The sequence below is a fragment of the Phyllobacterium sp. SB3 genome (assembly GCF_040009165.1).
Classification (GTDB): domain Bacteria; phylum Pseudomonadota; class Alphaproteobacteria; order Rhizobiales; family Rhizobiaceae; genus Phyllobacterium.
Window position 1 is genome coordinate 1 of the sequence record NZ_JBDYKI010000008.1, and the last position, 57,473, is coordinate 57,473.

The 57,473-nt window shown below is 53.7% G+C and carries 53 protein-coding genes and 6 pseudogenes (1 of these 59 running past the window's edge); 37 read left to right on the forward strand and 22 right to left on the reverse strand.

Annotated features, from left to right (window positions below):
* The 6 genes and pseudogenes from ABKW30_RS23415 to ABKW30_RS23440 form a co-directional block, all read right to left on the reverse strand.
* Window positions 1-400, reverse strand: a 400-nt coding sequence (locus ABKW30_RS23415; RefSeq protein WP_348601355.1) for an ABC transporter permease subunit, incomplete at its 3' end; no start/stop codon positions are given.
* Window positions 397-1,353 carry a BadF/BadG/BcrA/BcrD ATPase family protein gene (locus tag ABKW30_RS23420; protein ID WP_348601356.1) on the reverse strand — a complete coding sequence of 319 codons (957 nt, stop codon included), beginning with the start codon at window positions 1,351-1,353 and terminating at the stop codon, window positions 397-399. The genes ABKW30_RS23415 and ABKW30_RS23420, both read right to left, overlap by 4 nt.
* 546 nt (window positions 1,354-1,899) lie before the next feature.
* Window positions 1,900-3,243, reverse strand: a pseudogene (locus ABKW30_RS23425) (ISL3 family transposase).
* A 301-nt stretch (window positions 3,244-3,544) separates the two neighbouring features.
* Window positions 3,545-4,273: an amino acid ABC transporter ATP-binding protein gene (locus ABKW30_RS23430; protein WP_348601358.1), complete on the reverse strand. Its 729-nt coding sequence runs from the start codon at window positions 4,271-4,273 to the stop codon at window positions 3,545-3,547.
* The gene (locus tag ABKW30_RS23435; RefSeq protein WP_348601549.1) at window positions 4,254-4,907 is read right to left on the reverse strand and encodes an amino acid ABC transporter permease; all 654 of its coding nucleotides are present in this window, start codon (window positions 4,905-4,907) and stop codon (window positions 4,254-4,256) included. The genes ABKW30_RS23430 and ABKW30_RS23435 overlap by 20 nt, the downstream gene beginning before the upstream one ends.
* Window positions 4,907-5,623, reverse strand: a complete 717-nt coding sequence (locus ABKW30_RS23440; protein WP_348601359.1) for an amino acid ABC transporter permease — start codon at window positions 5,621-5,623, stop codon at window positions 4,907-4,909. Before ABKW30_RS23440 ends, ABKW30_RS23435 begins: the two co-directional genes overlap by 1 nt.
* A gap of 183 nt (window positions 5,624-5,806) precedes the next feature.
* On the opposite strand from ABKW30_RS23440, the gene ABKW30_RS23445 reads away from it, so the two are divergent.
* From ABKW30_RS23445 to ABKW30_RS23490, 10 genes are all read left to right on the forward strand, one after another.
* Window positions 5,807-6,610 carry a transporter substrate-binding domain-containing protein gene (locus ABKW30_RS23445; RefSeq protein WP_348601360.1) on the forward strand — a complete coding sequence of 268 codons (804 nt, stop codon included), beginning with the start codon at window positions 5,807-5,809 and terminating at the stop codon, window positions 6,608-6,610.
* A 63-nt stretch (window positions 6,611-6,673) separates the two neighbouring features.
* Window positions 6,674-7,612, forward strand: a complete 939-nt coding sequence (locus ABKW30_RS23450; RefSeq protein WP_348601361.1) for an NAD(P)-dependent oxidoreductase — start codon at window positions 6,674-6,676, stop codon at window positions 7,610-7,612.
* Complete coding sequence (locus tag ABKW30_RS23455; protein ID WP_348601362.1) at window positions 7,609-8,280, forward strand: hypothetical protein; 672 nt, start codon at window positions 7,609-7,611, stop codon at window positions 8,278-8,280. The genes ABKW30_RS23450 and ABKW30_RS23455 overlap by 4 nt, the downstream gene beginning before the upstream one ends.
* A 51-nt stretch (window positions 8,281-8,331) precedes the next feature.
* Window positions 8,332-9,414, forward strand: a complete 1,083-nt coding sequence (locus ABKW30_RS23460) for a Gfo/Idh/MocA family oxidoreductase (RefSeq protein ID WP_348601363.1) — start codon at window positions 8,332-8,334, stop codon at window positions 9,412-9,414.
* The gene (locus ABKW30_RS23465; RefSeq protein ID WP_348601364.1) at window positions 9,405-10,292 is read left to right on the forward strand and encodes an NAD(P)-dependent oxidoreductase; all 888 of its coding nucleotides are present in this window, start codon (window positions 9,405-9,407) and stop codon (window positions 10,290-10,292) included. Before ABKW30_RS23460 ends, ABKW30_RS23465 begins: the two co-directional genes overlap by 10 nt.
* Window positions 10,293-10,296: 4 nt before the next feature.
* A complete protein-coding gene (locus tag ABKW30_RS23470) occupies window positions 10,297-11,139 on the forward strand; it encodes a sugar phosphate isomerase/epimerase family protein (RefSeq protein WP_348601365.1) in 843 nt (280 codons plus the stop codon).
* Between the two features lie 52 nt (window positions 11,140-11,191).
* The gene (locus ABKW30_RS23475) at window positions 11,192-12,997 is read left to right on the forward strand and encodes a thiamine pyrophosphate-binding protein (protein WP_348601366.1); all 1,806 of its coding nucleotides are present in this window, start codon (window positions 11,192-11,194) and stop codon (window positions 12,995-12,997) included.
* A 5-nt stretch (window positions 12,998-13,002) separates the two neighbouring features.
* Complete coding sequence (locus tag ABKW30_RS23480; protein ID WP_348601367.1) at window positions 13,003-14,433, forward strand: aldehyde dehydrogenase family protein; 1,431 nt, start codon at window positions 13,003-13,005, stop codon at window positions 14,431-14,433.
* Between the two features lie 26 nt (window positions 14,434-14,459).
* Window positions 14,460-14,828: a cupin domain-containing protein gene (locus tag ABKW30_RS23485; protein ID WP_348601368.1), complete on the forward strand. Its 369-nt coding sequence runs from the start codon at window positions 14,460-14,462 to the stop codon at window positions 14,826-14,828.
* A 73-nt stretch (window positions 14,829-14,901) separates the two neighbouring features.
* Window positions 14,902-15,717: an IclR family transcriptional regulator gene (locus ABKW30_RS23490; RefSeq protein WP_348601369.1), complete on the forward strand. Its 816-nt coding sequence runs from the start codon at window positions 14,902-14,904 to the stop codon at window positions 15,715-15,717.
* Window positions 15,718-16,041: 324 nt separating this feature from the next.
* Here the strand turns inward: ABKW30_RS23490 and ABKW30_RS23495 are convergent.
* Both ABKW30_RS23495 and ABKW30_RS23500 read right to left on the reverse strand, forming a co-directional pair.
* A pseudogene (locus tag ABKW30_RS23495) lies at window positions 16,042-17,078 on the reverse strand (IS110 family transposase).
* Between the two features lie 522 nt (window positions 17,079-17,600).
* Window positions 17,601-18,215, reverse strand: a pseudogene (locus tag ABKW30_RS23500) (IS110 family transposase); the annotation flags it as partial.
* 143 nt (window positions 18,216-18,358) lie between these two features.
* On the opposite strand from ABKW30_RS23500, the pseudogene ABKW30_RS23505 reads away from it, so the two are divergent.
* A pseudogene (locus tag ABKW30_RS23505) lies at window positions 18,359-18,742 on the forward strand (IS3 family transposase); the annotation flags it as partial.
* A 76-nt stretch (window positions 18,743-18,818) separates the two neighbouring features.
* Here the strand turns inward: ABKW30_RS23505 and ABKW30_RS23510 are convergent.
* Complete coding sequence (locus tag ABKW30_RS23510) at window positions 18,819-19,715, reverse strand: LysR family transcriptional regulator (protein ID WP_348601370.1); 897 nt, start codon at window positions 19,713-19,715, stop codon at window positions 18,819-18,821.
* Window positions 19,716-19,917: 202 nt separating this feature from the next.
* Between ABKW30_RS23510 and ABKW30_RS23515 the strand changes: the two genes are divergently transcribed.
* The 3 genes from ABKW30_RS23515 (at window position 19,918) to ABKW30_RS23525 (ending at window position 22,792) form a co-directional block, all read left to right on the forward strand.
* Entirely contained in the window at window positions 19,918-20,949 is a 1,032-nt protein-coding gene (locus ABKW30_RS23515) for an aldo/keto reductase (protein ID WP_348601371.1), read from the forward strand.
* A gap of 35 nt (window positions 20,950-20,984) precedes the next feature.
* Window positions 20,985-21,809 carry an aldo/keto reductase gene (locus ABKW30_RS23520; protein ID WP_348601372.1) on the forward strand — a complete coding sequence of 275 codons (825 nt, stop codon included), beginning with the start codon at window positions 20,985-20,987 and terminating at the stop codon, window positions 21,807-21,809.
* 80 nt (window positions 21,810-21,889) lie between these two features.
* The gene (locus ABKW30_RS23525) at window positions 21,890-22,792 is read left to right on the forward strand and encodes an NAD(P)-dependent oxidoreductase (RefSeq protein ID WP_348601373.1); all 903 of its coding nucleotides are present in this window, start codon (window positions 21,890-21,892) and stop codon (window positions 22,790-22,792) included.
* 189 nt (window positions 22,793-22,981) lie between these two features.
* Here ABKW30_RS23525 and ABKW30_RS23530 read toward each other — a convergent pair.
* From ABKW30_RS23530 to ABKW30_RS23540, 3 genes and pseudogenes are all read right to left on the reverse strand, one after another.
* A pseudogene (locus tag ABKW30_RS23530) lies at window positions 22,982-23,293 on the reverse strand (ISL3 family transposase); the annotation flags it as partial.
* Between the two features lie 305 nt (window positions 23,294-23,598).
* Window positions 23,599-23,832 (reverse strand): hypothetical protein, encoded by a 234-nt coding sequence (locus ABKW30_RS23535; RefSeq protein ID WP_348601374.1) that lies wholly within the window; start codon window positions 23,830-23,832, stop codon window positions 23,599-23,601.
* The gene (locus ABKW30_RS23540) at window positions 23,832-24,200 is read right to left on the reverse strand and encodes an IS30 family transposase (protein WP_348601375.1); all 369 of its coding nucleotides are present in this window, start codon (window positions 24,198-24,200) and stop codon (window positions 23,832-23,834) included. Before ABKW30_RS23540 ends, ABKW30_RS23535 begins: the two co-directional genes overlap by 1 nt.
* Window positions 24,201-24,494: 294 nt before the next feature.
* Between ABKW30_RS23540 and ABKW30_RS23545 the strand changes: the two genes are divergently transcribed.
* Window positions 24,495-25,352, forward strand: a complete 858-nt coding sequence (locus tag ABKW30_RS23545; RefSeq protein ID WP_348601376.1) for a TIM barrel protein — start codon at window positions 24,495-24,497, stop codon at window positions 25,350-25,352.
* 143 nt (window positions 25,353-25,495) lie between these two features.
* On the opposite strand, the gene ABKW30_RS23550 is transcribed toward ABKW30_RS23545, so the two are convergent.
* On the reverse strand, window positions 25,496-26,434 hold the full coding sequence (locus ABKW30_RS23550) for a GntR family transcriptional regulator (protein ID WP_348601377.1): 939 nt from the start codon (window positions 26,432-26,434) through the stop codon (window positions 25,496-25,498).
* A 351-nt stretch (window positions 26,435-26,785) separates the two neighbouring features.
* Window positions 26,786-27,856 (reverse strand): Ldh family oxidoreductase, encoded by a 1,071-nt coding sequence (locus ABKW30_RS23555; RefSeq protein ID WP_348601378.1) that lies wholly within the window; start codon window positions 27,854-27,856, stop codon window positions 26,786-26,788.
* Window positions 27,857-28,064: 208 nt separating this feature from the next.
* Between ABKW30_RS23555 and ABKW30_RS23560 the strand changes: the two genes are divergently transcribed.
* The 7 genes from ABKW30_RS23560 to otnC all read left to right on the forward strand — a co-directional run bounded on the left by ABKW30_RS23560 (window position 28,065) and on the right by otnC (window position 35,552).
* On the forward strand, window positions 28,065-29,144 hold the full coding sequence (locus tag ABKW30_RS23560) for an ABC transporter substrate-binding protein (protein ID WP_348601379.1): 1,080 nt from the start codon (window positions 28,065-28,067) through the stop codon (window positions 29,142-29,144).
* A gap of 53 nt (window positions 29,145-29,197) precedes the next feature.
* Complete coding sequence (locus ABKW30_RS23565; RefSeq protein ID WP_348601380.1) at window positions 29,198-30,856, forward strand: iron ABC transporter permease; 1,659 nt, start codon at window positions 29,198-29,200, stop codon at window positions 30,854-30,856.
* A complete protein-coding gene (locus tag ABKW30_RS23570; RefSeq protein WP_348601381.1) occupies window positions 30,849-31,916 on the forward strand; it encodes an ABC transporter ATP-binding protein in 1,068 nt (355 codons plus the stop codon). The genes ABKW30_RS23565 and ABKW30_RS23570 overlap by 8 nt, the downstream gene beginning before the upstream one ends.
* Window positions 31,917-31,996: 80 nt before the next feature.
* The gene (locus tag ABKW30_RS23575) at window positions 31,997-32,896 is read left to right on the forward strand and encodes an alpha/beta hydrolase (RefSeq protein WP_348601382.1); all 900 of its coding nucleotides are present in this window, start codon (window positions 31,997-31,999) and stop codon (window positions 32,894-32,896) included.
* Between the two features lie 71 nt (window positions 32,897-32,967).
* Entirely contained in the window at window positions 32,968-33,636 is a 669-nt protein-coding gene (locus ABKW30_RS23580) for an aspartate/glutamate racemase family protein (protein WP_348601383.1), read from the forward strand.
* Between the two features lie 3 nt (window positions 33,637-33,639).
* On the forward strand, window positions 33,640-34,917 hold the full coding sequence (gene otnK / locus ABKW30_RS23585; RefSeq protein ID WP_348601384.1) for a 3-oxo-tetronate kinase: 1,278 nt from the start codon (window positions 33,640-33,642) through the stop codon (window positions 34,915-34,917).
* Window positions 34,914-35,552, forward strand: a complete 639-nt coding sequence (gene otnC / locus ABKW30_RS23590) for a 3-oxo-tetronate 4-phosphate decarboxylase (protein ID WP_348601385.1) — start codon at window positions 34,914-34,916, stop codon at window positions 35,550-35,552. Before otnK ends, otnC begins: the two co-directional genes overlap by 4 nt.
* Before the next feature lie 585 nt (window positions 35,553-36,137).
* Here otnC and ABKW30_RS23595 read toward each other — a convergent pair.
* Window positions 36,138-36,557 carry a hypothetical protein gene (locus ABKW30_RS23595; protein WP_348601387.1) on the reverse strand — a complete coding sequence of 140 codons (420 nt, stop codon included), beginning with the start codon at window positions 36,555-36,557 and terminating at the stop codon, window positions 36,138-36,140.
* A 449-nt stretch (window positions 36,558-37,006) separates the two neighbouring features.
* Between ABKW30_RS23595 and ABKW30_RS23600 the strand changes: the two genes are divergently transcribed.
* Both ABKW30_RS23600 and ABKW30_RS23605 read left to right on the forward strand, forming a co-directional pair.
* Complete coding sequence (locus ABKW30_RS23600) at window positions 37,007-37,198, forward strand: hypothetical protein (RefSeq protein WP_348601388.1); 192 nt, start codon at window positions 37,007-37,009, stop codon at window positions 37,196-37,198.
* 24 nt (window positions 37,199-37,222) lie between these two features.
* Window positions 37,223-37,348: a hypothetical protein gene (locus ABKW30_RS23605; protein ID WP_348601553.1), complete on the forward strand. Its 126-nt coding sequence runs from the start codon at window positions 37,223-37,225 to the stop codon at window positions 37,346-37,348.
* A gap of 74 nt (window positions 37,349-37,422) precedes the next feature.
* Here ABKW30_RS23605 and ABKW30_RS23610 read toward each other — a convergent pair whose 3' ends face one another.
* Both ABKW30_RS23610 and ABKW30_RS23615 read right to left on the reverse strand, forming a co-directional pair.
* A complete protein-coding gene (locus ABKW30_RS23610) occupies window positions 37,423-37,677 on the reverse strand; it encodes a hypothetical protein (protein WP_348601389.1) in 255 nt (84 codons plus the stop codon).
* On the reverse strand, window positions 37,641-38,768 hold the full coding sequence (locus tag ABKW30_RS23615; RefSeq protein WP_348601391.1) for a hypothetical protein: 1,128 nt from the start codon (window positions 38,766-38,768) through the stop codon (window positions 37,641-37,643). Before ABKW30_RS23615 ends, ABKW30_RS23610 begins: the two co-directional genes overlap by 37 nt.
* Before the next feature lie 151 nt (window positions 38,769-38,919).
* Here ABKW30_RS23615 and ABKW30_RS23620 point away from each other — a divergent pair, with 151 nt between their 5' ends.
* Complete coding sequence (locus ABKW30_RS23620) at window positions 38,920-39,150, forward strand: helix-turn-helix transcriptional regulator (RefSeq protein ID WP_307278599.1); 231 nt, start codon at window positions 38,920-38,922, stop codon at window positions 39,148-39,150.
* A 377-nt stretch (window positions 39,151-39,527) separates the two neighbouring features.
* Window positions 39,528-39,710: pseudogene (locus ABKW30_RS23625) on the forward strand (mercury(II) reductase); the annotation flags it as partial.
* Between the two features lie 558 nt (window positions 39,711-40,268).
* Here the strand turns inward: ABKW30_RS23625 and ABKW30_RS23630 are convergent.
* Window positions 40,269-40,979, reverse strand: a complete 711-nt coding sequence (locus ABKW30_RS23630) for a GntR family transcriptional regulator (protein ID WP_348601392.1) — start codon at window positions 40,977-40,979, stop codon at window positions 40,269-40,271.
* A gap of 263 nt (window positions 40,980-41,242) precedes the next feature.
* On the opposite strand from ABKW30_RS23630, the gene ABKW30_RS23635 reads away from it, so the two are divergent.
* From ABKW30_RS23635 to ABKW30_RS23655, 5 genes are all read left to right on the forward strand, one after another.
* Window positions 41,243-42,328, forward strand: a complete 1,086-nt coding sequence (locus ABKW30_RS23635; protein ID WP_348601393.1) for an ABC transporter ATP-binding protein — start codon at window positions 41,243-41,245, stop codon at window positions 42,326-42,328.
* A gap of 29 nt (window positions 42,329-42,357) precedes the next feature.
* Window positions 42,358-43,647, forward strand: coding sequence for a PotD/PotF family extracellular solute-binding protein (locus tag ABKW30_RS23640; RefSeq protein WP_348601394.1), 1,290 nt, complete (start codon window positions 42,358-42,360; stop codon window positions 43,645-43,647).
* 76 nt (window positions 43,648-43,723) lie between these two features.
* Window positions 43,724-44,635 (forward strand): ABC transporter permease, encoded by a 912-nt coding sequence (locus ABKW30_RS23645; RefSeq protein WP_348601395.1) that lies wholly within the window; start codon window positions 43,724-43,726, stop codon window positions 44,633-44,635.
* A 3-nt stretch (window positions 44,636-44,638) separates the two neighbouring features.
* Window positions 44,639-45,457: an ABC transporter permease gene (locus ABKW30_RS23650; RefSeq protein WP_348601396.1), complete on the forward strand. Its 819-nt coding sequence runs from the start codon at window positions 44,639-44,641 to the stop codon at window positions 45,455-45,457.
* A 12-nt stretch (window positions 45,458-45,469) separates the two neighbouring features.
* Window positions 45,470-46,216 (forward strand): aspartate/glutamate racemase family protein, encoded by a 747-nt coding sequence (locus ABKW30_RS23655; RefSeq protein WP_348601397.1) that lies wholly within the window; start codon window positions 45,470-45,472, stop codon window positions 46,214-46,216.
* 107 nt (window positions 46,217-46,323) lie between these two features.
* Here ABKW30_RS23655 and ABKW30_RS23660 read toward each other — a convergent pair whose 3' ends face one another.
* The 4 genes from ABKW30_RS23660 to ABKW30_RS23675 form a co-directional block, all read right to left on the reverse strand.
* The gene (locus ABKW30_RS23660) at window positions 46,324-46,875 is read right to left on the reverse strand and encodes a hypothetical protein (RefSeq protein ID WP_348601398.1); all 552 of its coding nucleotides are present in this window, start codon (window positions 46,873-46,875) and stop codon (window positions 46,324-46,326) included.
* Between the two features lie 433 nt (window positions 46,876-47,308).
* Entirely contained in the window at window positions 47,309-47,881 is a 573-nt protein-coding gene (locus ABKW30_RS23665) for a hypothetical protein (RefSeq protein WP_348601399.1), read from the reverse strand.
* A gap of 32 nt (window positions 47,882-47,913) precedes the next feature.
* Window positions 47,914-50,334, reverse strand: a complete 2,421-nt coding sequence (locus tag ABKW30_RS23670; protein WP_348601400.1) for an FAD-dependent oxidoreductase — start codon at window positions 50,332-50,334, stop codon at window positions 47,914-47,916.
* Between the two features lie 275 nt (window positions 50,335-50,609).
* Entirely contained in the window at window positions 50,610-51,497 is an 888-nt protein-coding gene (locus ABKW30_RS23675; protein WP_348601401.1) for a LysR substrate-binding domain-containing protein, read from the reverse strand.
* Between the two features lie 295 nt (window positions 51,498-51,792).
* Here ABKW30_RS23675 and ABKW30_RS23680 point away from each other — a divergent pair, with 295 nt between their 5' ends.
* The 6 genes from ABKW30_RS23680 to ABKW30_RS23705 form a co-directional block, all read left to right on the forward strand.
* The gene (locus ABKW30_RS23680) at window positions 51,793-53,331 is read left to right on the forward strand and encodes a trimethylamine methyltransferase family protein (RefSeq protein WP_348601403.1); all 1,539 of its coding nucleotides are present in this window, start codon (window positions 51,793-51,795) and stop codon (window positions 53,329-53,331) included.
* A 15-nt stretch (window positions 53,332-53,346) separates the two neighbouring features.
* On the forward strand, window positions 53,347-54,342 hold the full coding sequence (locus tag ABKW30_RS23685; RefSeq protein WP_348601404.1) for a GlxA family transcriptional regulator: 996 nt from the start codon (window positions 53,347-53,349) through the stop codon (window positions 54,340-54,342).
* A gap of 91 nt (window positions 54,343-54,433) precedes the next feature.
* Window positions 54,434-55,738, forward strand: coding sequence for a Xaa-Pro peptidase family protein (locus ABKW30_RS23690; protein WP_348601405.1), 1,305 nt, complete (start codon window positions 54,434-54,436; stop codon window positions 55,736-55,738).
* Window positions 55,738-56,418 carry an isochorismatase family protein gene (locus ABKW30_RS23695; protein WP_348601406.1) on the forward strand — a complete coding sequence of 227 codons (681 nt, stop codon included), beginning with the start codon at window positions 55,738-55,740 and terminating at the stop codon, window positions 56,416-56,418. Before ABKW30_RS23690 ends, ABKW30_RS23695 begins: the two co-directional genes overlap by 1 nt.
* A 29-nt stretch (window positions 56,419-56,447) precedes the next feature.
* A complete protein-coding gene (locus tag ABKW30_RS23700) occupies window positions 56,448-57,110 on the forward strand; it encodes an ABC transporter permease (RefSeq protein WP_348601407.1) in 663 nt (220 codons plus the stop codon).
* Window positions 57,107-57,473, forward strand: the 5' end (the start) of a protein-coding gene (locus ABKW30_RS23705; RefSeq protein WP_348601408.1) for an ABC transporter ATP-binding protein. It continues 737 nt past the right edge of the window; only the first 367 of its 1,104 coding nucleotides appear in the window; its start codon is at window positions 57,107-57,109; its stop codon lies beyond the right edge, outside the window. The genes ABKW30_RS23700 and ABKW30_RS23705 overlap by 4 nt, the downstream gene beginning before the upstream one ends.

A 57,473-nucleotide genomic window follows, 5' to 3' on the forward strand; every position in this document is an offset into this window, starting at 1 on the left:
TGATCGAGTTCGTGTCGAAATGGATCGAGCCGATATCGATACTGGGGATGAAGAGCTGAATATTAAACCAGAAGATGATCTGAACGAGCAGCGGCGTACCGCGGAAGAACCAGATGTAGAGGCTGGCGAAGCCGCTGACGATCAGATTCGGAGAGAGACGCATCATCGCCAGCATCGCCCCGGCAATGATGCTGATCAGCATGGAAAGCACTGTGAAAAGGATGGTGAGCTTGATCCCTTCGAGGATGGTCTCGTCGAAGAGATAGTGCGGGATTGCCGACCATGTGATGTGGCGGCTCATGATGACCATGGCCAGTAGAAAACCAACAATCACGATCAGGACAACGGCGATCACCCATTGGCCCCAGTTGCGCGCGGGAACGATGCTTTGTTCACTCATGCTGCCCTCCAGTCGCCTTCGTTCGAGATATTGCCGGCAATATGGGGAAGTGGCAGGTGTGCCGGGCGCTCTCCTGCCTGCAACTGCCGCGCGAGCGCCAAAGCGCCGATCACTGGCGGTTCGCGGAGAAGCGTCAAGGTCCAATCTGGCGCAACAGTTGCGAGTGCCGACTGGAACGCTTCGAAAAGACGGGGCTGGCGCGTTATGACGCCGCCACCTGTGACGATGTCCTTTCCAGGCGCGCCGCGATTGATCAGGCGCGAAACCAATGCCACGAGTGCGTTGCCGCCCTGCGCTATGACATCGAGGGCGAGTGGTGACCCGGCATCGGCGGCCTGAAAGACCAGGGGCACGAAACTGCCGATCTTGGCGGCACTTCCCTGATCGCCCAGCGCGCGTCCGAGTTCAACCGGATCGTCGATGCCAAGTGCCTGAAGCAGGCTGCGGCCAAGCTGCTCCATAGGTTTGCCTGCATCGAGCGACCTGCGCACCGCACGGGCGGCCTCTCGTACCAGACCGGCTGCGCTGCCTTCGTCGCCGAGATACCATCCCCAACCACCGGCAGCGATCATCCGCCTGTCATGGCTCCGTGCAACGGCGATAGAGCCTGTCCCGCAGATCACCGAGATGCCGACATCCTTGCCAGCTGCGGGCAGTAGCAGTTCCGAATCGTTGAGGACCAATATGACGGTTGCCGGCAAAAGCTGCGCAAGCCGCTGCTGGAAAGCCCCGCATTCCTCGTCGGTATCGCAGCCATGCGAACCCACAACCAGAACTTCGGGTGGTTTGCCCGCTGTCATTTTCATCAATACTGTAACGAGCGTGGCGGCCCCAGCTTTGACGTTCTGCCGCCCTCGCCATTCGGACGTCGGCATCGATATATCGGAGACAGCCAGAGTATTGGCTGTCATCAATTGCGTCTTCGTTCCTCCGATATCGATTCCCACCAGCATGAATGCGCATTCCCTTAATTTCTATTATTAGGAAACTTACCTAATTAATAGAAATTGGCAATGGACAAAATGTGATTCTCCCAGAAACAGGTCGCAAAATCCGATTTCCGACGCTTTTGGCCACGCCCGATGTCACTTACGAGGAACGGCGGCATGTCCACTGCCGCTTCATCCATGCGCCGGCGCTGAGGGAGGCCTGCGCACGGGTCGTGGGAGCGCAAAGCATCTCTCTATCATCAGGTGCCATTTACGAGTTCCGGCGACTTGATGATAAATAACCTGAACTTATTAGAGTCTTTCGCGGCTGAGATAAAGGCCGCTCGCGCAGCCTCGGCCGTCTCCTATTGCGACGGGTCTACATCTGGGCCGTTACAGCCGATACTCATAAATGGGATTTCGTGCCCTTCGCGTACCGCGCGGCTTCGTGAGCAGGCCCTGAAGCCAAAGGCGAATCGGCAATCGTGGCGCGCGGCGGACGTTCGCGGCCTGGTGTAGGCAGCTGCTTTCCATTTTTATTGGATCTTCCTCACTTTGTGTGGTTCATCCTCAATTTCTGTGATTCAGGGGCAGCATTCTTGCCCTCATCAGTTCTGGGCCAGCGCGACCGTACATTGCTCGCTTCAGCATCTTGAGGCGGTTGATCTGCCCTTCGGCTTGACCGTTGCTCCAAGGGAGTTCGATTGCATTTTTGACGGCATCAGTATCCCGGCGCAACACGCTGGCGAAACGCATGATCGCCGTGAGTTCGGTGTCAATGGCATCGTCGATCCATTTATCCAGTGCCTCCGAATTCCTGCTGCGCAAGATGCCGTTGAAGCGCATGGCCAAGGCACGCATTTATGGCGAACACTGTCGAGCCCTGCTTCAAAGCATTGACCTTTTTGGTCTAAAGATCTGTCAGCAGGCCCCAGTTTTATGCACAAAGCAGCGGCTACCACAGATGAGATCACATGGCCGGTATCAGGATCGCGGACGGGTTTTGAAACATGCTCATCTGGAGGCGGGTCGTCGGGTTGGATGTTTTCGACTTCACACCACACCTTCAACAGGCGCTCCAGATTGGAATGACTGCCCGTGTAGCCGCGGTTCCTGATATCGTGAAACAGATGGCGCCCAATAAGGTTTCCATTCTTCCGGCATTCAGCCAGAAAAGCTTCAAAATACAACGGCGATGTCGGATTCAATGCTGCCCGGTTTCTGTCTCGAGGTGCGGTAGAGGTGAGCCAATTCGCGATGCTGCGGCGCTCGTATCCGGTCCGCCTTGTAATCTCGCTGTAGGGGAGGCCCTGCTGGCGCAAAGCTTGAAGCGTGGCAAATATTTCCTGACGGGCCTGCGGTGCGCCCTCCCGGGCTGGCTGGGCGTACAGTCCACAACGATCTCGGCTGACAACTTCGATCGTCGGACGTTCTTGCAACCATGCTTTTGCACTCTCAACGCTGCGGTCGTCCAGAACATTGACGACCGATTGACGCTCAAGATCGACCATGATCGTGGCGTACGGCGAGGAATGCCGCCAGCTCCAATCATCAATGCCCACAACCCGAATATTGTCTTTTTGTATGAACGCCGGATTATTGCGCTTCAATTGCCGCAAAATCGTGTCGTCACTGACCGGCATGCCGAGCCGATGCATCAAGTATTCACCCGGGCGACCGCCCATCTTGTGGCCAATCAGGCGTACAATCTCGGCCATCCGTTCGTCGCATATAGGGTGAAGCAATCTCGGGCAACCTGTCGGTGAAGGTTCGTCGCCCGCATTTCCGGTGCCTGCACTGCCACCGGTTCAGTGCGAGTTTGATTTCCACAACCTGACCCTGAACAGGCAAGCCTTGGAAACGCCGATAATCAGTTGATCCGGAGATAATGACACGCCGGACCCATTCCAGAATCTCTTCGCGTTTGCAATGTAGCAGGCTGTTGAAGTTATCCGGAAAATGCCAAGCTACCTCCCACTGCTATACCGCGCACGGCTGGTCGCGAAGCGCGGCGTTGGTCGGTGTTGCTCTATTTGGATTGGCCCGGCGGATGGTGTACTGGATGCCCGTGCCCGCGCGCCGGGCAGAAAGCTCGGGTGTTTGGCCATGTCGGGCGCGCTCCGTTACTTACCGGTCTTGTCCTGCGTCTTCGTCTCAAAGTCGGAGGCGTCGTGGCGCTTATGCGGTTGCTCGGACGGATCTCTTGAGCTCAATGTTAGCGCGAGGCGGCCACAAACAATTTCAATTCGTCGGTTTTCGGATTTTCGAACAATTCTTTTGAAGGACCAAACTCCCAAATTCGTCCATTGTGCATGAAAACCGTAATATCTGCGACTTCGCGTGCAAAGGCCATCTCATGGGTGACGAGGATCATTGTCATGCCATCCTCGGCAAGTTGCTTCATCACCGTCAAGACTTCGCCGGTTAATTCCGGATCAAGTGCAGACGTTACTTCATCGAACAGCATTACTTTGGGCTGCATAGCCAGTGATCGAGCAATTGCGACACGCTGCTGTTGGCCGCCAGACAGCTGGTGAGCATACTTATGCAATTTATCTATGAGGCCCACTTGTCGCAATACGCTTTCAGCTATCTGCTCTGCCTCCTTCTTTGGGATACTCTTCACAATGATTGGCGCCAAGGTAATGTTTTCCTGAACCGTGAGGTGAGGGAAGAGGTTATAGCTTTGAAAGACGATTCCGACCTCCATGCGGAGCTCACGGAGGTCTTTTTTCCCCGGCAGTAGTTTGTGCGTTGCGACTTCAATGCTTCCTGCCTGAATCGGTTCAAGCCCATTGATGCAGCGTAGCATCGTACTTTTTCCCGATCCGCTACGCCCGATGACGGCTACAACCTGTCGCGACTCAACCGAGAGTGAAATACCATCGAGAACTTTGAGTGTACCATACGACTTCTCGATATTATTAAGCTGAACGACTGGCATTGAGTTTCTCCTCTAGGCGTTGACTGTATGCAGAAAGCGGATAGCAGATGACGAAATAGATCACAGCCACGAGGCTGAAGATCAAAAAGGGTTGGAACGTCATATTGTTGAGGATCTGGCCCGCTCGGGTAATTTCGACAAAACCGATCAGCGCAGCAATCGATGTGTTCTTGATCAGTTGAGCGAGGAACCCGATCGTCGGTGCCAGCGCGATCCGGATCGCTTGCGGGAAGATTATGTAACGACACTGCTGAAACCGTGTCATGGCAAGAGCTTCCGAGGCCTCCCATTGGGATTTTTCGATTGCTTCTATTGATCCTCGCCAGATCTCTCCGAGAAAAGCTCCGGCAAACAACGATAGGGCGGCACCGGCTGCGATGAATGGCGGAAGACGAAATCCGAGATAATTCAATCCGTAAAAAGAGAGAAAAAGCAACATTAGTACGGGGGTAGATTGAAGAAGTTCGACAAACGCGGTGGCAATCAAACGGGGTATTTTCCCGCCGAACAGTTTTGCAAGCGCTATTGCCAACCCGAGGATGCCACCAAAGCAGAAACTTACCAGTGTAATAATGACTGTCCATCCTGCGGCATAAAGCAGAAAATATAGATCAGTAATCATGAAGGTTCGCATCATGGAGCCACCTCCGTCGCGACCGGCGTCAGTCGGCGTGATATTCGATAGTCGCGCACGCTGCCAAAGAGCACCTGAGCGAGCAGCCAGCAAAGAAACCTGAACAGCAAGGTCATCACGACATAGATGATGGTAACGATTATGTAGGTCTCGAGGCTGCGAAAAGTCTGCGATTCGATTGTGTTTGCAACGCTTGTCAATTCAGCTGCAGAGATTGCCGAAACAATGCTTGTAGAGAGGAAGGTCAGCGTCACCTGTCCCACCAAGGCGGGATAAACGATCTTCAGCGCTGGAAAGAAAATGACATGACGAAAAATCTGCCACGGTGACATAGCTAGTGCAATTCCCGCCTGAATTTGAGCCGGTACTATTGCCTGAAATCCCGACCGGAATATTTCCGTGGAATAGGCGCCGAGGTTGACAACCAGGCCAACCAGCGCTGCGGTATTTGCTGAAACGCGAAAGCCAAGAAGAGGCAATCCAAAGAATACAAGGAATAACTGGACCAGAAGCGGCGTGTTTCGAATGACCTCGACGTAGCCGCCGATACAACGGTCCAGCCATCGTGGACCGTAGCTCCGCCCGGCAGCGCCTACAACTCCAACTGTCAACCCTAGCGCGATTGCAGTTGACCCTAGCTGAATAGTCAGAATCACGCCATCCATCAGTTCTGGCATGCGCTGGAGCACAGACCGAAATTGCATTTGATATGCCACTGATATCCTCCCGTTCTATCCGTGCGATTGAGCGGACGTAAAAACGCCGTGCAGTTCGCATTTGCCTTCCTCTTGTGGCAACTGTATCGTTTGTTAATGCCCAATGCAATTTCATATTATCGGTTGACAACTTTTAATTGCTGTTATTTCATTCGGCGGCCATACCGGCCTTGGGAGGAAAAAATGAATAGGTTAATGAGTTGGGTGAAACGTTCGTTGTTAGCGAGCATGGGTATTGGCTTGCTCTTGACGAGCTCTGTTGCCCATGCGCAGACGGTTGATGATCTGGTCCAAAAAGGACGCGTATCCATCGGAGTGTTAACAGGTGTTCCACCGTACACAGGCGTTGACAGCAACGGCAAGGACGACGGCTTTCACGTGGATGTTGCCAAACTTATTGCAAAGTATCTAGGCGTTGAGGTGGACATCGTACCAGTAACGAACGCCTCACGTATCGCTGCGTTGCAATCGGGTAACGTGGATATCCTTGTGGCACATATGGGGCCGACGCCAGAACGAGCAAAATCCGTTATGTTTACAATGCCATACGCGGGATACAACATGTCGATTATCGGAAAAAAAGACGTCGATATGAAGGATACCGCCGCTCTGGCGCACAAGCGGATTGCCGTTCCCCGCGGCGGTGTCCAGGACGTCGCTCTAACCGCTCTCAAGCTCGACGGACTTGAGATTGTCCGCTTCGATGATGATGCAACGGCCATTCAAGCAGCCTTGTCTGGTCAAGTCGATGGCGTGTCGATCGGTGATACAGTTGCTAATATGATCATTAAACAGAATCCAGGAGCAAATCTGGAAGTCAAGTTCCCCTTGTTCTGGCAAGGATTTTCCATTGGTGTGCGCAAGGACGCATTTGATCTGCGTCAATGGCTGAATAACTTCGTCTATTACACCAAGCTCAGCGGTGAACTCGATGCTTCTCACCAGAAGTGGATCGGCGTTCCCTTGGGGGATCTCCCGTCATTTTAATTGCTGGGTAACGGAATGGCGACCCATTATTTTGAAGTGGGTCGCTTATTCGGGAGGAATGTCATGAAGAAAAAAAATGTCTTGATAACGGGGGGATGTGGACTTCTAGGCTCCTATGTTGCGGCGGAATTGCAAACACATTGCGGTGTTACGCGGTTCGATATTGCGGGACCTGAAACAGTAGACTTTGTGCGAGGCGATGTGCGCCAGCTAACCGATATCCGAGCGGCCGTGCGCAATCATGAAATGGTTATTCATATTGCCGCGCTTGCAAACATATGGGCGGGTACTCCCGAAGAAATAATGGATGTCAACGTGACCGGTGTCTGGAATGTCCTTCGTGCGGCGGAAATGGAAGGTGTCAGGCGTGTTGTGCTCTGTTCGAGCGACAGCGTCATCGGGTTTACGGTGAATAATGAGCATCTGCAAACTCCCAGCTACGTGCCGGTAGATGAACGGCATAATCTAAATGCCACGGATCCTTATGGGCTAAGCAAAATAATTGGGGAAAATATCGGGCGAAGTTTTGCGCTTCGCGGCACGATTGAGGTGGTAGTCCTGCGTCCGGTTTTCATCCTCTATCCCGATATGATGGCAGAGATCCGGGCACGCTCAATCGATCCAGAGAATTATAAGGGGCCTGCTGCTGGCGGCCAGACGCCTGCGGGCGGAGGTAGACTATGGCACTATGTCGATCCACGGGACGTAGCACGTGCGTTTCGCCTGGCGATTGAAATAAAGGATGTTCGGTTCGAATCTTTTTTTATCAGCGGTCCAAGCCATTTGCACCCGCAGCCAACACTGGAGCGCCTGAAAAGCATTTGCCCTGTCTTGCCCATTGTAAATGACCAGAAGCTTTATGAGGAACAACCATTTGCCCCGATTTATGATTTGGAGCATGCACGTAACCGGCTGGGGTATTCACCGCAACATGATCTGCGCGCATTGGTTTATCCTCAAGGCACACCCAACAACCAGGCCGCCCTGGGCGCCAGATCATGAGCACTGGAGCATTGGCAATCTGGCATGACATTGTGCCGGGAAAAGAGGAAGCTGTTCTCGATTGGTATAACCGCGAGCACCACCCCGAGCGTGTGGGCATTGCAGGATTCACCCGAGCTACGAGATACCGCGCTGACAATGGAATGCCGTCCGTTTTTATCAATTACGAGGTCAGTTCACCAGATGTCCTCAAATCCGAGGCTTATCTTGAGCGGGTAAACAACCCCACAGAATGGACGCGGCGGTGCATGCCGTTTTTTCGCAACAATTCACGCACCGTCTGCAGAGTGGAGTTCGACAGCAGCAAAGCCATTGGTGGCTACGCGGCAACGTTACGATTCTCGGCTAAAAAGGCGCACGAAAACAGCCTTAGAGCCGCGCTGTGCAACTCGATTCTCCCATCTACCGCACGCCGATCATTGATCGTTCGCGTTCAATTATGGGAAGCGCTGTTAGATATCACTGCCATCCCAACTACGGAACGTGAATTGCGAGCAGGTCAAGATACCACGACGCCTTCGTGCATTGTCGTTTACGCGTCCTCTCAGGACGCGTTGGTGCCTGTTATAGGCAGTGTTTCAACCGCGTCGCATTTTGCCAGCGGGGCCACAGATCTAAACGTTGATACGTTTACTCTCGATTATTCTCTCACATATCCGGTAATGTGAATTGACATTTTACAATAACAAACTAGGTTTGCAGAAGCACAGGGAAACGTTATGTCCACCATCAAACTCGCAATCATAGGAACCGGTTTTTTTAGTCAGTATCATTATGAGGCATGGACCCGCATTCCGGAGGTTCACCCGGCAGCTTTGGTGTATTCAACCAATGCGAAACGTGCCGCTGAGTTCGCTAAAAAATACGGTATTTCGAAGATATTTGACGACGTGGAAAGCATGATCCAGATCGTTCAGCCGGATTTGATCGACATTGTGTCTCCGCCGGAAACTCATCTTCCGATCGTGGAGATGGCCGCACGTTATAAAATACCGGTCATCACCCAGAAGCCGTTGTCGGAAAACTTTCACACGGCCAGGCAACTGGTGGATGTGGTTAGGAAAAACAATACTTTTGCGGTGACGCATGAGAACTGGCGATTCAAGCCGTGGTTTCGTGAAGCTGCCAAGTTGATCGAACAGGGCGCCGTCGGCGATTTATACAGTGTCAATTTTCGCATGCGTCCCGGTGACGGTCAGGGACCGAACGCCTATCTCGACAGGCAACCCTATTTTCAAAAGATGCCGCGTTTTCTTATCCACGAAACCGCCATTCACATGGTGGATGTCTTTCGCTTTCTTTTCGGGGAAGTGGCCGCGGTCACCGCTCGATTGCGGCGCCTTAACCCGGTAATCGCCGGAGAAGATGCCGGGATCGTGGTGTTCGATTTTACGAGCGGAGCCGCAGGGATTTATGACGGCAATCGTCTCTCTGACGTGGATGCTGAAAACCCGCGCCTGACTATGGGAGAGATGTTGATTGAAGGCTCGAGCGGACAAATCAAGTTGGACGGCTACGGGCAGTTATATGTGCGCAATATGGGAAGACCCTTCCGGTTGCATCAATATACCTGGGAGAACCGGGGTTATAGCGGCGACTGTGTTTACGCACTTCAGCGCCATGTCATCGACCACTTGATGACGGGCTCTCCGGTTGAAAATCGCGTGGCGGATTATTTCAATAACCTGATTGTCGAACAGGCAATCTATCAATCGGATGCCGAAGGAAGACGAATTCTCATCGATGGTGGCGCACATGTGCCTTCGATCAAAATGCTGGAGGAGCAAAGAGCATGCATTTAGGTAAAGTAGCGATTACAGGCGGGAGCGGTCGTCTGGGACAGTTTGTTGTTGATCGCTTGAAAAAGGTTTCCGAGGTTACTGTTATCGACCTGCGTGCGCCGCAGGACCCCGATGTGGAGTTTATCGAATCAAGTATTTTGGACTTTGCCGGACTGGAGCGGGCATTCGTCGGTCAGGACTATGTGATCCATTTGGCAGCTGTTCCCAATCCTCGATCTGCACCGGCCGACATAACTTTCAACACGAATGTACAGGGGACATGGAACGTTCTGCAGGCTGCGGAGAATGCGGGCGTCAAGCGGGTCGCCGTCGCGTCCAGTGATGCTGCGACGGGTCTTCACTACAATCCGGAAAATTGGGGCATCCAATATTTGCCAGTCGACGAAAGCCATCCGCTCAAGCCGGGTGACTTTTACGGATTGAGTAAGGAAATCACGGAAATGATCTGCTTGCGCTATGCGCAGCGTGGCAAAGTACAAGTGGGAGTGATCCGCCCCACGCATATTGTTTTCGAATCTGAGTATCCTGAACTTGAGGCGAGGGGTGCAGATGTAAACAACTACCACATCTGGACCTATGTCGACCCTAAAGATGTGGCCCAGGCATTTGAGCTCGTTCTCGCAAAGCGCGATCTAGTCCACGACATCTTTTTCATCTCTGCTGCCGATACACTGTCAAACCGTCCTACTCTCGAGATGATCAAGGATCGGATGGGGACGGTACCTGAAGTCCGAAATCCGGGAGTTTATGAAGCAAATCCTTTCGCCTCCGTTCTCGATATTACCCACGCCCGTAACGAACTTGGCTACGAACCAGAAAGTAACTGGCGCGAAATGTTTGCCAAGGCAAATGCGGTATCCCCGCGGAAAGTCGGCTGAAACTATGAACACACCGCCTAAGCTCAATTTTGTCGCCAACACCTATTCCTACACTGTCAACTATAGTGCATTGGAAGCCATCGATCGCCTTCTCAGAATCGGTTTTTCCGCATTTGAATTGATGATGTATCCAGGTCATTTGTGGCCAAATGATCTGGACGGTGGAGCGCGCCGTCGTCTCAAGCAGGAAATTAAGAATCGCGGGGTTGCGATCCGATCGTTCAATCAGCCGAATATCGATATCAACCTTGCCGGTGCGTCGCCGGAAATGCGGAAGTATTCGACAGATATTATTCGTTCAATTCTGGAATTGGCCGGTGATCTAGAAGTTCCGGGTGTTGTAATCGGCCCCGGCAAGATCAATTCTTTGATGCCTATCCCGCGGGAACGAGTCATCGGTTACTTTAATCAGGCTCTAGAGACGCTCGTTCCCTTGGCTGAATCGGTCGGAACGCGTGTACTTGTAGAGAACATGCCTTTCTCTTTTGCCCCCGACATTGATAGTCTGATGACGATGGTAGACGACTTCGGCGACGATCGGGTAGGCGTCGTCTACGATCTTGCCAATGGCTACTTTATGAAAGAGCGCCCGCGCGACGCAATCATCCGTGCCGGAAAGCGCCTGGACATCGTTCACGTCTCGGACACCGGGCTGAACGTGTGTATGCATGATCCGATAGGACATGGGACGATGGATTACGTTGCCATCAAGGCCGACCTAGAGGAGGTCGAATGGACAGATCCAATCGTCATGGAAATCATTGCCGTTTCCGACAATCCTGATCTGGAGCTCCAGGACAGTATCGCGCGACTGGGTGAGTTCGGGTGGGAAACCGTTCGAGGCTGAACGGATCGATCCGCAACTATTACCAGCAAACAACCTATAGAAGGAAACGGGTATGCCCAAAGTCAAAGGCGCAGACGTCATTGCCGATGTCCTGATCCAGGAGAAAGTCCCTTATGTCTTCGGCATTTGCGGACACGGAAACGTGGGCATGTTGGATGCCCTCTATGAACGTAGTGACAAGATCAAGTTGATTTCACCGCGACACGAACAAACTGCGGGACACATGGCAGACGCATACTTTCGAGTCGCCCACCGGCCAGTAGCAACATTAACATCGTGCGGTCCCGGTTCGGCAAATCTTCCGATGGCACTTGCTTGCGCGCAGGCGGACTCATCAACCTTTCTTGCGATTACCGCGAATGTGCCAACCTCGCAATTCAACCGTGCGCCGTTTCAGGAATCCTATCACCACTTCCAGGCTGATTTCCCGTCCGTTGTTCGTCCCTTTGTAAAGCGCAGCTTTCAACCGAGCCGCGTGGACATGCTGCCTACCGCGTTGCGGCAAGCCATGCATTTAATGACGTCTGGCCGTCCGTCACCCGTTAATATCGATGTTCCGTACAATGTCTTCCAGGAAGAGGACGATGTGGAATTGCCCCAGCCAAGACTGGACAGTGCCGCTTCACGCTGGGCAGCGACGCCGGAGCAAGTTGAGGCTGCTGCCGATCTGATCCTGGGTGCTGTCAAGCCTTTGATTTTCATCGGGCACGGCGTAACCTTATCCGAGGCCAGTGCGGAGTTGACGTTGCTTGTGAACAAGCTCGGCATCCCTGTGGCTATGTCACCCAATGGCATGGGAACACTCGATATGAACCATGAGTTGTCGCTCGGTTTTATCGGGAGAAACGGGACCTATCATGCAAATCAGGCAGGCCGGCGTTGCGACTTTCTGCTGTCACTTGGTGCGCGATTTGATGACCGCTCATCCAGTTCTTGGATTCCGGGTTACTCTTGGAATATTCCGCCAACGCAAGTCGTCCAGGTTGATATCGATCCGGCGGAAATCGGTCGCAATTACGATCCCCGTCTTGGTATCGTGGCGGACATCCAATCCTTTCTTCGACAATTACTAATGGAGTTGGAAAAGCGAGGCGGCATAGCCGATACCCGCATGAGCACAAACGCATGGCGTGCGGAAATAGCTGGTTGGAAAAAGACGTGGGAAACGTTCATTGCACCGGACTTTAGCGCCGACACAAATCCGATGCGACCGGAACGGGTTGTCGCGGACGTGCAAAAACTCATGCCGGAAGATGGCATCCTTGTTTGTGACTCCGGCGCACATCACAATTGGTTTATGCAGTTTTGGAAGGCACGCCGTCCTCAACAGATGTTAAACACTTGGGGCTATTCCGCAATGGGATTCGGCGTAAGCGGTGTCTTGGGAGCAAAGCTTGCGGCACCTGAAAAAGCGTGCGTTGCTGTTGTCGGGGATGGGGGATTTACGATGACACCCCATGTTCTTTGTACCGCTGTCGAGTATGAAATTCCGGTCGTTTGGGTTATCTGGAACAATTACGGATGGGGTGCTATCCGAGATCTTCAGCGAGGTACGTTCGGACGCGAAATTGGCACCAGTTTTACCAATGGACCGAATGGTTCGCCGTACAATCCGGATTTTGGCGCCATGGCCCGTAGTTGTGGTGTTCATGGAGTCAAGGTCGGAAAATCGGATGATTTTTCCGACGCTCTGAAAGCGGCGATCGCATCTAATCGTCCCACTGTTATCGACGTTGAAGTCGATATGATGATCAAACCTCCCTCAGTCGGGACTTGGCAACTGCCACCGCTGGCTCATCCAGAACCGCTATTTGGTGAGTCGTGGACTCCAGCAATGACAGATGGAACGATGAGGTAACCGAGATGACCGATAAAGTTTATGTGGCACGCCATTTGGTGGCAGGCAAATGGATCGATAGCCCTGACCAAAACATGATCGTCAGCCCCTTTGACGGCAAAGCCGCCAGTTCTGTTGCAATGGGAAATGCCAAGATTACCGATGCCGCAATTGGGTCTGCCGTAGTGGCGGCGCCGTCGGTGGCGGCCATGCCAGGCTACAAGCGTGCGGCGATACTCAACCGCGTTGCTGTGCTTATTGAAGAACGGGCATCAGACGTCGGAAGGCTAATGGCACGTGAAACGGGGAAAGCGATCAAAGATGCGGTTGCTGAAGTTCGTCGATCACAGGATACGATAATACTTTCGGCCCAGGAGGCCATCCGGATCGAAGGCGAGCATGTCCCCTTGGACGGAAGCGAAATGGGGGCAGGGAAAATCGCGTTTATGTTGCGTCATCCCATTGGCGTCGTGGGAGCGATCACACCATTTAATGCGCCTTTTAATCTAAGTTGCCATAAGCTTGGTCCTGCTTTTGCTGCCGGGAATGCGGTGGTCCTCAAAGCGCCTCCGCAAGCCGCTGGTGTTGTCACTATGCTTGTTGAAATGTTTGTCGATGCGGGTATTCCTGCTGGCGCGATCAATCTCGTCCACGGTGGTAGCGAAATAGGACAGCAAATCGTGTCCGACCCCCGCGTGGACTTCATAACGTTTACCGGATCGAGTCGTGCAGGCGCTGAAATCAAGGCCAGAACCGGCCTAAGACGTGTGGCACTTGAGCTGGGAGGAAGCGGCCAGACAATTGTTCATGCAGACGCTGATGTCGGTTCTGCGGCGCGAATGTGCGCCCGCAATTCTATGCGGCTGGCAGGGCAAAGCTGCATTTCCGTCCAAAACGTATTTGTCCATCGTGATGTTTTGGATGATTTCACTCAAGAAGCCATCGCTGAAATACGCAAACTAAAAGTCGGCGATCCGCTAGAAAGCGAAACGGACGTTGGCACTGTTATCGATGTGCCAACGGCGATGCGGGTCGAAAGTTGGATTAACGAAGCCATTAAGGCAGGTGCAAGACTGCTGGTTGGTGGCAAACGGCATGGTGCGCAACTGGAGCCAACAGTTTTAACCGATGTTAAACCAGACATGAAAGTGGTCTGCGAGGAAGTATTTGGCCCAGTCATGAGTATCGTGCCTTACCATTCCTTCGACGACGCGGTTGCGATGGTCAATGCTGGTCGCTACGGACTCCAATGCGGAGTATTTACACGCTCGAACGTCTTGACCATGCAGGCCATTCGCACGATCCGCAGCGGTGGGGTCATCATCAACGGCACCTCAACCTGGCGCACCGATCAACTAGCATATGGTGGTGTTAAAGACAGTGGCATTGGTCGCGAAGGTCCCCACTATGCAATCCGTGACATGACGGAAGAGCGTCTTGTTGTTTTCAATATGTAGATCAATGTTTATCCGGAGTTTTGTCAATGTCTGTTGAAAGTCGAAAAGCCGCAATCGTCAAAGGAGCCGAAGTACTTTGGGAGGAACCTCCGGCCCACTTTAGCGCATTCTCAAAAATGCTGGTTACACCCGCCAACGCGGATACCAAACTTTTTGATTTTAGGATATCGAGCTATCAACCAAAAGGTTATGTCGCACCGCACAAACACAAGGTGCAGGAACAAGTCTATTATATTCTCGAAGGAGAGGGCCTCATCGAGCTCGACGGCGAGCGGACTGTAGTTTCACCTTGGACGGCAATTCACATTCCGCCAGGCGTTGTGCATGCAATCTATAACACGGGAATGAATGATTTGAAATTTGTGGTTGTCACAACGCCAACCCATGATGAGTGATGATCATGCCCGGTGGTGAAAGTAACAAACTTCAACTATATGATTGGACTTGTGAAAATAAGAAGGGATTGTCTTGCCGGTAGCAGAAGAGGTTACAACGAAGAACTCGGATGGTGGAGGAATCCAGTCTCTCCATAGAGCCATGAGCATTCTCCAGGTCGTCGCACACGCCCGCGAAGGTGTGGGTCTTGCCGACTTGTGCAAAGAAATTGGTCTGCACAGTAGTACGACGTTCCATTTGGCGAAAACGTTGGTTACACTCGGGCTGCTGAGACAAGATGCTCAAAGTAAACGCTATCGTGTAGGTTCGACCCTTTTCGGATTGGCCACCGGTGCCCTTGATGAAATCGAGATCCTAAATGTTGCTAGTCCGTTTTTGACCCAACTGGCGTTGGATACCGGCGAGAGTAGCCATATTGCGGTTCTCGCCGGGAAAGATGTTGTAATTATCGGCAAACAGGACGCTGCGGCCTCGATCCGCCTAGCCGAAAGGGTTGGCTCAGCTCGCCCTTCCTATGCAACGGCAATAGGAAAGGCAATGTTGTCAGGTTTCACGGCAATGATGTTGGACGAGTACTTCGAAAAGACCGACTTGGTTTCCATTACGCCCAAAACAGTGACCGACATAGACACCCTTAGGAAGGCTATCGAAGACGTCAGAGAAACTGGTATCGCGTTTGATGATGGAGAGTTCGACAGCGAAGTTCGGTGTCTTGCCTCTCCGGTATTTGATTTCCGCGGTCAAGTAATTGCAGCAATAGGGATTACCGCTCCGATGTTCCGGATGACGTTAGGGAAAATTTCGGAAGTTAGCGACCAAGTGAAGCGGGCCGCTCGTCAGTTAGGTGCCCAATTCGGGGCTGAGGGGCAGACTGTCCAGAACAATTGAATTTGGGTGTTTTGGTTTCTCATGTCTTATGCCGAACCTTTCCAGGTTCTTCTCTATTCGGCGTGTTGCGGTCAAGCGCTTTCGGGCTTTTCCATCCTGTCGGCATTTGATGCCTTTCGCGGGCCCTTGCTTCTCTTCGGGATCGGCTCTTTGGCCCTCCCATTATGGGATCAGTAGAATGAGGCGGTCCAATCTGTTGCACGTCCTGATCGCGATGGTGCGATCGATACAAGAACCCAAGCGAGCTCACCTCATCCATCGTCCCGCGAAGGACGCCTTTCCACCGACAGGCGGAACTTTATCATCTTCTTCCCATCAGTCTGTTCAGACAGCTGCGGGCGTGCTCTCCCTTGTCCAGCGGAATTCGGTACCATCGCTCCACATGCGATGCATGATCACCGCCAGCCGGCGTGCGAGTGCAACGATGGCCTTTTGCCGTCCGCGCCGCCTGGCGACGTTCATCGCCCAGGCTTTCAGCCAGGACCATTTCTTCACGCGGCTCAACATGACCTGGGCCGCTTCGTAAAGCAGGGCCCGCACCATGCCATCACCGCACAGCGAGACGCGGCCGACGCGATGGCTTTCGCCAGATTGGTTGAGCACCGGCGTCAATCCCAGCGCCGGCCCGACGGCGCGGGAGTTGCTAAAGCGCGCCGGGATATCAATGGTACTGATGAAAGCAAGCGAGGTAACAGGGCCGATACCAGGGATCGTCATCAGACGTCGGCAGGCCTTGTCGTCACGGACGATCGATAGCAGCTTGCGGTGAAGTTCCATGAAGGTCTCTCGCAGCTTTTGCCGTGCCGCCAGCAAAGGCTCCATGATCTCGCTGAGGTCGGGCAGATCGTCAACAAGCTCGTGGATGCGATCGTCGAACCCTGTCGTTCCAACGATGCGACCTTGAGCCCGAAGTTGCGCAACAGCCCGCGAATGTCGTTCTCGATGGCGATCGCCTTTTCCTGCAGCAGCTTGCGAGCGGTCAGCAGGACGCGACGACGCTGGCTCGCCAGCGTCTTGACATGCACCGGCCGGAACAGATTAACCCGCATCATCTGTGCGATGCCGCGCGCATAGTTGCGATCCGTCTTATTCACCTGCGCTTTCAGGATTGCCTTCGCATGCCGGGTTTCGATGCAGATCGCCGGAAACCCGGCTTCCACCATCCCGCTAAACAACCATTGCGATAACGGCCCGGCCTCGAGCCCGATGCGAACGAATTTCCACGCGGGATTCATCAAGGCTTGGACGAGGTTTTCCGGGTGGCTGGGGACTTTTATCTCGCGGCAGATCGTACCCGTTTCATCCAGGACGCATATCGAGGTCTCCTTTACCGAGACGTCCAATCCGGCATAATGTTTCATGCTGCGCTTCCTTTCCTGATGCTTGTGGCTGTTCCAACAGACCACGTTCTATCACCAGCTCGAAGCGCAGCACCTCACCACGGTTTCCAGGGATGGGCTCAAGCCGAATATCCCATCTGTTGCAAAAATTTCAGTAGCTTAAAGGCGATTTTATTCTTGGACACAATTCTGCTGCGAGCTCCGTAAAAACCTCGAAAGGCGAACGATTATCATTTGCGAATTGCTTCTTGCGGATGCGATGCTCGATAATGCTGCCTTGAAAGACCTGTTGGGAAAGAATGTATGGTCCGCCTCGTCCGTGCAAGGGTCGCGACATCGCAAATGACGATTCCAGCTGCATAAATGTATCCGGCCTCTCGCGAGTGGGCTGCGATTGCAGCCAGGCCATGATGAGATCCGCACATGCCGTTCGCAATAAATGACACGGGCAAAAATAGCCCATTTTTTTACCCAGGGTTTACGGCATGTTGATCCACTGTTTCGTCATCACTATTCCCGAGCCTTGCAATCGAGCCAGGTGCGTCAGGTGAATGTAGGATCCCTGCGTTCGTAGAGGGTTCCAGGCTTGGTCAGTGCGACCCAGACAATCCGGGCCATCTTGGCGGCAAGTGCTACGACGGCTTTATTGGGATGCATTCGGGCCTGAAGGCCATCGAGCCAGCTTCCCAGTCGGTCTCTCGTTCGATCGAGATGCCAAAAGCACGATCGAGCGCCGTGCACGAGCAATTTGCGAACATAGCGGTTTCCTCGCTTGCTGATGCCGAGAAGCTTCTGCTTTCCACCGGTCGAATATTCTCGCGGCACGAGGCCGAGCCACGCTGCCAGATCGCGGGCTTTTTGGAATTGCCGACCGTTGCCAATCGCTGCAAGGAGTGCAGTCGCCCCCAATGCTCCGATGCCGGGGATCGTCATGAGCCGTCGAGCCACATCCTCTCGACTGGCTATAGCTTCGATCTCGCGTGTGACGTCACCGATACGTTGCTCCAATTGGCGTAGATCGGCAAATAGATCTGCGAGCAGCTTGCGCATCGCCGACGAAAGGTCGTTTGATTGGTCCTCGAGAACCTGTGGCAGATCGAGCTTGAACAGACCTGCACCCTGGCGTAGCGCGATCCTGTATTCGAGGCAGAAGGCCCGTGCTCTGGGACCCAACCTTTGGACCGCCGGGAATTAGAGTTTTCCGGCTCTTATGCCAATGGCGGGCTGATGACGCCATCGGGATTATGCAAGGCAATCGGCACGTTATATCCGATTGCCGAGTTGGGACGATCCTCATTATAGTGTTGACGCCCGCAGCCAAGCGGAAAGCTGTCGTGCATCTGATGAACCAGCATGGGATGAGCGAACGGCGGGCGTGTAAAACCATGGGCTGCTGCCGCATGACGATCCGTTACGAAACCGCGCGCGGCGATGATCGCGACCTTCGCGAGCGAATGAAGGCGCTGGCGCATGAGCGCCGACGCTTCGGATATCGCCGCCTTCATGTGCTGCTCAGACGCGAGGGGCACGTTGTGAACCACAAGAAGCTCTTCCGGCTCTACCGGGAGGAGAAGCTGACCGTGCGCAAGCGCGGTGGGCGCAAGCGAGTGATCGGCACGCGGGCACCGATGTTGATCCCGATTGCTGCCAATGATCGTTGGTCGCTGGACTTCGTGTCGGATCAGTTCGTCGTTCGACGTGCACGTCCTGATGAGTGCGCCGTACTATCTCAACGATCGGAAGAAGCTGCACGAGATCCAGCTACCGTTCGTGGCTCGCCTGGCGTTTTGTTTCCAACAGGGTCAAGAACCGTGTCGGAGCCGCTTCCGGCAATTCACCGGGTAGCCTTGCGACAATGACCTCCCAACATATTTCGACCTGGCTTACGTTACGGATCGATATTGTCGGGCCATAGCTGTGCGCGACCGATTCCGGCACGAGAGCAATCCCGAGCCCTCTCGATACGAGGTCGAACAATGTGTTCAGGTCGCTGACTTCAAAAGCCGTTTTCCGCGTCAGACCGGCACTGTGAAACGCATCGTCAATGAGTTTTCGGGTGCCCCAATCGGGTTGGAAATCGACAAAAAGAAACTGGCTGATGGCTGGCAAGGTTATGTTGTTCAAGGCAGCGGCCGGGTGGTCAACGGCACAGATCAGAACCAGATCTTCGCAGGCGACCATGGTGGTGACGATTGAACTTGTTGGCTCTGTGACGGGAAGGAAAGCAAGATCGATAATGCCTTTCCGAAGCTTCTCAAGCAGGTGATCGGCGCCCCCCTGGATCAAACGAACTTCAACCCGCCCATAGAGATCGTGAAATTCAGCCAGAAGTGCTGGCAGGTCGAGGAAAGCCGGTAGGCCCTGCACGGTCCCTATACTGAGCTTGCCGCCATTGGAGTGCGTCACGTCGTGGACGGTCTGCCGCGCATCTTCGGCAGCATCGAGTACGACGACAGCTTTTTCCAGAAATGCTTTGCCCGCCAAGGTCAGGCGGACCTTGCGTGTCGATCGCACGAACAGCTGTGTTCGAAGTTCCTCCTCAAGGGACTTAATCGCACTCGACAATGCCGATTGTGCGACGTTCAGCTGGCGGGATGCTCGCGTAAAATGCTCAGCTTTTGCCGCGGCAACGAAATATTGCAATTGTCTTAGGTCCATGATGCCCTGATTATGCGCGTTTATAGATCAATGATATCTATATAATCTATTTGCCTGATGGAACCGGGTTCTTCATTATCGAAAGCAGTGGGCTTCGCAGCTGCGCCCCAGATGATTTCACGGTCTCTCGCAGGTAGCGCCGGGTATCCAAATTCTTGGACCGAGCTTTGCGACGAGCCTTCAGGCATAACGGAGTGTAACAATGGAATACCGGAAACTCGGTAACAGCGGCGCTGTCGTGTCCGCATATTGCCTCGGCACAATGACCTTCGGAGCCGAATCGGACGAGGCGACATCGTTTCGGCTTCTGGACGATTATGTTGCCGCGGGCGGCAATTTTATTGATACCGCGAACGTCTATAGCGCGGGCCTGTCGGAAGAGATCGTCGGGCGCTGGCTCAAAAGTAAGCCCGGTGTGTTGCGAGATCTGGTGATCACGACCAAGGGGCGCTTTCCGATGGGCGATGGGCCCAACCATCTTGGCCTCTCGCGCAAGAATTTACGCGAGGCGCTGGATGCCTCGCTCAGGCGGCTGGGTGTCGAGCACATCGATCTTTACCAGATGCACGCCTTCGACGCGTTGACGCCGTTGGAGGAAACTCTGCGCTTCCTCGACGATTCAATTCGTAACGGTAAGATTGCCTATTATGGATTCTCTAATTTTCTGGGCTGGCAACTGACCAAAGCCGTCTGGCTGGCCAAGGCCAATGGCTATCAGCCGCCGGTCACGCTGCAGCCGCAGTATAACCTGCTCGTACGCGACATCGAGCACGAGATCGTACCGGCTGCACTTGATGCCGGCATTGGGTTGTTGCCATGGTCACCCCTCGGCGGAGGCTGGCTCTCAGGCAAGTACAAGCGCGACCAGACGCCGACCGGCGCGACGCGGTTGGGCGAGAACCCAGCGCGCGGCATGGAGGCGTTTGACAAGCGCAATGCCAAGTCGGTGACCTGGGAGGTGATCGATGCCGTCGAGGATATCGCCAAGGTACATAATGCCAGCATGGCACAGGTGGCCCTGGCTTGGGTGGCGGCGCGGCCGGCGGTGACGTCAGTGATCCTGGGCGCGCGAACCACCGAGCAGCTCAAGGACAATCTCGGCGCAGCCAAACTTTTGCTGAGCGACCATGACATCGCGCTGCTTACCGCCGTGAGCAATCCAGAAATGTCGGAATATCCCTATGGCGCGGGCGGCATTGCCCAGCGCAACCGAAATATCGCCGGCGGCCGTTAATCCGGACGACCCGACGCAAGCACGAGGAGTAAAGCATGAGCACCGAACCTGTCGTCGCGGGTATTCCGCAAATGGGCTATGGCACCTGGAACCGCCCCGGTGATGAAGCGTCAAACGGGGTGCTCTGGGCACTGGAGGCGGGTTGCCGCCACATCGACACGGCGCAGGGCTATGACAACGAGCAGGACGTGGCACGTGGCATCAAGGCCAGCGGCGTGCCGCGTGGCGAGATTTTCATCACCACCAAGGTGAAGCCGGAAAATTACGGCCTTGGCGCGGTGCTGCCCTCGGTCCGCGAGAGCCTCGACAAGCTGCAAACCGATCAGGTCGATCTGCTCCTGTTGCACTGGCCCTCGCCGCATGATCGCTATCCGCTCGAAAGCTATGTGGGCCAGTTGGGCGAGGTGCTTCAGGCGGGCCTTGCCAAGCGCATTGGCGTTTCGAATTTCACCAGGGCATTGATTGACCGCTCGATTACGATTTTGGGCGAAGGCACCATCACCACCAATCAGGTCGAGTGCCACGTTTACATGCAGAACCGTCCGATCGTGAGCCATTGCGTCGGCCTCGGAATTCCGATCACTGCGTATTCGCCTCTTGCCCGAGGCGCGGTTGTCGGCGATGCCGTCCTCGAGTCGATTGGCAAGGCTCACGATGCGACCGGCGAGCAAATCGCCTTGGCTTTTTTGATGGCGAAGGGCCTGATCGTTATCCCGTCCTCAGGCAAGAAGGACCGGATCGTCTCGAATTTCGAAGCACGGCATGTCGTGCTGACCTCCGAGGAAATCGTGCAGATCGAGGCGCTCGACAAGGGTTTGCGGTTGGTCAATGGCGACTGGTGCCCGGTGTGGGACGTCTGAGCATAAGCTTGGCCGCTTGACAAGGACCCACAGGTTGGCCCGCTACGCCGCATCATTTCATAAGAATTTGGAGTTTCATCATGCTGACTTCAGGCAAACGCATTGTTTTTACCGGTGGCACCGGCAAGGCTGGCCGCCACGCCATTCCCTATTTGCTTGAGCAGGGTCATCAGGTCCTCAATCTCGATCTCGTGCCCTTCGCCCATCCCGGCGTACGCACGCTCATCACCGACCTGACCGATAGCGGTCAGACCTTCAACGCGTTCTCCATGCATTTCGACGGCAAGGGGCTCGAAGCAGGTGGCGGCCCGGCGCCCGTCGATGCCGTCGTGCATTTCGCTGCCATTCCCAGCCTGCTGTTACGACCCGACAATGTGACCTTCCAGACAAATGCGGTTTCGACTTACAATGTTATCGAAGCTGCGACCAGGCTCGGCATCCGCAAGATCATCATCGCCTCCAGTGAAACCACTTATGGCGTCTGCTTCGCCGAAGGTGACCAGGACTTCAAGTCATTCCCGTTGGAAGAAGATTATGATGTTGACCCGATGGATAGCTATGGTCTTTCCAAAGTGGTCAATGAAAAAACCGCACGTGCATTTGCCATGCGCAGTGGCGCGGACATTTACGTGCTGCGCATCGGCAACGTCATAGAGCCGAATGAGTATGATCGCTTCCCGGCGTTCCTGGCCGACCCCTTGTCCCGAAAACGAAATGCCTGGAGCTATATCGACGCGCGCGATCTGGGGCAGATCGTCGACCTTTGCATTCGCAAGGACGGGTTGGGTTTTCAGATATTCAATGCCATCAACGACCAGATCACGGCGCTCGAACCCACAGCCGATTTTCTGCGCCGGTGGGCACCGAACACCCCTTTCACCCGGCAACCAACCGAGTGGGAAGCGCCTATATCTAACCGCAAGATCAGGGAAGTGCTGGGCTTCAAGGAGCAGCATAACTGGCGACAGTATGTCGCCAGTTAAGGGTGCCGTCAGCGGGCTTTCTGTCGGGTCTCGCCGAGGTCCTGACGGAGCGCTCGCGCCCGATGAACGCGGGACCGTCTTGCTCCGCCCATCCGCGCTACTTCAAGCGCTGGATTGACACGTGGGTGCGCTGTTCCTCGCCCGCGAACTGGATGATGACGTCAATTTTGAGCGGATTGCGGATTGTTGTCGCAAGATGCCGTTGAAGCGCATGGCCAAGTCACGCATTGTGGCGAACGCTGTCGAGCCCTGCTTCAAAGCATTGACCTTTCCGGTCTGAATATCTGTCAGCAGGCCGCGCGGTTTTATGCACAAAGCTGCGGCCACCACAGACGAGATCACATGGCCGTTATCAGGATCGCGGACAGGTTTTGAAACATGCACATCTGGAGACGGGTCGTCGGGTTGGATGTTTTCGGCTTCACGCCACACCTTCAACAGGCGCTCCAGATTGGAACGACTGCCTATGTAGCCGCGGTTCCTGATATCGTGAAATAAATAAAACGGCTGATGTTAGTATCTCCTTCAACGATCGACTCATTGTGGGTTCTATTTCAAATGCAACGGCGGGATTAGGGCAGGTTATTCTGGCAACGCTACCCATTCAACCAGTTGCTCCCGGAAAACTTCGTCGGGGTCCTGTAGTTGAGACACTTTCGCGGAGTTGCGTTCAAGCGCTCGCAGATTGATCGCACTGATTGATGGGGAAGGGACAAGAGATCGGTGTCACGCGGCAGGTAGCGGCGCACCCTTTTATTCATATTCTCGACAGAGCCTTTCTGCCAGGGTGCTTGCGGATTGCAGAATCATGCCTTCGTCCCCATTCCCGCCTCCAGATCGCGCCAGGACACGAACTCAAAGCCGCGGTCGAAGGTGATGCTCTGTCTTGCCGAATGCGGCAGTGCTGACAGTTCATTGATCAGATGTCCCATGATGGGTTTCGATTGCCGGTCATTGTTGCGAAACAGGACGGTGTAGCGGCTCTTGCGTTCCAGCAGCGTGGCAATGTTCGCGTTGCCATACTCCTTGCGAAAGATCATCAAATCTCCTCCCGGTGGCCGAATTGCCTGCGATCATTGACTTGTTCCGGACGATGGCGAATGGCCATAAAGTCAGGAAAAACAAGACCTCTTGGCCTTCGTGCATAGCGTGGCTTGCGTCTGCGGCGGCGATCGGGCAGGTGGCGGGCAAGCTCCTCAGATTGACCATCTTCGGAATAGACATACCGGTAGATTGTCTCGTGGCAGAGCCGGTGTTGAGCATCGGGCTCTCTCTTCAGGCGGCCGGCAATCTGTTTCGGAGACCAGCCGGCCTGCAAACGATCAATGACGTCACGACGCAGCTGTGGGTGCCGATGCAGCTTGCGGTATGAGCGCCATCGTCGTTCGTAAAGACTTTGCGCGGTCACATGCCAATAGCCATCCGCCTGCGGGACATTCCATCCTCCTGAAAACAAAGAGGGGTTTGTACGTGTCGCATTTGAAAATAGAATGTGCCCCATAGATTAACTTAAATCACATAATGGTTTTTATATGCTAGAAATCCAAGTAAGGTATACGTACATTTGGCGTATTGCCTCAGTTTTGGATGCAACACCATTTTACTTGGAGACGTTGTCACAGGAATCATCAGTCCCAGCTTTTATTTTGTAACGAGCCACGTTGACCATTGCTAATTTAGTGGAGTAGAGGGGTATAAATACATGTATTCGTCCGTGTCACAGCCGGTAACGAGTATCCTTCGGACCAGGCACTTTAGCGCCCACCTTGGCTACTTGTTTGGCGAACTACCACTGTCCAATCGTGTTGCAGCTGCGGCAGAGGCCGGATTTGCCGCCGTTGAACATCCTCACCCCTACTCAATATCTGCTGATGAGATGGCGCGAGAACTATCCCATGCTGGTCTTTCCTTCACCCAGATCGCGCTGCCTGCTGGTGATACCCTAAAGGGAGAAAAAGGACTTGCAATCTTACCCAACAGGCTCGCTGAGTTTTCAGACAGCATCAATCGTGGCCTCGACTATGCTGAAGCAATCGGCTGTCGGATGGTACATGTTATGGCTGGACTCAAGCCCTCCGGAATTGCACCCAGAGTACTTTGGTCAACTTATATCAGCAACCTGCAGCTTGCTGCCGAGGCTGCTGCCCGGCGTGGAATTACCATCCTAATTGAGCCCATCGGGGCGGGTACACTCAGCGGCTATTATGTGGACCATCCTGCGATTGCTGCGCGCGCGATCACTGACGCCGGACTCAGTAATATACGCCTGCTGCTCGATATTTTTCACTGTGTCAATTCTGGCCTGGACCCGGTTGCCGCCATTCGTCATTACGGTGGGTTGCTCGCTCACGTGCATATCGCTGATCATCCAGGACGTCACGAACCTGGAACTGGCCATATAGAGTTTCCGAGTGTTTACCGTGCGCTTGACCAAGTGGGTTATGCCGGTGTTGTCGGCTGCGAGTACATCCCTATCACAGAGACACGCTCTGGGCTCGGTTGGATTGCCGCCACGCGGGAGGCTAATTCTTCTCTTTTTCCCAGTCCAGGAGACAAGTAATTCAAATTCCTCTGTTCGTCATGACTCTAAGAGCCCTTCCTCTATGGCACACGATTAACACAGTTCGCCTTGAGACGTACCTATCCAAGTTCCAGTAACATATTGACGTCGGGGTGGTATGTATAGAAATTTGGGGAAGCCCCTTACTCTTCGGCAGATGTTGCAGTCAGCGCTTTTTCTCCGGGCGCCGCACCCAACAACTGTTGATACACCGGTGATTTTTTGGCGAGCGCTCCGCTCAAGTGGCGCCGCATAAGGGACGCGGCTTCGATGTTCTCTCCTCGCTCAAGTAGGTCAAGAATCTGGAGGTGCTCTTGGCATTGTAGATACAGTCGACTGCGATCCAGCATAGAACGATACTCCAACAGGCGACGCATACGATTAGCGCGGACCAAAGCCTGGTGAAAAATAGCGTTTCCCGAGCACAATGCTAATGCTTCATGAAAATCCGTTCCAACCCGAAGAAGCCTTTCGGCCGGCCAGCGTTCTATATCACCGGCCAGCATGCTCTCCTGGACACGCTTTTGCGTTCTCATCAAGTCGGATTGCAGATAAAAGGTTGGCTCAAGAAAACCTGCTGGTTCTATTACAGAACGGAAACGATAAAGTTGTTCGAGGGCCTCCGGCGTCTTCACTACATAGAGAAATCGCCATCCATATCCCTGCTTGCGCTCAGCCCACCCTTCCTCGGTTGCCCGATTGAGAATGTCGTTAACCTGAACTTTGGTTAGCCCATAACGGTCACGTAACCATTGCTCTGTGACTTCTCCGGGAATTTCATCGCGAATCCAGCACTCGGCAAGCTGATAATATAGGCTAGATGCATCCGGTGGCTGGGGAACATCTAAGTGTTGCCGGCCAATTGTCGGAACTTCCCTTACGAAAAACCCTCTATTGGCGCGGCGTTCCAGGATTCCCCGCTTTTCCAATGTTTCGAGGGCTTCCCGAATCGGTGAACGGGAGACCTGAAAACGATCGGCCAGTTTCTGAGTGCTCAGATGAGAGTTCGCCGCAATTTCATCCGCTTGGATAAGCGCGGCGAGCTCATTGGCAATATGAAGAGTTAGTTGGCTTGCCGTCATGTTTGAATCGAGTTCGTACTATGTAGTTTGACATACCGCGTCGGAGAGCGGGCCATCAAAGGTTTAAAAATGCCGGTTGCGTATTAAGTGCAAAGGCAACTGTATGGCTAACTACCAATATTGACTTTATATGTCTATAAGGCCAATTAAATTTGGCACCCACGAAATCTATACGGCCCAGACACCAGGACTTTCCTGCCGCCAGCGTCCCGAGTGCCGCCAGGCAGCCTGACCATCCCGGGGAATCGACACTAATGACAATCCGCGGAAAGCAAACTGGCCCACTTGCAGCTTGAAGCAGTATTCCGTTTTTTCCCACACATCCCGCCACTTGCAATCGGACTTACTGAACTAGGTAAGACCGAGTGGCGAGTCTGACCCTTCCGGAAAGATGAGGCCCGCTGCGACCGCTTCATTCCTCAGGTCCGTGACAACATCATCTGTCATGGGCAGCCCGGTCCGACGCCGATCAGTTTCCGTTCTTTCCTCCGGTTCGCCAGGTATAAGGATTTCGTCGAAGCCCATAGCTTTGGGCAGCCCCTTGGCGCGCTCGATAAAGGTGTCCATGCGCTCACCAAATGCTTCAGGTGGCACGAACAGGTCCGGCTTGATGGCGATAAACAGGTGTCCAACATCCTGCGGTGCCGAATGATCGAAATAAAGGCTCTTTACCTCGCCTCCGTAGTTGGCTCCCGTCAGTACGCCCGCGAGGAGGTCCATCAGCATGGACAGGGCCGACCCCTTCACTCCGCCAAAGGGCAAGCACACACCTTCAAATGCTTTTTTTGCATCGGTTGTCGGGCGGCCTTCGGAATCGAGTGCTAACCCTTCTGGTATAGGATCGCCACGCTGAGCAGCAAGTCGAATCTTGCCGCGGGCAATTACTGTCATAGCCATATCGAGTACGTAGGGCGAATGATTTCCTCCTGGTACACCAGCGGCTAATGGTGCGGCACCCAAGAACGTTGTCCGGCTGCCCCAAGCCGGAATAGCGGGAGAAGAATTAGTTAGCGCAATTGCAATATAGCCTGCTTCAATTGCTTGGAGCACGTACTGTGCGGCCATTCCGTAATGTGTGCTGCGTCGTGCGCCAACCAGGCCGATACCAACGGTCTCTGCGAGTAAGCAAGCTTCATCAATCGCCTTGCGGCCGATCAAAAAACCCATGCCGTCATCCCCGTCGATAAGGGAAACGGCAGGCATGACCCTGGTAATCCGGATGTTAGGTCGTGGGTTTACCACACCTTTCTTCAATCGATTGAGATACATAGGCACGCGGGATAGGCCGTGAGAATCAATGCCTCGCAGATTGGCTTTGATCATGCCCTCCACGACAATGGCAGCATCAGCGCCAGAGAGCCCCTCTTTGCAGAACAATGCCTCGGCAAACGGTCGAAGTACCTCGGTGTCAAAATATTTCATTGTTGGTCTCCCTATTCAGTTGGCAAAAACACAATCTGTACTTTTACGCTCTGAAATACAATAGCCTTCAGTAGCTCAACGTGAGATACAAGAGAGCTAGTGCCGTCAACTCTATGTTTTAAAGCTTACTCTTCAGAAGTTGTATTTGACAAATAGGATTTATGCGTTTAAAAAAGCAAAATAAATATAAACAATGAGGGAGGAAACAATGCGCCTTGTATTTGCAGGAATATGTCTCGGAGCGTCGGTTGCTACGGCTTACGCCCAGATGCCATCCAATTATCCAATGGACTATAACGAGATCGTAAACGCTGCAAAAGATGAGGGAAAAGTTGTCATTTTCACCTCTGCCAACGGTCCAAACTCCAAGTTTATCGTTCAAGACTTCGAGGCACTTTATCCAGGCGTATCAATAGAGCTCAACAATCTCAGTGCCACGGAGGTCTACAGTCGTTTCTTGTCTCAAGAAGCCGCCTCCGCCCATGAGGTTGATATACTGTGGAGCAATGCCATGGACCTGCAGATGAAGTTGGTCAGCGATGGCTATGCAATGAGTTATACCTCGCCGGAAAATGCCGCCCTGCCAGATTGGGCGAAATACCAGAATCAAGCTTACGGTACGACGCTTGATCCAGCGGTTCTGGTTTATAACAAGCGTCTTATAGATACAGCGCTTCTCCCGAAGACCCACGATGATCTGGTCAGAACACTCGGAGACAATGCCAACAAGCTTACCGGGAAGTTGACCACATACGATCTGGAGGCGTCGGGTGCAGGATATAATCTGGCCTATTTTGAATCAAAAAAATGGCCCGGCTACTGGGATCTGATCTCGGCTCAGGCAACTGCCAAATCACAGTATTATCAGGCTGGTGGCACGATGGTGGAAAAGGTTGCAGCTGGTGAGTATGCATTAGGTTTCAACCTACCTTATCCTTACGCCAAACTTCGGCAGAGGACCGATCCGAATGTTGGAATCCACTACACATCCGATTACGTATTGGCAATTTCTCGTATCGCTCTCATTGTAAAAGATGGGCCACATCCGAACGCAGCAAAGCTTTTTCTGGATTATATACTGTCCAAGCGTGGTCAGGATATAATGGCAAACAAGGCTGACTTCGTTGCCATCCGGACGGATGTGGCAGGCGAATCAACAGCTGCACAGATCGAAAAGGAAATTGGTGATCGGCTCGCGCCGATCCCGGTTGACGTGAGCATAACTGAAGGTCTCGATCCGATAAAACGTCGCGATTTTATCGCACGCTGGAAGAGGATAGCCCGTTGACATCCGCCGGATACATAAGAAACGCACTGAGTCTCACCAACCGGCGCTCCGTGATGCTACGCTTGATGGTACTTGCAGTGTTGGCATTTGCGGTGGTCAGTCCGGTGGGCCTCATTATCCTCCAGAGTTTTCTGGATAGGCCGTTCTATCAGGATGCCTCAGAACTTTCGGTTGCCAGCTATACGTACGTTTTGACCGACCCAAGTTTTCTGGATGCACTGGTCTCTTCGTTTTTGCTGGCTACAGGAATGGTGGTCATAGCCATTCCTATGGGACTGGCCTTGGCATTTCTAATGACACGCACCAATCTGCCGGGCCGACGATGGCTTCAGCCTCTCATACTGTTACCTCTATTCATATCTCCCTTGGTGCTTGGCTTTGGCTACATTGTGAGCATCGGACCCGTTGGCTTCATCACATTGTGGACGAAGAGTCTGTTTGGTGGGGCGCCCTGGAATCTTTACAGTTTCCCGACTTTGGTCATTGTGGCGGGACTGACTCATGTGCCGCACGCATATATTTATCTTGCGTCAGCCCTTAGCCGTGTTAATCCAGACGTAGAAGAGGCTGCGAGGGTTTCAGGTGGTGGCGTGTTGCACACTGCCTTGACAGTCAGCCTCCCGCTGATCCGGCCAGCGCTCGTCTTCGCCAGTATGCTGATTTTTCTGCTGGGCTTGGAACAATTTGGGCTGCCGCTTATGCTCGGTGATCCAATCGGCATTTCGACCCTGACTACCTATCTCTATAAACTTACAAACCTGCTCGGAACACCAAGCTATAACCTTATGGCGGTTGTCGCGACGGTAATTATAGCGACAACCCTGCCATTGGTATTTTTGCAGCGATGGCTTTTGCGTGACGCTGAACGTTTCGTCACGTTGCGTGGCAAGGGAACCGCACAACGACCCATTTCACTGGGAAGATATCGATGGCCGGCACTGGCTGTCATATTGTTGTGGCTTTCTACTACGGTCCTTGTACCCCTGCTCGGGATAATGTTGCGCTCCATTGTTACCGCTTGGGGCGAAGGCGCCGCATTCTTTGCGAACGTGACAGTCGATCACTTCCGTCAGGTCTTGACAGCACCGAACCTCATACGCGGCATAAGAAATACCCTCCTTGTCGCAATAGTGGGCGGTGCGTGTTCAGTTGCGGTCTATACCTGCGTCGCGATGGCTCGACATCGTTGGCGGCACGCCGGGGCACAAGCGATCGACTATCTCGTAATGCTGCCGCGTGCGTTGCCCGGGCTCATCGCCGGCCTCGCCTTCCTGTGGCTATTTCTATTCATTCAGCCTCTTTCGCCGTTGCGAGGCTCAATGATTGGTATCTGGCTGGCCTATACTGTTGTTTGGCTCGCTTACGGTATGAGAATTATTTCAAGTGCGCTGGGGCAGGTCGCACCGGAGCTTGAAGAGGCAGGTCGCGTAACGGGTGCTTCTGTCTGGCGCGTCGGACGGGACGTTACTTTGCCCTTGATCCGATCCGGACTCATTGCCAGCTGGCTATTGATCTTCCTGACATTCGTCAGGGAGTATTCCACGGCGGTCTATCTCATGACTCCGAATACAGAAGTTATCGGATCTCTGTTGGTATCACTTTGGAACAATGGGCAGCTCGATCTCGTAGCGGCACTGTGCATCGTAAATCTCATTATGGTCTTTAGTGGCCTGATGATTGCGCTCAGACTGGGAGTACGTCTGCATGACTGAAGATCATCTTGTCGTTACGGATATCCACAAAAGTCTTGGGGCGCTTGCAGTGCTAAAAGGCATATCATTCACTCTTAAGCCCGGCGAAATCGTCTCGCTTCTCGGTCATTCCGGCAGCGGCAAAACCACACTGCTGCGTGCCGTTGCGGGGCTCGAAACGCCGGAGCTTGGTTCCATCACGATGGGAGGCGAGTCGCTCCTTGACAGCAATACCGGTATAAACCTGCCGCCAGAGCGCCGTGGACTTGGTCTTGTCTTTCAATCCTACGCGCTGTGGCCGCACCGCACGGTGTTTGACAACATCGCCTACGGTTTGGCACTCCGCAAGACCCCGCAACACCAGATCAAGGCACGCGTTGAGGAGGTTCTCGCAAAGATCGGGCTGGCAGGGCTTGGTACACGCTATCCGCACCAGATCTCGGGCGGCCAACAACAGCGCGTAGCTCTAGCCAGAGCCATTGTCTATCGCCCGCCCGTCCTGCTTCTCGACGAACCGCTGTCAAATCTGGATGCAAAATTACGTGAGGAGGCCCGCATTTGGCTGCGCGAGCTGATCCAACAGTTCAATCTGTCTGCTCTCTACGTCACGCATGATCAGGTCGAAGCCATGGCAGTATCCGATCGCATTTTATTCCTGCGTAACGGCACCATTCAACAGCAGGGCACACCAGAGGATATATACCTACAGCCGACCTCGGCCGTTTCAGCCGAGTTTATGGGTGTGAACAACATTCTGTCAGGCGAGGTCATTATCAAGGATGGCACGGCAGTACTGACCGGAGCAGGATGGCGTCTCGCTGGACAACTACGCGGTGCGTCAACTGATCAAACAATAACCGCTAAGGGATTTTTCAGAGTTGAGCGCTCCAGGCTTTGTTCCAAGGAGGGAAGCAACTCTATTGAGGTGGACGTTCTGCGATCCGTCTTCTTAGGGGAGCGCTACGAGTATGTCCTGAGGCTAGCAGGCGTCAGTCTACGCGCTTGGGGCGTAAAGCGCCTCGATCCAGGCCGGTATTGGATCGACATGCGGCCCGAGGATGTCTGGATCTTTCCTGATTGAATTTACTGCTTCTAACCACCTGCTGGGACTTTGCAACAACTCTTACCGTAAAATGCCGATAACAGATTGGAGACTGAAAAATGTTTGAAGGCTTTGAAACATTGGACATTGAGACGCCGGATCGTGGCTTCGGGTCGGCGAGGATTCATTTACGGCATGGCGGTGATGGGCCGCCGTTACTGTTGCTTCATGGCAATCCGTTGACACATATGTCTTGGCACAAAGTGGCCAACCAGCTCGCCGAGCATTTTCATGTCGTCGCGGCCGACCTGCGTGGCTACGGTGACAGCATTGGACCCGAAGAGGGCGGCAATAACCATATTAACTACTCGTTCCGGGCCATGGCGCAGGACCAAGTGGATGTCATGGCTCAGCTCGGCTTTGACAGCTTCCAGGTCGCGGGTCACGATCGAGGTGCCCGGACCGTGCATCGGATGGCGCTTGACCATGAAGACAGGATCAGGCGCCTTGCTATCGTTGATATCGTCCCGAGCTATCATGTCTGGCGCCACACCTCAAAGAACTGGGCGCTGAAATCATGGCATTGGATCTTTATGGCTCAGCCCTATGATATGCCAGAGCGAATGATGGCGGGTGTTCCGCCGGAATACTACATGGAGAAGAAGCTCTCCAAGCCAGGTATAGGGCTGAAACATTTTGATCCCGAAGTGTTCCAGGAATATGTCCGTTGTTTCAACTGGAAGACGATTCGCGGGTCGTGCGAGGACTATCGCGCCTGTGTTACCTGTGACTATGAAATGGATGGCGCGGATTACAATGCTGGACATAAAGTCAATGCCCCCAGCATAATCTTGTGGGGGGAGAAGAGCCATACAGGCACTGTCTATGGTGATCTCGTTCCAGTTTGGAGCGAATTCCTTGAACAGGTCACCGGCTTTCCGATTGATTGTGGCCACTACGTCCAGGAAGAGCAACCACAAGTGCTACTCAAGTATTTTTTGGAATTTTTCGATCACTAGCTGTGACGTAGCAAGAATCTTCATCGAGGAAGATTCTTGGAACTGGTTCAAAGTCAGCATGAGGTCCTCCCATGTTCAGAAATATGCCTCGTATCATTCTGTTTCATGCAACCCCGGTCGCTATGGACCCAATCCGAACGGCGATGGCCGCTCTGTGGCCCGCAGCCGAGGCGGTTAATTTGCTTGACGATGGATTAACCACTGATCGGGCAAAGGAAGGTGCACAGATGTCGGAGCAACTAATAGAACGCTTTGTCGATCTTGGCCGCTACGCCAAACGCATTGGCGCTGACGGTATACTGGTTACTTGCTCTGCATTTGGGCCGGCGGTTGATCGGATGGCAGTGGAATTGAACATACCTGTTCTGAAGCCGAACGAAGCAATGTTCCGCGCCGCAATCGGCGTTGGCGACCGTATCGGCATGCTAGCCACCTTTGCGCCGGCCGTGCCTACAATGGAAGACGAGTTCCGCAAGTTCGTAGGCGAAGCCGGCTCTACCGCCAGCGTTGAAACGATCCTCGTTCCGGAAGCAATGGAGGCCCTGCGCAAAGGCGAGGTCGCCAAACACAACGGGCTGGTGGCTGCAATGGCGCACAAATTTGCAAACCAAGATGCTGTGATGCTGGCACATTTTTCAACCTCTCATGCGGCGCAAGAGGTAAGTGGCGTACTTGAGCGACCTGTTTTCACAGCTCCCGAATCTGCCGTAACCCTCATGAAAAAGCTTGTGACAGGATAGAAAATGCTACTGGGTGTTATTGCCGATGATTTCACAGGCGCGAGTGACATTGCGAATACGCTAACCAAAGGCCAGGGTCGGCAGGGCGGAATGGTGACGTCACAATATATAGGAGTGCCAAATTACAATGCAGCAGCAGAAATTGAGGCTGGCGTCATTTCACTCAAGTCCCGGTCCATCCCTGCCGCTGAAGCCGTTGAGCTCTCGCTTGCTGCGCTTTCCTGGCTGAAAGGACAGGGCTGTCGCCAGTTCGTTTTCAAGTATTGCTCTACGTTCGATTCGACAGAAAAGGGTAATATCGGTCCGGTTGCAGAGGCGCTCGCTGAAGCCCTCGGGGTTCGCGGAATAGTGGCTTGTCCCGCCTTTCCAGCCACCGGACGCACTGTCTATCAGGGCCATCTTTTCGTACATGACAAACCGCTCAATGAATCGGGTATGCAGAATCACCCCCTTACACCGATGATAGATGCAAATATCCGGCGTTGGCTCCAGAGGCAGACACAGGGAAGAGTTGGGCTCGTGCCAATAACGACTGTGCGCCGGGGCACTGCAGCGATACGCTCCACCTTGCAGAAATGCGCCGATAGAGGCGAAACGCTTGTTATCGTAGATGCGATCAACGACAACGATCTTGTCCGGATCGGCAGGGTTTGCGCCAAAGCCGTTCTGCTGACCGGCGGATCGGGAATCGCAATGGGGCTTCCTGCCAATTTCATCACAAGCGGTCTTGCCGCTGGCAAGCCGAGAGTTTTCAGGGGCAGGCAAGGACCAGAGGCCATCTTGGCAGGGAGTTGCTCAGGCACTACGCGTGACCAAATTGCAGTCCATGCCCGTGACCATCCAGTCTTGGCTATCTCGGTTGACGATGTAATGGGTGGCCGCACGACCGTTTCGAATATAGTGGCTTTTGTAACGGCAAATCATGGTAAATCGCCACTGGTCTATACATCGGGCACACCGGAACAGGTGGCAGAAGCCTACCAACGCTACGGTCGCGAGATCGTGACCGAGCGGCTGGACCGATTGTTCGCCGAGACGGCGCGGCAATTGGTCAATGGCGGCGTGCGTCGACTAGTAGTTGCCGGTGGTGAAACGTCAGGAGCCGTTGCACAGGCGCTTGATCTCGGCGATCTCGCGATCGGACCGGAAGTTAGCCCGGGCGTGCCTATTCTCCTTAGCCGACGACGCGAGATCGCGCTTGCGCTCAAGTCCGGTAATTTTGGTAGCCCTGCTTTCTTCAAAGAGGCGCTTTTGGCTTTGGCGGCAGGCCCGTCGCGATGACCACCGAGAAACAGCTCCGTCAGAAACTGGTGCAGATAGGAGCACTGCTCTACAATCGTCAATTGGCTCATGGCAGTGCCGGCAACCTCTCTGTGCGGCTCAATGATGGATCAATCCTGATTACGCCGACAAATTCTAGCCTAGGGTCCCTTCAGGCCGAGCGAATATCGAAAATCGGTCCTGATGGTCATATGATTAGTGGTGATCCGCCGTCTAAAGAATATTTCCTCCATCTGTCGGTTTATCAAGAGCGACCGTCCGCCAAGGCAATAGTACACCTTCACTCAACTTATTCGGTTGCCGTGTCCTGTCTATGCCACGAGCAGACAGAGGATGTTCTGCCCCCGCTGACCGCATACCATGTGATGCGGGTGGGCAAGTTACCGCTCGTGCGCTACTTCCGACCAGGCGACCGGGCGCTTGCGCAGGAGGTGCGTGTCTTATCGAAGAATCATAGCGCGATGCTGCTTGCCAATCACGGCCCAATCGTGTCAGCAGCCTCCCTTGAAGAAGCAGTCTATGCCTATGAGGAACTAGAAGAAACGGCAAAGCTCTATTTCATTATCGGTGATCGAAAGGCGGCACCACTACAGGGTGAAGAAATTGCAGAGATCAACCGGGTATTCAAAAATTAAAGCATGCTCGCAAATTGAGACGTTGCTCGTATTCGCGATGCCAGCCCTTCAACGCATTCTTGGTTGGCTACCTAGCGACATAAAGTGAGAGTTTCTAACACCTACACTGAAATTGTCATTTGGCATTCGGTCCTACTAATGCAATATCCGCTTTTGTAAGCGCTTTAATGCAACGTCGACGACAGACTTGCTGGCGCGAAGCGGTCGTTTGTTTGGCTCCCTATCGTGTGGACTAAGTACCGACGTGAATTGTAGACTTTTAAGCTAAAATTAAAATGCTCGAAATTTGTTTATTATCGGCATTTTCAAATGAACGATTTCTCGCCCAGTTTCTGATTGAACCAAATTTGAGTGTGTCATCCGAGACGGACCAATCGTTTTTATAGTTGAGGAACTTTCTGTTGCAGTGCGATTACTTTCAAAGTGTCGGAAGCGCTCGGGCCGAGCTGTCGACGTCAGCACCACGGTCAAAGCGTTGGCCGAACGAGGATTGCGCTTCGCATTTCCGGTTCGGGCATGGCTGGGTTGAATGAGTGCATGACTAGCCCTACGCAACACTGTTAGCTTACGCCGCTACTTGCTTGCTCAAACGACCACTTCACCTGCTCCGCCAGGAGCGCGGCAAACGACTTCACATTCATATTGCCGCTGGCCTCCTCCAGCCCCGCCAGATAGGCCTTGCGGTCTTCCACCCTGACAACTGTCCAGGGATAGCAAAAGCGACTGCTCTGGTGACAAGAACCAGTCCTTGCCGAACCGCTCATTGCAGTACAGAGAACAGAATTCCCAGAAGCTTGCATACCAGGGGGTGGTATCTTGTTGCTGCGCCTGGGGGTCGGTCGACGTGACCCAGCCTCTGATCACATCGCGCAGAAAGCCATTCTGCAGCAGGCGCTCTCGGTGAACGCGGGATAGTTCGTCCGACTTGAATATGCGCCGCCCGCCTTGCTGCAGCTTTTTTAGGATGGCTAGGGATTCAGCGAGTTTTTCATGAGGCTTGGCCATGGCCGTGCCTTTGCAAGTTTTTGGTGTCGAGCAATCGCAAGTTTCTAATGCCTCAGTGACAAATTATAAAGTTTCCTCAATGAGATAGCTATGTCACTTAAGCGGGTACCGCGGCCTCCGCGCGCCAAATTTCCTGGCGTTTAAGGGTATGTTTTATTTGTCCACAGCAGCTGCCATCAGTTTTTAGTAACTAAATATCGCTGTTCCGATTGTCGACGCCAAACGCGACAAATCTCGGATTTAAAGGCAAAGCGACAGTTATCGCTTTGAATCTTCCTAGCAATTCGTGTCGACTCACATAGCGAGTGCAACCGAAGTGTCTACAACTAGGGCGTTTAACAGGCGGCCCGAATATTTTGAGTTATGTCATTCCTGCAAGAAATAAACGCAAACTTATCCACCCCCTCTCAGCATGACCGATAATGTTCCAGTGCAAATTGGAGGTTAAAATGGTTCCCCTACACATCGTCTTTATTGCCACTGTTTTTCTGACTGCTGCCAGCGGATTGGCCGCAACGTGCATTGTCATTTTCGGTGATACGCGTCGGAATGAAGGGCAGCGGGCCGTCGCTGAGAAGTTCGCACAAATCGCCATGATTGGTGCCGCTGCCATGACTTCTTTGCTTGCTGTTTCCGTATGATTGGCTTCAGTTGCACTTCTCAACATGGACGACGCCGGTGACATAGTGCCTGCCGCGGCTATGGGCATGATGATCTTCTATACAAATGTACTTGCCCGTCTGGTCCATGCTTTCATTTCGCGTGCTGTTCTTTTCCGAACGCAGGTCTGACGAACACGGAGCTGACGGTGCCTCTTGATCTATTCGTTTGAAATGTATGCTCGCAGAAGAACCATGGGCCGTAATCAGACTTGTGAGAAGTGATCTAAACCAAAGGTCGAATCGATCAGGACTTCACGGCACGCATGCCATTTCCATAAATCCACATAATAGCTGCACAGCAACGTCCCTAAATATTCAATCGTTTTCCTTCCATCTCCCGTGCGACGGCTAGTAAGCAGGACGAAACCCTCACGACGCTTGATGTGTCCGGTGAATGGAATGTCACCATCCCCGATGCCGATCACGACGATGCCCGCAACATCTTTCGCACCTTCCACGAGAGCTCATCGAGAGTCGCCATAACACGGTTCAACTGTGACAGCGTGGACATGAGCTCTGGGGCATACCTGATGATGTGATACTCGTTGCTTGCGGAGAGCGTTGCAAGGTGCGCCACCGTCCGCTTGCGCAGGACAAGGCCAGCTTCCGATGCTATACGCGTACGCGCACCAAGATCGTGCCGAAAACTGCGGATCGTAGTGGAGTCCACGCCTTTAGCGAGTAAAAAAGCATTCAAATAGAGCTCCATCGCATGGATGGCAAGAAGACGCCGTGGAATCTGGTTGGGCTTGGACGAGCTCTCGCCGAGCTTGTTGGTTGCGTCTTGGTACTGCGTCGCTGAGTTTAGAATGCCTCGTACGCCTGCTGCTTTGCCAGGATATGCAAATCCATCGCATGATTTCGGCCGGCGCTTCCCCGCAATTCGGATGAGGTCCTTCAGCATTGTGCGCAGCTCGGGCCACGGTGTATCTTTGAGCTTCAGGCCGGGATCGTGCGTCACGATTAGGCAATGGAGCTTTGCGATGACTTCGGTCAGCGAGGAGGGCCGTGTGATCCACATGACACGTCCGGATATCTCGGCCCGTTCTGCGAGCTCTTGTTCGAGGGTGACTGTCTCACCGTATCCCAAACGCCGATCCACTTCCTTCCATCGTCTCCGGCGCGATCGAAGCTCGGCTCGCGCCTGAGACAGATGTTGGGCATCGAGTTGGGTGGCAATTCGATTGATGTCGGCAAAGGAGTGAACCTCGACGAGGCCATACGTTCCAACATTCCGCAGTGTCACGACCGGAAGACCGCCGGACTCTTCGAGTAACTGCTTTTCAAGCTTTTCTTTAAGACGGGTGGCCCTCACGCGCTGCTGGTGGCACGCATACCAGCGAGGCCACATTTGTCTGACGGGCGTCGGGCCACTTGATTTCCAGTGATCGCCGGGTTCCGCAACAAGCGTGCTCAGGAGGCGTGCAGCGACGGAGAGCAGATTTCGACGGTCGATGATATGCGGCAGATTTTCAGTGGGGGTTTCTTCGAGGGCATCTTTTCTACGGGTAATTGCAGGCAAAGTTCTGCTAATCTCAGAATCAGTCATGATCCAAGCTCCAGATAGCTAGGGTTGTGGTTAGGCCGAGCAGGGCGGTTGCAACGCCATGCTCGGCCGTCTCTAATAATGCAAGACCTGCATACTCTAGTACAAAAACACGGCGGATCAACTAAATTCGCCTTCGATAGGCGATTTTACAATGTTACCAGTTCAATGCCGGATGGCACGCGCAGCTCTTGGCCTCAAAATCGCGGAACTCGCGGAACTGGCAAAAATGTCTACCAACACGATTGTCCGCTTTGAAACAGGCAAGGAACTCAAGCAGTCCACAATCGACGATCTCCGCGTTGTGTTGGAAAATGCCGGTGTAATTTTTATCTCTGAAAACGGGGATGGGCCTGGCATCCGCTTGAAGAAACCTGCTTCATGAAATCAACATGGTGGCTTAGCGACGCAGTCGCACCAGCCCGGAGTCGAACGCTCTTTCGATTGGGCTGTAGAGAGCCGGAGGGTCGCCCGCCTAAGATCATCAGTCCCGCGCCGTTTTCTCCGGCTGCGACCGTGATCCTGTCGCCAAAACGAAACACCATCATCTGGGTTGCTTCGACCTCCCGGCCAGCGATCGAGATCTAGCCTTCGACAATGTAGATACCCAGTCCTCATTATTGTCCGGCATCGGCATAAAATGTCTCAAAAAACATGGTCGCGGGAGCAAACTGCCGTAGGCGTTCCCGAGGTGAGTCTCACCGACACCGTGGTCCTCAATCATCGGCAGCGTCTCCTTGTCGTAGTGTCGAACACCGACACCGGATGCGCACCTCGAAATCAGGCGTCCATGCTGCCGGTGATGTGACCGGACGTAACCAGTTCGTCTATATGGCCGCTTACGGCGCCAAGCTCGCACCACTCAATGCTCTCAACGGGAACAGCTTCACCTATGACAATCCAACGATGCCATGGGTCGTGTTCACAGATCCGCAGGTCGCGAGTGCCGCGAGTCCTACAATACTGCCTTTACCCAAGCTGGTCGGTAATCATCAGGTTTTATTCATTGTTATAGTTATCGCGTTTTCCAAGCGATATCGTGTTTGTCCGAAATGCGTGTACAAATTTCGGACATGGATGATACACGCACCGACCTCAAGGCGTGCCGCGCTGATAATGTGGTTACCTACCCGCGAGCGACGTGGCGTTCCTGTTCAAACAGGAAGCATCTGGGCCATCCAAACACTCTCCTACTATAGTGTCTGTGCTCTACGCCAAGCTTGCTGGGCACACGCTCCACCACTCGAAACAACGCAATCATTGTCATTGGATAACATTTCAATACAAGACTTTAAGGGGTATTGTGGACATCTACGCTACAATAAAAAATCATCAAAATTCGCTTATCATCGGGCTTTAAAAGGAAGAGTTCTCAGTAGCATTCACTTGATAGACATCTTGGTTTTGAGAGGACTGGCAGTTAACTATGGTGCCAGCGGTTCGACGGGCCAACCGCCCCGAGGACGTCTCGCACTGCGCTATTCAGACATGACGCTGCCGAACTCAGAGCGCCAAAGCATCTTTAAGCGCAAAACCCTCCTTCACACGAAGATCAAGATCTGCTTCGATATGGTCGATGTGATGCAGCATGAGTTCACGAGCTTTTTCTGCATTGCCGGTTTCCAGCGCATCAAGAATGGCGGCATGATCGCTGTGGCCACAGCTTGAGATGCCTGAACGTCCATAAAGAGCAATAACAAGAGACGAGCGTGCCACAAGTTCGTCCATAAACTTCTCGATGATCGCGTTTCCGGCCAGTGATGCAAGTATCAGATGAAAATCGCCTGACGACTTGATCTCTGCGCGCCTGGCTCTAGCGCCGCGCTCATGCTGATAGCGGATTTCTTCGCTCAGATGTGCCCGCAGTTTCCTGGCAGCATCTGGTGTCATGAATTCGATGACCGCATTGATGATGCCGGGCTCGATCAGTCGCCGGGAGGCAAAGACCTGGCGAGCTTCTTCTGGCGTCGGATTGGATACAAAAGCCCCTCGGTTGCGTTCCGTGCAGACTAGACCTTCAAACGCGAGCATTTGCAGGACGGCCCGAACCACCGTGCGACTGACATTGAACAGTGTGCCGACCTCGATTTCTGACAACTTCGTACCGGGAGTGAGCCGTCTGTCGACAATTGCATCGCGAAGTGTGTCGCGTATAGCTTGGGCACGATCTTCGTGAATGTTGCCAGAGACTGGCGTGACGTGGGCAATATTCATCTTGATATCCGAATTCCTGTCTCTTCTACCCTGAACGGAACTTGTTGCAAACAGGATTCGTGTGGAAGCAGGATGGAAATATTGAATACAATTTCATGCAATATCAGAAACAATAGCACGTTTTTTGTGCATACCAACGCGGAAGCTCATCAGGTGATCGGAGCTTTTAAAATTAAAACCCAGCGATTCCAAAATGTTACCTGACCACATATCAAACTGGCATGGCATTTGCTCCGACGTTGGTAACAAGCAGGGGAAGATGCATGAGCAAGGCTGCAGAAATCGACATAGTTTCCGTTTCAAAGGTCTATGGCACCACCACAGCTGTACATGCGATCAGCCTGAAAATCCCGGCCGGAAGCTATTGCTGCCTGCTTGGGCCATCGGGTTGCGGCAAGACCTCAACTTTGCGGATGATTGCCGGTCATGAGAGTATATCAAGCGGCGACGTCCGGTTGGGCAATATCGTCGTCACCGATCTTCCTGCTGCAAAACGCGGCACGGCAATGATGTTCCAGTCCTACGCGCTATTCCCGCATCTCGACCTCATCGATAACGTGGCATTCAGCCTCAAGATGAAAGGTTTCGATAAACAAGCGCGGCGGACGAAAGCTTTGGACATGCTGAAACTCATGCAGCTTGAACCTTATGCCACGCGCCACCCTGCGCAGCTTTCGGGCGGACAGCAGCAGCGCGTGGCACTGGCGCGCGCGCTTATCACCGAACCGGAAGCTCTGCTTCTCGATGAGCCGCTTTCCGCGCTGGATCCGTTTCTGAAAATCCGCATGCGTGCCGAGCTCAAGAAACTCCAGGCATTGCTCGGCATTACTTTTGTCCATGTGACCCATAGCCAGGAAGAGGCAATGGCGCTTGCCGACATTATCGTGGTGATGAACGAGGGGCGGATTGAGCAGGCTGCCGCACCTCGTGCCGTATTCGAAAAACCGGCGACCGCTTTCGTTGCCCGCTTTATGGGCGATCACAACGTCATTTCGGGGCGGCTAAAGGAAAGAGCCGGCGATCTCGTGACCCTTGAAGTCGTGGGCGGTGGCACATTCACAGCCAAGGGCCAGGGCTCCGCCGAGGGTTTGGTAGACATCGCAATCCGCACTGATCGCGTTCGCGTGGATAAGACGCTGGCACACGGGCTTGGTTTTACCGGCATCATTTCCAACATCGAATATCGCGGTGGCAGCGTGAAGATTTCTGTCACCGGTGCCGGAATCGAGGATTTTACCGTCCATCTCAGTGATGTCGATTTCTTCACGAACCCAAGCAAAGTAGGTGATGCCATACCGCTTTCGTGGGATGCGGCAGATGCCATCGTGCTCGGCCAAGCGGCAAATTAAAAAACAATAACATAGAGGAGAGCTTGAAAATGACCGATACCAAACCGACAAGAAAAGGAATTTCCCGACGAGGGTTGCTGAAGACCGGTGCGGCTGTCACCGGTGCGGCTATCGGCACCGGCCTTATCACCGGGTTCCCCATCATATGGGCACAGAACCCTGTCACGCTCCGCCAGTTCGGCACCGGCGTATCGAACCTCAACGCGATTGCCGAAAAATGCAAAGCCGATCTCGGTATCACGCTTGAAATGACAGCAACGGACTCGGATGCTGCCGCCCAACGCGCCGTAACCCAGCCGAACTCCTACGACATTGCTGACATCGAATACTGGATTCTGAAGAAGGTCTATCCGGCCGGCGTGATCCAGCCGATGGATATCAGGAAACTCAAGTATTATGACAAGATCGTGCCGCTGTTCAAAACCGGCAAGCTGAGGCCCGACAGCGTTATCGCGCAGGGTACAGCGCCGCATACGGTCGGTTACGTCGAAAAACCTGGTGAAAAAACTTTTGCAACGAGCGAAACTGAATGGTTCACGATGGTTCCAACCATCTACAATGCGGATACGCTTGGTATCCGTCCCGATCTCGTAGGGCGCGACATTACCACCTGGGCCGATATCATGGACCCAGCGTTCAAAGGCAAGACCTCGATCCTGAATATTCCGTCGATCGGCATCATGGATGCTGCGATGATTATGGAAGCTATGGGCAATATCAAATATGCCGATAAAGGTAACATGACTCAGGAAGAGATCGACAAGACGATCGACTTCCTTATCCAGGCCAAGAAGAGTGGCCAGTTCCGCGCTTTCTGGAAGTCATTTGATGAAAGCGTAAACCTGATGGCATCCGGCGAAGTGGTTATCCAGTCCATGTGGTCTCCGGCCGTCGCTGCAGTGCGTGGTAAAGGTATCGCGTGCAAATACCAACCGCTAAAAGAAGGATACCGTTCGTGGGGTGGCGGCCTGGGCCTTGCTTCGCACTTGGAAGGCTCAAAACTCGACGCAGCCTACGAGTATCTGAACTGGTATACCTCCGGCTGGGTTGGTGCCTATCTCAACCGTCAGGGCTACTACTCTGCAGCCATGGATACTGCCAGGGAACATATGAGCGCGGACGAGTGGGGGTATTGGGTTGAGGGCAAGGCGGCACAGGGCGATATTGTCGCTCCGGACGGCAAGGTCATGGAAAAGGCCGGTGCTGTACGCGATGGAGGTTCATTCGAGGAACGGATGGGCAAGGTAGCATGCTGGAACTCTGTTATGGATGAAGACCGTTACATGGTTCGCCGCTGGAACGAGTTCATTGCTGCCTGATATCGAAGAAAGCTGCGGTCGTCATCTGTGAGCCTGCCGCAGCACCCCAATCCAATGCAGTCATCCGGAGCAGACAGTGACAACAGGCCGGTTTATCGGTGCCCGCGAGGCAGACCCAAAGAAAAGCTCCAGCTTCGCGCAGCTGAGACGTGCTGTACCCTACATGCAAGCCATGCCGCTTGCCGTCATTCTCGGTACTTTCCTGCTTCTCCCCATACTTATGATCGCCACCGTAAGTTTTTGGGATTACGATTTCGCTCAAATGTATCCGGGTTTCGTCACCTTCAATTATATCGAGACGCTCGGTTCCTGGGTTACTTGGCAGACCTATCTGAACACCTTGAAATTTGCGCTCATCGTATGGATCATTACGCTTTTTTGCGGCTTTTGGGTCGCCTATTTCCTGGCATTCCATATCCGCACGGCAACGATGCAAATGATGCTTTTCCTCGTCTGTACTGTGCCATTCCTGACCTCCAATATTATCCGGATGATTTCGTGGATACCTGTTCTGGGACGAAATGGGCTTGTCAACAGCGCTCTCATGAGCACAGGCATCGTTTCAGCTCCGGTCGAATGGTTGCTCTATTCGGACTTCGCCGTGATACTGGCAATGGTGCATCTCTATACGCTGTTCATGGTGACACCAATCTTCAATACGCTGATGCGCATCGATAAATCATTGATCGAAGCGGCACGTGACGCCGGTGCCTCCGGCATGCAAATCCTCACAAACGTCATCATTCCGCTGGCCAAACCCGGCATGGCAATTGGCACCATCTTTGTGGTGACGCTGGTTATGGCTGACTTTTCCACCGTTCAGGTGATGTCCGGCGGCCAGAGCGCGTCGGTTGCCCTTATGATGAAAAACCAGATGTCGCTTCTTCAATATCCTGCCGCTGCCGCAAACGCAGTGGTGCTTCTCGTTCTCGTCCTCCTGATGGTGGCAGGCATTCTGCGTATCGTCGATATCCGCAAGGAGCTGTAATCCATGAATGCAGAAATCCGCAGCCGGGAATTTTATATCCTCGCCTTCTTTTTCGCCCTTTTTGTGCTGTTCCTCTACGGTCCGCTGTCAGCAATCCTTGTTCTTTCGTTCCAGGGTCCGAATGGTGGCCTGACATTCCCGCTCAATGGCATGTCGTTCCACTGGTTTATCAACCTTTTCGAACAACAGGCCGTCGGCGATTTCGGCGGCTCGTTCCGCAGGTCCCTCTTCCTGGGTATCATGGTGATGCTCGTCACCGTTCTGGTATCCCTGCTGGCAGGGCTTGCGTTTCGCCGCAAATTTGGCGGCGCAACGCCTCTGTTTTATCTTTCGGTCGCAAGCCTGGTGGTGCCGTCGATCATCATCTCGCTTGGCATCGGCGTCTTGTTCCAGCAGTCCGGATTCCAGCCAGCGTGGTACAGTTCGGCTTTCGGCGCACATCTCACATGGACCCTTCCTTTCGGTGTCCTCATTATGTTCGCTGTCTTCAACCGTTTTTCACCATCCTATGAGGAGGCGGCCCACGACCTTGGCGCGTCGTCCTGGCAGGCATTCATACATGTTGTCCTGCCAATGATTGCACCGAGCCTTGTCGGTGTTGGACTGTTTGGTTTTACGCTTTCCTACGACGAGTTCGCGCGTACGCTCATGACGGCCGGTACCTACAACACATTGCCGCTTGAGATCTATGGCATGACCACCAACGTTACGACACCGGTTCTTTATGCACTCGGCACAGTGACAACGCTGTTCTCGTTTCTGGTCATTGCAGGTACGCTGGGGTTGATCTTGTATATGAACCGCCGCCGGGCACACGGATAAAGGCGACCACATATGCGCATTCTTATCGTCAATCCAAATACGACGCAGTCGATGACCACGACTATCGCCGACGCGGCAAATCGTGTCGCCAACAAGGAGACGCAGATCATCGCCGTAACGTCATCCATGGGACCGGTGTCCATCGAGGGGTATTACGATGAAGTCTTTGCGGTGCCTGGCCTGTTGATCGAGATAGCCAAGGCGGAAAAACTCGGCGCGAAAGCTGCAATAATCGCCTGTTTCGACGATACCGGTCTTGACGCTGCGCGGGCACTCGCCAACATTCCCGTCATCGGGATTTGCGAGGCAGCGTTATCAGTTGTCTCCTTCATTTCCCAACGGATAACAATCGTCACCACTATGGAACGCTCCCGCCTGCCGGTCGAGGCCCTTGTGCATCGGTACGGCATGGCATCACGTGCTAATGTGCGCGCCGCAGACATTCCGGTCCTGTCACTCGAAAACCCCGCCTCCAACGCCCGCGAACGGCTGCGCGAAGAAATCAGTGCGGCATTACGGCAAGACGGCGCTGAGGCAATCATATTGGGGTGTGCGGGTATGGCCGACCTTGCTGCCAGCCTTTCGCAAGAGTTCGGGGTGCCGGTGGTGGATGGCGTATCGGCGGCGGTGAAACAGGCCGAAGCACTTGTCTCTCTGGGGCTTTCCACGGCAAAACGCGGCGCCTACGCGCCCCCGGTTCAAAAGCCTTACAAAGGCCTGATGCAATGTTTCGCACCAAATATTGTTCTGCAAAAATGATCTAATCGCCATGCTATGCACGATGCGGATTTTGTATTTAGACGGATGGTGCTACTCGTATAGGACGAGTGAGTCCTGACCTGTTCTTTGCTTGTAGTATCTGGACGCTATAGTGCGGATCGTGTTCGTTGAAACGTTCCCCCAATGGGTTGGGATCCAAATTCATTGATTCTGGCATAGGCACCAACACCTACACTGTTCAATTGAATGACATGAGGCGATACCGCATAGATATGCCGGGCAACAAACCCTTCGTGAAGAGTGTGCGATGGCAATGTCTTATTGATAAGCACCATTTTAGCGTCATCCACGATATGCACGACTGGACCAAAAAGATCGACCTGTGTGATATCTCCGGTACGAACCGGGTCTCCCATATCGTCTGATTTTGCGCTGTTTGTGTACTCAAGGGCGGGATAATCCCGCAAGGCCATCCACACATCTTGAAGTTCGAAGCGATATTTGGCCATGACTCTGGCAGGAGCCCATTGACTGTTGCTGACGATAACTGTGGGCACTTTTCTATTTACGTCATAGAAATGCCAGTTTTCGGTTGTGCTCGGAGCTTTGGGGTCAATTCCTGTTGGAAATGAAAAAGTCACTCCGTCATCAAATACTACCGTTGCAATTTTCTCTGGGGAAATAGAAGCGTTTGCCAATTCAACCTCCTAGAAGTTAATTGGCTTGGGGGTCATGAATACTCTCCAAACTACGTAGGAGATGTAGACGAACGAGAATTTGTAAATGTACATAAACAAGGTTGGTTTGCCGTTCTTTATCAACTCATACCCAGCGACAATCATGGATCCGACGCTTGAATTTGTATGGATGGCAAAAACCGATACAATGCTGGCAACGAGAATGACTATCGTTTCCGATAGAAACCCTTTTTGAAACGTCGCACCAACAACGTAAGCTGCTGTGATCTGCAAGAACGCTTCGATGACGTAGAAATAAACCGATGAAGCAAACGATAATATCAAATATTGCTTTGACAAGTTTATTGCATTCGCTTGATACCAGTCCGCTATACAGCCAAGTATAAAAAATACGATGAACGTTACTGAGAGGCAAATGAAATAGCTTTTCATCTTAATTCAAGTCTATTTTTTGGGATTTCAATTTAATGCTTTTTGATCCAGTCATTTCTATTTCTTCCGCTTCTATTTTGATGCTTTTCCCACGAATTAGGATGCTGCCATCCTTTTCATAGAGGACCTGCACTTCGCCAGTGTGATGCTGAATATACTCCCCGGACATAATGGTCGTTCCGAGAAGGGTCTCTGTCACTTTTTCTTCTCCGACATAGGTATAATGTGTCCTGCGTGTAATATCAGACCGAATACCGTCAACTGTAGACGTTTTGCTGAGACCAATCTGTTCCGTTGAAGATACTTCAACGCGTCCATACTTGTGCGAACCGACATATAACTCATATCGACCGCTTGTTTGATCGTGCGAGAGTTGATTGAACAGATCTATGGGTAATTTCTTTATGTATTGGGTCTTGTACTGAAGCGCTTTAAGTATGTTATTGACGAGACCAGCCTTGAAACCATCACCAGCGTGTCCGCCTACAAGAATTCGCATGTTTCCACCAATAACTTCGTTGTGGTGATCGCCAGCTTCAATTGATTTATTTAAATTTACAACAGTTGGTAGCATGCCCATGCAACACCTAAATCGCTTACCCGATCTTAAGCCCTCAGCCTTTCGCCATCAGGATCGAACGGTGGCTGCTCAAGAATAACGGCATCGTGCGGACGACCCAATATCGCCACGCTGACCTTGTCACCTGCTTTGGCAGAGCCGGCTTTCACATAGCACAGCGCCAAGGACATCTCGACGGTATAGCCATAGGCGCCGGACGAAACTTGGCCGATTGGTGTGCCATTGGGCAGGAAGATCGGCTCGCCGCCTGTTGCATCAGCATCCTTGACGTTGATGGAAAGCATGACAAGCCTGTCGCGCGCCGGTGCCTCGGCAATGCCGGCATAGGCGTCGCGGTTGAGAAAGTCGCCTTTCTCCATCTTGATGAGGCGGGCCAGCCCACTCTCCTGCGGCCAATACTCGGGTGAATATTCCCTGCTCCAACTGCCATAACCTTTTTCAATACGCAGCGACATGAGAGCTCGAGACCCGACGGGGCCGGCATCCAGTTCACGCCCGGCATCCAGCAGAGCTTTGTAGAGTAGGACCTGCTTGGTCGAGTCGCAGTAGAGTTCCCAACCAAGATCCCCGGTGAACGACACACGCAATGCTATAACGTTGATGCCTGCTACCGTCATCCGGCGTGAACACATGAACGGAAACGAAATAGTCGATAAATCCTCCTTCGTGAGACTCATCAGCAATTCGCGGGATTTCGGTCCAGCTACATTGAAGCCACACATCGCCTCGGTTAACGATATAAAAATAACCCCTGCGGGCAAGGGAACCGACTTGAAGAAACGTTGATGAAACCGCTCTGCCATACCCGAGCCGAAGATCATGAAATCATCATCATCCATTTTGGTAACGGTAAAATCGCCAGCGATACCGCCACGTTTGCCGATAAGGGGCGTGAGACAAGAGCGGCCCTTCTGTGCCGGCATCCGGTTGGCAAAAACGGCATTTAGCCACTCGGCGGAGCCGGGACCCGTCACCGAATATTTTGCGAAGTTCGAGATGTCGATGATCCCGGCTTTTTCTCGTAGCATCCGAGCTTCGCGGCCCACGGGCTTCCACCAGTTCTGCCGGGTAAAGCCGATGGTCTCTTCTCGTGGTTCACCGTCCTTTGCGAACCACAAGGGGTGTTCCCAGCCGAAATTCATTCCGAAGATCGCGCCAATCTCCTTTTGCAACTCATAGGCTGGACGGGTGCGGACGGGTCTTCCCACCGCACGCTCCTCATTGGGAAAATGGATCTTGAAACGGTGGCTATACTGATCCTGCACGCGAGCCTTGGTGAAGGCTTTTCCTGCCCAATGACCGAACCGGGCCATGTCCCAGCCGAACATGTCCAGGGACGGCTCGCCTTCGATCATCCATTCAGCAGCGAGCTTGCCCATGCCACCAGATTGCGAGAAGCCGGGAATAATTCCATTGCAGCAGAAATAGTTTTGAAGCTCCGGCACCGGGCCGAACAACACCGCGCTATCCGGTGACCAAATCATCGGCCCATTGATGACACGTTTTATCCCGGCAGTGCCAACGACCGGTACCCGCTCGATTGCTCGCATCGTATTGCCCTCGATGCGCTCCAGATCGTCCGGAAACAGCTCGTGCCCAAATCCGAGCGGCGTGCCTTCTTCGGCCCAGAACCTCATATTGCGTTCATAGGCGCCGACCAGCAGCCCAAGCCCTTCTTGCCGAAGATAATATTCCCCGTCGCGATCGGCGATCGAGGGCAGCCTGCGATCCATCGCCGCAATTTCCGGAATGGTTTCCGTTACGAAATACTGATGCTCGGTTGGTATCAGCGGCAGTTGCAGTCCAGCCATGGCTGCAACTTCGCGGCCCCATAATCCCGCAGCGTTGACGACCCATTGAGTGCGGATATCCCCCTTCGGAGTTCTTACGATCCAACTGCCATCCGCCTGCGTCTCCGTTCCGGTGGCGGGAGTGAACCGATGAATTTCTGCTCCCCGCTGACGTGCCCCTGCTGCATAGGCCATGGTCACTCCGGACGGATCGACATTGCCGCCCTCAGGTTCGAACATGATACAGCGTATGCCGTCGAAATTGACGAGAGGGTGCAGGCGCTCTGCCTCGGCCCGGTTGACCTCGAAGAAATTCATCTCGTAGCGGCGCGCTTTGGCTTCCTGCAGCCGCAACTGGTGCTCGCGCGCTTCGGTTTGCGCCAGATAGAGAGAGCCTGGCTGGAAAATCCCGCAACCCTGACCGGTCTCGGTCTCAAGTTCCTTATATAGCGCCATTGTATAGTGCTGGAGGCGGCTGATATTCGTCGAGTCGTGCAACCCATGAATGTTTGCTGCTGCATGCCATGTCGACCCCGATGTGAGTTCGTCACGCTCCAGAAGAACTACGTCGGACCAGCCAAGCTTGGCGAGATGATACAGAATTGAACAGCCTATCAGACCACCGCCAATGATCACTGCTTGAGCATGAGTGCGCATGGAATCCCTCATAGGGCTCGGTAGGAGCCGCTTCGACGCCAGCGGCAAGGATCGCTGATGCGAGCATTTTAGAGATGCGCAATGCCTTCCGGAAGGACTGGCAGACGGAAATTTGGCTCGTTTTTCGATCGAATGGCCAAATAAAATAGGGTCATTGATCCAACACTTTTCGCTTGTTGCCAGAAAAGCTTTTGCTAGTCTGGCTGGGGGCGTCAGGTCCGAAGACAAGCGTACCGGAGTGAAGGTGTGGCTCGCTTTCGATATCGCAAGGTGCCTCAGGCCGTGTTGGCCTTGGCCTGCTCGATGATCCACTCCTTGACCTTCTTTACAACCATGCCTTTTGAAACGCTATTTTCCGAAAGATAGTAATTCCATGGACTGGCCATCCTGATTGAAAAAGGTTCAACCAGAAGACCGCGCTCCACATAGGACCGCGCCAGGGACAATGTCGTCACGATGCATCCGGCTCCGCTTGCCGCGAGCTCCATCGCGATGTTGGTTGAATTGGTGGAAAGGCGTTTTTCATTGCTGACGGCATCAATGCCGAGGGCCGCCGCCATATCCTGCCAGAGCTCCTGCCGGCCATGTACGGCGATCCAGTTAACCTTCAGGATGTCGGCCGGGGACGTTAGGGCGTTGGGTCCAGTTAACAATTGCGGCGCGCAGAGCAATACTGAAGTTTCTTCCCAAAGCCGGATACTGGACGGCGGCTCATTGTCATATCGTCTTATGGAGATAAGAATGTCGGCAATCTGTTCAGCCGGTTCCTCCCATATCGTTCCATGCAGCAACAGTTCAACTTCGGGATGCCGCGTGCTGAAGCTGGCAACGCACCCGGCAAGCCAGTTCTCGGCGAGGCTGGTCGGACACGAGATAACCACGGTCCGGTTTCGCACAGATGCCAGGATTGCTTCCGTTGCGTAGTCAATCTGGTTGAGAGCCTGGCGCAGGGTTGGCAAAAAGGCTTCGCCCATTTCCGTTAGCTTGAGGCTGCGCGGATACCGGATGAACAACTTGTGGCCGATATACTGTTCGAGGGAGCGAACGTGGTTACTTATTGCCGCTTGCGTATAACCCAGTTCGTTTGCGGCATCCGTGAAACTGAGATGTCTGGCCGAACATTCGAATGAGCGTATATAGTTCAAGGGGGGTGGCGGCTTCATGATGCTTCCTTCCGGACCTAGCCTATGCCGTTTTCTGCCGCTGTCGCAATGGCGCTTCGTGAATGACACGGTTTTTTTTGGCCATTGCCGTTAAACTTATCGCGTGAATGCTTTTGGAGGCTGGTTAATCATTCGGGAATGGATAGGCGATACTTCGTGTTATGGCGTACGCCGCACGACGTCGTGAGGCGGCGCGTTGGCAAGGACTGACACAACGCCTGCTTCCAATATGTCCGCCGCGCCCGGTACCTCGTCGAATTAACGGCCTGCTTCTAAACGTGAAAGGCACTTCTCAATGAGCCAGGAAAGGCGTGGTGGTGGGCGACGATCGCGAATGGAGCGAAACGGCACCGGCATTCCACAATTGCCTTGGCAGCAAGTGACGAATACCTACGCGCCGGTGCAATTGCTCGATGAAGAGCGAATGGTTGCCCTGCATCGCAACTCGATGCGCATTCTGTCCGAGCTCGGGATTAGTGTCATGAGCGAAAGGGTGATGTCGCTGTTCGAGAAAGCCGGAGCCATTGTCGATCGCGAGACCCTGACGATCCGCATCGATGAAGATCTGGTCAATACAGCACTCGAAACGACACCGTCTTCGTTCACGTTGACCAGCCGCAACCCCGAAAAACAACTGCATATCGGCGGTAACACGATGGCGTTCGGGCTGGTGGCCGGGCCGCCTAATGTGCACGACCGCATCAATGGCAGACGCCAGGGTAATCTCGCGGACTACCAGAATTTCACCCGGCTGGCGCACCATTTCAACGCGATCCATATTCTCGGCAATCAGGTTTGCGCACCAATGGAGTTGCCGGCCAACGTTCGCCATCTTGACACCTACAATGCCAATTTGACGCTCAGCGACCTGTGCTATCACTGCACGGCAATCGGGCGGGGCCGGGCAGAGGACGGCATCAACATGATGGCAATCGCGCGCGGGATCAGCGTTGACGAAATGCGCGCGTCGCCCGGCGTCATCACAATCATATCGATCAACTCGCCAAGGTTGTTCGATGACGCCATGGCCGATGGCCTTATCGCAATGGCCGAGCATGGACAGCCCGTCACCGTTACGCCCTTCACCCTGATGGGTGCGATGACGCCGGTGACGCTTGCTGCGGCCCTTTGCCAACAGAATGCCGAAGCGCTTTTCGGGGTCACGCTTACACAACTTGTCAATCCCGGCACTCCGGTCATGTATGGTGCCTTCACGTCCAATGTCGATATGCGCTCGGGAGCGCCAGCCTTTGGCACCCCGGAAAACACCAAGGCGAATATCATTGCCGGACAATTGGCGCGCCACTATGGACTCCCATACAGAACGTCGAACGCGAATGCCTCCAATGTTGTCGACCTTCAAGCCGCCTATGAGACAGAGATGGCAACCTGGGGTGCGGTTCTCGGCGGTGCCAATGTGATCTATCATGCTGCGGGTTGGCTGGAAGGTGGCTTGACGGCTTCATACGAGAAGCTGATCCTTGACGTCGAAATACTGCAGAATATGATGGAATTCCTGCGGCCACTGCCCTTCGGCGAAGAAGATTTGGGCTTCGAGGCGATCAAATCTGTGCCGGCTGGCGGCCATTTCTTCGGCTCAGAACATACGATGTCTCGATACTCGACAGCTTTTTACCAGCCGATGCTGTCGAACTGGCAGAATTATGGGAGTTGGGAGGAAGCCGGTTCGCATGATGCGCTCGAACGTGCGACCGACATATGGCAACAAGCGCTGCGAGATTACGAGCAGCCTGCCCTGGATGCAGCGATAAGAGAAGAACTGGATGCCTACATCGCGCGGCGGCGCGAGGAGATAGGCACAGGGGAACCGTAATTTCGGGAGAGAAAGGTGCAGTCTGCCCAAGAGATAAGTTTTGCAGTGCTTATGTTTCCAAATTTTCCCCTGATGGCATTCAGTTCCATCATCGAACCGTTGCGCGCTGCAAACACCCTCTCGGGCAACAGATGCTACTCGTGGATCACGGTCGGGGACGGCGTAAAAAAGGTTTTTGCCTCGAATGGTATCGGCATCGAGCCGGACTTTGACGTTCGCACTGCCCCGCTGGTAGACCGTATCGTAGTATGTTCGGGTGGAAATGCAGACCATCTGGCCGGCGGTGAGGAAATGGCCTGGATACGCAAGAACTTGCGTACCGGCGCCCATCTCGGCGCAGTTGCCGATGCGGCGTTTTTCCTGGCGCGTAAGGGCCTGCTCGACGGACACTCCTGTACTTTGCATTGGACCAGCCAGCCGGCATTTCGGGAAGCCTTTCCAAATCTGGACATGCGGTCGGATCTCTACGTCATCGATGGGCGTCGCTTCACGTCGGCAGGGGGTGTCGGGAGTCTGGACATGATGCTGGAAATGATCGGCAGCGATTATGGCGCTGATCTCGCCTCGCAGGTAGCTGGGTGGTATGTGCACAGTCCGCTTCGACCTGATGCCGATCGCCGCCTGCTGCCCTTGCGTATAAGAACGGGTATTCGCGATGAATTGGTGCTGGCCGCCGTAGCGATCATGGAGGATGCTGTCGAAGACATCCTGCGTATGGATATGCTTGCCAGGCAGCTGGGTGTTTCGGCTGACAAAATGGAGCGCGCGTTCAAGTCGGAACTCGGCATGGCACCCAACAGTTACTACAGGAACCTGCGCCTGCGTCGCGCCGCAGACATGCTTACCCATTCCAGTCTGCAGGTGAATGAAGTCGCTCTGGCTTGCGGCTTCGCCAACGCCGCAAATTTTTCGCGAGCCTTCAAGGACCAGTTCGGCTACGTGCCCAAGGGCGTCCGCAACAGACGATCCATCTCCGGCGAATTTCCTCGATCGTCAGCAGGCCTGCGATGATGGACGTTAGCGGAATCCGGCATAGCTTATGCGGAATATACGCAATTGTCGCGTCCCGCCATTCTCCATGCTTAACGGAAAGGAGAAGCCCATGAGCATTGTCGTATTTGATCCGGACAGCGTGGAAGATGTGGATTTCAAAGACCGCATGCGTCACCCGGCAGCAGCCGATCCTTCCGGCGGAATGTGGCTTTCCGATACGGAGCCGTCCTTCATTGATGTAGATGCCCTGCGCAAGGGGCGTCTCAGAAAGCTGCGGGACTGGATGCGTGAGGCGGGTTACGGCGCTGTCGTGCTGTTTGACCCCTATAATCAGCGCTATGCCACCGGATCGCGCAATATGTTCGGGTACTTCCTGCGCAATTCCACCCGCTACTTTTTCATACCGACGGAAGGTCCCATCGTCCTTTTCGAGTATCCGCAGAGCTATCATGTGTCGATGGTGCTGGACACCGTGGATGAAGCGCGCCCCTCCAAGCTCGTATGGTCGTCGGTATCCGGCAAGGATGATGAGACCGCGGGGCCCTTTGCCGACGAGATCACCGAACTTCTGAAGCGGCACGGCGGTGGCTCCATGAAGCTGGGTCTCGATCGCTGTAGCCATCTGCAGGCGCTCGCCCTGGAAAAACGAGGCTGTGAGGTCAAGGATTGCCAAGGAGAAATCCTGGCAGTGCGCGCCATCAAAACCCCCGAGGAGGTCAAATGCCTTCAGGTCTCGATGGCCGGGGCGGAGGCCGCAGTGGCAGCCGTGCGCGAGGCTATAAAGCCCGGTGTTTCGGAAAATGACCTCTTTGCCATCATGTACTATGAGGTCATCCGGCAGGGCGGAGAGTTTATTGAAACCCGACTCTTGACCTCGGGACAGCGAACCAATCCCTGGTTCAACGAAGCCAGCGGCCGCAAGATCCGGCCGGGCGAGCTTCTCGCGCTCGATACGGATACGATTGGCTGCTACGGCTATTATTCTGATTTCTCGCGCACGTTCCGATGCGGTCCCGGTAAGCCTACGCCATATCAGAAATCCCTCTATCGGATGTCCTACGATCAGGTTCAGCACAACATCGATATCGTGAAACCGGGAATGGCATTTCGCGAGGTTGCCGAAAAAGCCTGGCAGATACCTGAGCGATTTGTCGACCAGCGCTATACGTCGGTCATGCATGGTGTCGGAATGCATGGTGAGACACCGTTTATCGCGCATTCGATGGATTACGAAGCTTATGGCCGCGACGGGCATCTGGTTCCGGGAATGGTCGTGTCGGTAGAAAGCTATATCGGTGAAAAGGGTGGACGAGAGGGCGTCAAACTGGAAGATGAAATCCTGATCACCGAAACCGGCACCGAACTCTTGTCTCGATTTCCCTACGAAGATGAGTTTCTGAGCGGGGAGAGTTGATGAAACGATCGCTTCATTTGGATAGGGGCAAGATCGCCGCCCTGTTTATCGATCTTCAGGAAGAACATCGGCAGGATCGGCGGTATCTCGTTGAGGGCTATAGTGACGTTCTCGCAAATGTAGGCCGCCTGCAAATCTCGGCCCGGCGTAATGGAGTCTTGGTTTATCATTGCGCCTATATCGTGGATCTTGAACGACATCGGCGTCCCTTTCATCCGGTGGATGTTAACGGAAAATCTGTATTCAGTGACAAGGATGATCCATTGACGGAAATCTGCCCCGAGGTAGGGCCTCACCCGGGCGAACGGTTCTTGATCAAATACGAGGCAAGTGCATTCGGCGCCAGCTTTCCCATTGAAGAGTTCAGGACAGCGGGTATCGAATGGGTGGTTGTTGCAGGTGTCTGGACCGAAGCCTGCGTCGATGCGAGTGTCAAGGACGCGCTCAATCTCGGGATGCGGGTGCTGCTGGTCAAGGATGCGTGCGGCAGCGGGCAGGTGGCCATGCATCAGACAGGGATACTCAATCTTGCCAATAGGCTTTACGGCGGCGCCGTGGTCAGTACCGACGATGCATGTCGCCTGCTTGAAGGCGAAACCGTGGAGGCATGGCAGGTCGATGGCGCCGTTCCGCTCCGTTACACCTTCGCCAATGCTTCGGAACTTTATGGGGAACTTTAAAAACCAGCCCTAAGGGCAGATCGGTACGGATGGAGATAATAAGATTTATCGCTGATAATCTCGACCTGATCGGTACAAGAGCGCTCGAACATATCTCGATCGTCTTTGTCGCTGTTGGCATCGCTGTGGCCACGGCGGTTCCTATCGGCATTGCCATAACCCAATCAAAGAGCACGGCCGATACCGTGCTTTACCTTGCATCGATGATGATCACGGTGCCGTCCATAGCTCTCTTCGGCCTGATGATACCGCTGCTATCGCCCATCGGCCACGGAATAGGTTACGTTCCGGCGGTGATCGCCGTCATCCTCTATTCACAATTGCCGATCATCCGCAACACATACACCGCCATCGCAAATGTCGATCCGGCGCTGCGAGAGGCCGCACAAGGCATGGGCATGAGCACATGGCAACGGTTGCGGCAAGTCGAGATCCCGCTTGCCATCCCCGTCATCATGGCAGGCGTCCGCACCGCCGTCGTAATGAACATCGGTGTGACCGCTATCGCTGCCTATATCGGAGCGGGCGGGCTCGGGACGTTCATATCGCGGGGCATCAGTCAATCCGATCCACGGCAGTTGATAACCGGTGCCCTTGCGGTTTCCCTGCTTGCGATAGTGGCAGACCTTTTTCTTGGACTGTTGCAACGGCTGCTGACGTCAAAAGGGATCCAAAGCGAGGCGGATCGATGATAAGGCTTGACCATCTAACGAAATTTTTCGGCGCCTTCATTGCGGTAGATGATATCACCCTCGATTTGCCCGCCGGTGAAATCTGCGTGCTGCTCGGACCTTCAGGCTGCGGCAAGACCACGACGATGAAAATGATCAACCGCTTGATACAACCAAGCAGCGGCAAGGTTTTCATCGATGGCAGGGATACGAGCGGCATCAATCCGATCGAGTTGCGCCGTTCGATCGGCTATGTGATTCAGCAGGTTGGGTTGTTTCCTAACAAGACGATCGCCGACAACATCTGTATCGTGCCGGACTTGCTGGGCTGGGACCACAAAAGATCTCGGGCCCGCGCCAAGGAACTGCTTGAACTCGTTGGTA

Bases quoted from the DNA above. Each gene is read 5' to 3' on its own strand.
- ABKW30_RS23550 (WP_348601377.1), bottom strand. From the start codon at position 26,434: ATGACGGCAAGCCAACTAACTCTTCATATTGCCAATGAGCTCGCCGCG.
- ABKW30_RS23510 (WP_348601370.1), bottom strand. From the start codon at position 19,715: ATGGACCTAAGACAATTGCAATATTTCGTTGCCGCGGCAAAAGCTGAG.
- ABKW30_RS23635 (WP_348601393.1), top strand. From the start codon at position 41,243: ATGAGCAAGGCTGCAGAAATCGACATAGTTTCCGTTTCAAAGGTCTAT.
- ABKW30_RS23675 (WP_348601401.1), bottom strand. From the start codon at position 51,497: ATGAAGCCGCCACCCCCCTTGAACTATATACGCTCATTCGAATGTTCG.
- ABKW30_RS23620 (WP_307278599.1), top strand. From the start codon at position 38,920: ATGTTACCAGTTCAATGCCGGATGGCACGCGCAGCTCTTGGCCTCAAA.
- ABKW30_RS23430 (WP_348601358.1), bottom strand. From the start codon at position 4,273: ATGCCAGTCGTTCAGCTTAATAATATCGAGAAGTCGTATGGTACACTC.
- ABKW30_RS23520 (WP_348601372.1), top strand. From the start codon at position 20,985: ATGAGCACCGAACCTGTCGTCGCGGGTATTCCGCAAATGGGCTATGGC.
- ABKW30_RS23670 (WP_348601400.1), bottom strand. From the start codon at position 50,334: ATGCGCACTCATGCTCAAGCAGTGATCATTGGCGGTGGTCTGATAGGC.
- ABKW30_RS23650 (WP_348601396.1), top strand. From the start codon at position 44,639: ATGAATGCAGAAATCCGCAGCCGGGAATTTTATATCCTCGCCTTCTTT.
- ABKW30_RS23435 (WP_348601549.1), bottom strand. From the start codon at position 4,907: ATGCGAACCTTCATGATTACTGATCTATATTTTCTGCTTTATGCCGCA.
- ABKW30_RS23575 (WP_348601382.1), top strand. From the start codon at position 31,997: ATGTTTGAAGGCTTTGAAACATTGGACATTGAGACGCCGGATCGTGGC.
- otnC (WP_348601385.1), top strand. From the start codon at position 34,914: ATGACCACCGAGAAACAGCTCCGTCAGAAACTGGTGCAGATAGGAGCA.
- ABKW30_RS23560 (WP_348601379.1), top strand. From the start codon at position 28,065: ATGCGCCTTGTATTTGCAGGAATATGTCTCGGAGCGTCGGTTGCTACG.
- otnK (WP_348601384.1), top strand. From the start codon at position 33,640: ATGCTACTGGGTGTTATTGCCGATGATTTCACAGGCGCGAGTGACATT.
- ABKW30_RS23655 (WP_348601397.1), top strand. From the start codon at position 45,470: ATGCGCATTCTTATCGTCAATCCAAATACGACGCAGTCGATGACCACG.
- ABKW30_RS23700 (WP_348601407.1), top strand. From the start codon at position 56,448: ATGGAGATAATAAGATTTATCGCTGATAATCTCGACCTGATCGGTACA.
- ABKW30_RS23515 (WP_348601371.1), top strand. From the start codon at position 19,918: ATGGAATACCGGAAACTCGGTAACAGCGGCGCTGTCGTGTCCGCATAT.
- ABKW30_RS23475 (WP_348601366.1), top strand. From the start codon at position 11,192: ATGCCCAAAGTCAAAGGCGCAGACGTCATTGCCGATGTCCTGATCCAG.
- ABKW30_RS23525 (WP_348601373.1), top strand. From the start codon at position 21,890: ATGCTGACTTCAGGCAAACGCATTGTTTTTACCGGTGGCACCGGCAAG.
- ABKW30_RS23480 (WP_348601367.1), top strand. From the start codon at position 13,003: ATGACCGATAAAGTTTATGTGGCACGCCATTTGGTGGCAGGCAAATGG.
- ABKW30_RS23680 (WP_348601403.1), top strand. From the start codon at position 51,793: ATGAGCCAGGAAAGGCGTGGTGGTGGGCGACGATCGCGAATGGAGCGA.
- ABKW30_RS23485 (WP_348601368.1), top strand. From the start codon at position 14,460: ATGTCTGTTGAAAGTCGAAAAGCCGCAATCGTCAAAGGAGCCGAAGTA.
- ABKW30_RS23455 (WP_348601362.1), top strand. From the start codon at position 7,609: ATGAGCACTGGAGCATTGGCAATCTGGCATGACATTGTGCCGGGAAAA.
- ABKW30_RS23570 (WP_348601381.1), top strand. From the start codon at position 30,849: ATGACTGAAGATCATCTTGTCGTTACGGATATCCACAAAAGTCTTGGG.
- ABKW30_RS23595 (WP_348601387.1), bottom strand. From the start codon at position 36,557: ATGGCCAAGCCTCATGAAAAACTCGCTGAATCCCTAGCCATCCTAAAA.
- ABKW30_RS23690 (WP_348601405.1), top strand. From the start codon at position 54,434: ATGAGCATTGTCGTATTTGATCCGGACAGCGTGGAAGATGTGGATTTC.
- ABKW30_RS23545 (WP_348601376.1), top strand. From the start codon at position 24,495: ATGTATTCGTCCGTGTCACAGCCGGTAACGAGTATCCTTCGGACCAGG.
- ABKW30_RS23445 (WP_348601360.1), top strand. From the start codon at position 5,807: ATGAATAGGTTAATGAGTTGGGTGAAACGTTCGTTGTTAGCGAGCATG.
- ABKW30_RS23615 (WP_348601391.1), bottom strand. From the start codon at position 38,768: ATGACTGATTCTGAGATTAGCAGAACTTTGCCTGCAATTACCCGTAGA.
- ABKW30_RS23535 (WP_348601374.1), bottom strand. From the start codon at position 23,832: ATGATCTTTCGCAAGGAGTATGGCAACGCGAACATTGCCACGCTGCTG.
- ABKW30_RS23470 (WP_348601365.1), top strand. From the start codon at position 10,297: ATGAACACACCGCCTAAGCTCAATTTTGTCGCCAACACCTATTCCTAC.
- ABKW30_RS23450 (WP_348601361.1), top strand. From the start codon at position 6,674: ATGAAGAAAAAAAATGTCTTGATAACGGGGGGATGTGGACTTCTAGGC.
- ABKW30_RS23420 (WP_348601356.1), bottom strand. From the start codon at position 1,353: ATGCTGGTGGGAATCGATATCGGAGGAACGAAGACGCAATTGATGACA.
- ABKW30_RS23465 (WP_348601364.1), top strand. From the start codon at position 9,405: ATGCATTTAGGTAAAGTAGCGATTACAGGCGGGAGCGGTCGTCTGGGA.
- ABKW30_RS23605 (WP_348601553.1), top strand. From the start codon at position 37,223: ATGGACGACGCCGGTGACATAGTGCCTGCCGCGGCTATGGGCATGATG.
- ABKW30_RS23460 (WP_348601363.1), top strand. From the start codon at position 8,332: ATGTCCACCATCAAACTCGCAATCATAGGAACCGGTTTTTTTAGTCAG.
- ABKW30_RS23580 (WP_348601383.1), top strand. From the start codon at position 32,968: ATGTTCAGAAATATGCCTCGTATCATTCTGTTTCATGCAACCCCGGTC.
- ABKW30_RS23600 (WP_348601388.1), top strand. From the start codon at position 37,007: ATGGTTCCCCTACACATCGTCTTTATTGCCACTGTTTTTCTGACTGCT.
- ABKW30_RS23630 (WP_348601392.1), bottom strand. From the start codon at position 40,979: ATGAATATTGCCCACGTCACGCCAGTCTCTGGCAACATTCACGAAGAT.
- ABKW30_RS23695 (WP_348601406.1), top strand. From the start codon at position 55,738: ATGAAACGATCGCTTCATTTGGATAGGGGCAAGATCGCCGCCCTGTTT.
- ABKW30_RS23665 (WP_348601399.1), bottom strand. From the start codon at position 47,881: ATGCTACCAACTGTTGTAAATTTAAATAAATCAATTGAAGCTGGCGAT.
- ABKW30_RS23555 (WP_348601378.1), bottom strand. From the start codon at position 27,856: ATGAAATATTTTGACACCGAGGTACTTCGACCGTTTGCCGAGGCATTG.
- ABKW30_RS23565 (WP_348601380.1), top strand. From the start codon at position 29,198: ATGCTACGCTTGATGGTACTTGCAGTGTTGGCATTTGCGGTGGTCAGT.
- ABKW30_RS23640 (WP_348601394.1), top strand. From the start codon at position 42,358: ATGACCGATACCAAACCGACAAGAAAAGGAATTTCCCGACGAGGGTTG.